57 protein-coding genes (2 of these 57 only partly in view) are annotated in these 57,671 nt (G+C 53.8%); 11 read left to right on the top strand and 46 right to left on the bottom strand.

What is annotated here, in order from left to right:
- The 13 genes from MCM46_16375 to MCM46_16315 all read right to left on the bottom strand — a co-directional run.
- Positions 1 to 1,014, bottom strand: partial view of an ATP-dependent helicase gene (locus MCM46_16375; GenBank protein MCG3113392.1) — the 5' portion only. It extends 840 nt beyond the left edge of the window; 1,014 of the gene's 1,854 nt are visible here — the first part of the coding sequence; the start codon lies at positions 1,012 to 1,014; its stop codon lies beyond the left edge, outside the window.
- Positions 1,015 to 1,026: 12 nt separating this feature from the next.
- A complete protein-coding gene (locus MCM46_16370) occupies positions 1,027 to 2,013 on the bottom strand; it encodes a toprim domain-containing protein (protein ID MCG3113391.1) in 987 nt (328 codons plus the stop codon).
- A gap of 56 nt (positions 2,014 to 2,069) precedes the next feature.
- Complete coding sequence (locus MCM46_16365) at positions 2,070 to 3,755, bottom strand: hypothetical protein (protein ID MCG3113390.1); 1,686 nt, start codon at positions 3,753 to 3,755, stop codon at positions 2,070 to 2,072.
- Positions 3,752 to 4,150 (bottom strand): hypothetical protein, encoded by a 399-nt coding sequence (locus tag MCM46_16360; GenBank protein MCG3113389.1) that lies wholly within the window; start codon positions 4,148 to 4,150, stop codon positions 3,752 to 3,754. The genes MCM46_16365 and MCM46_16360 overlap by 4 nt, the downstream gene beginning before the upstream one ends.
- 243 nt (positions 4,151 to 4,393) lie before the next feature.
- Positions 4,394 to 4,801, bottom strand: coding sequence for a putative toxin-antitoxin system toxin component, PIN family (locus MCM46_16355; protein MCG3113388.1), 408 nt, complete (start codon positions 4,799 to 4,801; stop codon positions 4,394 to 4,396).
- Positions 4,798 to 5,076: a type II toxin-antitoxin system Phd/YefM family antitoxin gene (locus MCM46_16350; GenBank protein ID MCG3113387.1), complete on the bottom strand. Its 279-nt coding sequence runs from the start codon at positions 5,074 to 5,076 to the stop codon at positions 4,798 to 4,800. Before MCM46_16350 ends, MCM46_16355 begins: the two co-directional genes overlap by 4 nt.
- 108 nt (positions 5,077 to 5,184) lie before the next feature.
- Entirely contained in the window at positions 5,185 to 5,382 is a 198-nt protein-coding gene (locus MCM46_16345) for a hypothetical protein (protein MCG3113386.1), read from the bottom strand.
- Between the two features lie 53 nt (positions 5,383 to 5,435).
- Positions 5,436 to 7,727, bottom strand: coding sequence for a vitamin B12-dependent ribonucleotide reductase (locus MCM46_16340; GenBank protein MCG3113385.1), 2,292 nt, complete (start codon positions 7,725 to 7,727; stop codon positions 5,436 to 5,438).
- Between the two features lie 203 nt (positions 7,728 to 7,930).
- Positions 7,931 to 8,335, bottom strand: a complete 405-nt coding sequence (locus tag MCM46_16335) for a hypothetical protein (GenBank protein MCG3113384.1) — start codon at positions 8,333 to 8,335, stop codon at positions 7,931 to 7,933.
- A gap of 339 nt (positions 8,336 to 8,674) precedes the next feature.
- Entirely contained in the window at positions 8,675 to 8,989 is a 315-nt protein-coding gene (locus MCM46_16330) for a hypothetical protein (GenBank protein MCG3113383.1), read from the bottom strand.
- A gap of 33 nt (positions 8,990 to 9,022) precedes the next feature.
- Complete coding sequence (locus MCM46_16325) at positions 9,023 to 9,172, bottom strand: hypothetical protein (protein ID MCG3113382.1); 150 nt, start codon at positions 9,170 to 9,172, stop codon at positions 9,023 to 9,025.
- 69 nt (positions 9,173 to 9,241) lie between these two features.
- Complete coding sequence (locus MCM46_16320) at positions 9,242 to 9,391, bottom strand: hypothetical protein (GenBank protein ID MCG3113381.1); 150 nt, start codon at positions 9,389 to 9,391, stop codon at positions 9,242 to 9,244.
- 195 nt (positions 9,392 to 9,586) lie between these two features.
- The gene (locus MCM46_16315) at positions 9,587 to 10,393 is read right to left on the bottom strand and encodes a Fic family protein (protein MCG3113380.1); all 807 of its coding nucleotides are present in this window, start codon (positions 10,391 to 10,393) and stop codon (positions 9,587 to 9,589) included.
- A gap of 662 nt (positions 10,394 to 11,055) precedes the next feature.
- On the opposite strand from MCM46_16315, the gene MCM46_16310 reads away from it, so the two are divergent.
- From MCM46_16310 to MCM46_16300, 3 genes are all read left to right on the top strand, one after another.
- Positions 11,056 to 11,271: a hypothetical protein gene (locus MCM46_16310; protein MCG3113379.1), complete on the top strand. Its 216-nt coding sequence runs from the start codon at positions 11,056 to 11,058 to the stop codon at positions 11,269 to 11,271.
- A gap of 191 nt (positions 11,272 to 11,462) precedes the next feature.
- A complete protein-coding gene (locus MCM46_16305; GenBank protein MCG3113378.1) occupies positions 11,463 to 11,621 on the top strand; it encodes a hypothetical protein in 159 nt (52 codons plus the stop codon).
- A 365-nt stretch (positions 11,622 to 11,986) separates the two neighbouring features.
- The gene (locus tag MCM46_16300) at positions 11,987 to 13,153 is read left to right on the top strand and encodes a hypothetical protein (protein MCG3113377.1); all 1,167 of its coding nucleotides are present in this window, start codon (positions 11,987 to 11,989) and stop codon (positions 13,151 to 13,153) included.
- 437 nt (positions 13,154 to 13,590) lie between these two features.
- Here the strand turns inward: MCM46_16300 and MCM46_16295 are convergent, their stop codons facing one another.
- From MCM46_16295 to MCM46_16255, 9 genes are all read right to left on the bottom strand, one after another.
- Positions 13,591 to 14,013 carry a hypothetical protein gene (locus MCM46_16295; protein MCG3113376.1) on the bottom strand — a complete coding sequence of 141 codons (423 nt, stop codon included), beginning with the start codon at positions 14,011 to 14,013 and terminating at the stop codon, positions 13,591 to 13,593.
- Positions 14,014 to 14,380: 367 nt separating this feature from the next.
- A complete protein-coding gene (locus MCM46_16290) occupies positions 14,381 to 16,147 on the bottom strand; it encodes a CHC2 zinc finger domain-containing protein (protein ID MCG3113375.1) in 1,767 nt (588 codons plus the stop codon).
- A gap of 21 nt (positions 16,148 to 16,168) precedes the next feature.
- Complete coding sequence (locus tag MCM46_16285; GenBank protein MCG3113374.1) at positions 16,169 to 17,959, bottom strand: type IV secretory system conjugative DNA transfer family protein; 1,791 nt, start codon at positions 17,957 to 17,959, stop codon at positions 16,169 to 16,171.
- Positions 17,960 to 18,063: 104 nt separating this feature from the next.
- Positions 18,064 to 19,083 carry a hypothetical protein gene (locus MCM46_16280; GenBank protein MCG3113373.1) on the bottom strand — a complete coding sequence of 340 codons (1,020 nt, stop codon included), beginning with the start codon at positions 19,081 to 19,083 and terminating at the stop codon, positions 18,064 to 18,066.
- Positions 19,080 to 20,192 (bottom strand): hypothetical protein, encoded by a 1,113-nt coding sequence (locus MCM46_16275; GenBank protein ID MCG3113372.1) that lies wholly within the window; start codon positions 20,190 to 20,192, stop codon positions 19,080 to 19,082. The genes MCM46_16280 and MCM46_16275 overlap by 4 nt, the downstream gene beginning before the upstream one ends.
- A 106-nt stretch (positions 20,193 to 20,298) precedes the next feature.
- A complete protein-coding gene (locus MCM46_16270) occupies positions 20,299 to 20,520 on the bottom strand; it encodes a hypothetical protein (GenBank protein ID MCG3113371.1) in 222 nt (73 codons plus the stop codon).
- Between the two features lie 36 nt (positions 20,521 to 20,556).
- Positions 20,557 to 21,549: an SPFH/Band 7/PHB domain protein gene (locus MCM46_16265; GenBank protein MCG3113370.1), complete on the bottom strand. Its 993-nt coding sequence runs from the start codon at positions 21,547 to 21,549 to the stop codon at positions 20,557 to 20,559.
- Positions 21,549 to 22,004 carry an NfeD family protein gene (locus MCM46_16260; GenBank protein MCG3113369.1) on the bottom strand — a complete coding sequence of 152 codons (456 nt, stop codon included), beginning with the start codon at positions 22,002 to 22,004 and terminating at the stop codon, positions 21,549 to 21,551. The genes MCM46_16265 and MCM46_16260 overlap by 1 nt, the downstream gene beginning before the upstream one ends.
- A gap of 19 nt (positions 22,005 to 22,023) precedes the next feature.
- Positions 22,024 to 22,428, bottom strand: coding sequence for a lytic transglycosylase domain-containing protein (locus MCM46_16255; GenBank protein ID MCG3113368.1), 405 nt, complete (start codon positions 22,426 to 22,428; stop codon positions 22,024 to 22,026).
- Between the two features lie 117 nt (positions 22,429 to 22,545).
- On the opposite strand from MCM46_16255, the gene MCM46_16250 reads away from it, so the two are divergent.
- On the top strand, positions 22,546 to 23,106 hold the full coding sequence (locus tag MCM46_16250) for a Uma2 family endonuclease (GenBank protein ID MCG3113367.1): 561 nt from the start codon (positions 22,546 to 22,548) through the stop codon (positions 23,104 to 23,106).
- A 224-nt stretch (positions 23,107 to 23,330) separates the two neighbouring features.
- On the opposite strand, the gene MCM46_16245 is transcribed toward MCM46_16250, so the two are convergent.
- The 20 genes from MCM46_16245 to MCM46_16150 all read right to left on the bottom strand — a co-directional run bounded on the left by MCM46_16245 (position 23,331) and on the right by MCM46_16150 (position 45,006).
- A complete protein-coding gene (locus MCM46_16245) occupies positions 23,331 to 26,720 on the bottom strand; it encodes a conjugal transfer protein TraG N-terminal domain-containing protein (protein MCG3113366.1) in 3,390 nt (1,129 codons plus the stop codon).
- 4 nt (positions 26,721 to 26,724) lie between these two features.
- Entirely contained in the window at positions 26,725 to 28,152 is a 1,428-nt protein-coding gene (locus MCM46_16240) for a conjugal transfer protein TraH (protein MCG3113365.1), read from the bottom strand.
- A 30-nt stretch (positions 28,153 to 28,182) separates the two neighbouring features.
- On the bottom strand, positions 28,183 to 29,043 hold the full coding sequence (locus MCM46_16235; GenBank protein ID MCG3113364.1) for a conjugal transfer protein TraF: 861 nt from the start codon (positions 29,041 to 29,043) through the stop codon (positions 28,183 to 28,185).
- Positions 29,012 to 29,497 carry a S26 family signal peptidase gene (locus MCM46_16230; protein MCG3113363.1) on the bottom strand — a complete coding sequence of 162 codons (486 nt, stop codon included), beginning with the start codon at positions 29,495 to 29,497 and terminating at the stop codon, positions 29,012 to 29,014. Before MCM46_16230 ends, MCM46_16235 begins: the two co-directional genes overlap by 32 nt.
- Entirely contained in the window at positions 29,466 to 29,768 is a 303-nt protein-coding gene (locus MCM46_16225; protein ID MCG3113362.1) for a hypothetical protein, read from the bottom strand. The genes MCM46_16230 and MCM46_16225 overlap by 32 nt, the downstream gene beginning before the upstream one ends.
- Before the next feature lie 28 nt (positions 29,769 to 29,796).
- Positions 29,797 to 30,825, bottom strand: coding sequence for a type-F conjugative transfer system pilin assembly protein TrbC (locus MCM46_16220; GenBank protein MCG3113361.1), 1,029 nt, complete (start codon positions 30,823 to 30,825; stop codon positions 29,797 to 29,799).
- A gap of 58 nt (positions 30,826 to 30,883) precedes the next feature.
- Positions 30,884 to 31,891 (bottom strand): TraU family protein, encoded by a 1,008-nt coding sequence (locus MCM46_16215; protein ID MCG3113360.1) that lies wholly within the window; start codon positions 31,889 to 31,891, stop codon positions 30,884 to 30,886.
- A 10-nt stretch (positions 31,892 to 31,901) separates the two neighbouring features.
- The gene (locus MCM46_16210) at positions 31,902 to 32,543 is read right to left on the bottom strand and encodes a hypothetical protein (GenBank protein ID MCG3113359.1); all 642 of its coding nucleotides are present in this window, start codon (positions 32,541 to 32,543) and stop codon (positions 31,902 to 31,904) included.
- On the bottom strand, positions 32,515 to 33,594 hold the full coding sequence (traN, locus tag MCM46_16205) for a conjugal transfer protein TraN (GenBank protein MCG3113358.1): 1,080 nt from the start codon (positions 33,592 to 33,594) through the stop codon (positions 32,515 to 32,517). The genes MCM46_16210 and traN overlap by 29 nt, the downstream gene beginning before the upstream one ends.
- Positions 33,591 to 35,444, bottom strand: coding sequence for a hypothetical protein (locus MCM46_16200; GenBank protein ID MCG3113357.1), 1,854 nt, complete (start codon positions 35,442 to 35,444; stop codon positions 33,591 to 33,593). Before MCM46_16200 ends, traN begins: the two co-directional genes overlap by 4 nt.
- Complete coding sequence (locus tag MCM46_16195; protein MCG3113356.1) at positions 35,401 to 37,896, bottom strand: TraC family protein; 2,496 nt, start codon at positions 37,894 to 37,896, stop codon at positions 35,401 to 35,403. The genes MCM46_16200 and MCM46_16195 overlap by 44 nt, the downstream gene beginning before the upstream one ends.
- A gap of 12 nt (positions 37,897 to 37,908) precedes the next feature.
- Positions 37,909 to 38,382: a type IV conjugative transfer system lipoprotein TraV gene (gene traV, locus MCM46_16190; GenBank protein MCG3113355.1), complete on the bottom strand. Its 474-nt coding sequence runs from the start codon at positions 38,380 to 38,382 to the stop codon at positions 37,909 to 37,911.
- Positions 38,370 to 39,560: a TraB/VirB10 family protein gene (locus tag MCM46_16185; GenBank protein MCG3113354.1), complete on the bottom strand. Its 1,191-nt coding sequence runs from the start codon at positions 39,558 to 39,560 to the stop codon at positions 38,370 to 38,372. The genes traV and MCM46_16185 overlap by 13 nt, the downstream gene beginning before the upstream one ends.
- Complete coding sequence (locus MCM46_16180) at positions 39,560 to 40,366, bottom strand: type-F conjugative transfer system secretin TraK (protein MCG3113353.1); 807 nt, start codon at positions 40,364 to 40,366, stop codon at positions 39,560 to 39,562. Before MCM46_16180 ends, MCM46_16185 begins: the two co-directional genes overlap by 1 nt.
- Positions 40,367 to 40,370: 4 nt before the next feature.
- Positions 40,371 to 40,922, bottom strand: a complete 552-nt coding sequence (locus tag MCM46_16175; protein ID MCG3113352.1) for a type IV conjugative transfer system protein TraE — start codon at positions 40,920 to 40,922, stop codon at positions 40,371 to 40,373.
- 9 nt (positions 40,923 to 40,931) lie between these two features.
- Entirely contained in the window at positions 40,932 to 41,201 is a 270-nt protein-coding gene (traL, locus tag MCM46_16170; GenBank protein ID MCG3113351.1) for a type IV conjugative transfer system protein TraL, read from the bottom strand.
- 63 nt (positions 41,202 to 41,264) lie between these two features.
- Positions 41,265 to 41,597 (bottom strand): hypothetical protein, encoded by a 333-nt coding sequence (locus MCM46_16165; GenBank protein ID MCG3113350.1) that lies wholly within the window; start codon positions 41,595 to 41,597, stop codon positions 41,265 to 41,267.
- A gap of 56 nt (positions 41,598 to 41,653) precedes the next feature.
- The gene (locus MCM46_16160; GenBank protein MCG3113349.1) at positions 41,654 to 42,373 is read right to left on the bottom strand and encodes a DsbC family protein; all 720 of its coding nucleotides are present in this window, start codon (positions 42,371 to 42,373) and stop codon (positions 41,654 to 41,656) included.
- A complete protein-coding gene (locus tag MCM46_16155) occupies positions 42,363 to 42,920 on the bottom strand; it encodes an OmpA family protein (protein MCG3113348.1) in 558 nt (185 codons plus the stop codon). Before MCM46_16155 ends, MCM46_16160 begins: the two co-directional genes overlap by 11 nt.
- A 919-nt stretch (positions 42,921 to 43,839) precedes the next feature.
- Positions 43,840 to 45,006 carry an MFS transporter gene (locus MCM46_16150; protein ID MCG3113347.1) on the bottom strand — a complete coding sequence of 389 codons (1,167 nt, stop codon included), beginning with the start codon at positions 45,004 to 45,006 and terminating at the stop codon, positions 43,840 to 43,842.
- A gap of 628 nt (positions 45,007 to 45,634) precedes the next feature.
- Between MCM46_16150 and MCM46_16145 the strand changes: the two genes are divergently transcribed.
- The 5 genes from MCM46_16145 to MCM46_16125 all read left to right on the top strand — a co-directional run bounded on the left by MCM46_16145 (position 45,635) and on the right by MCM46_16125 (position 49,404).
- The gene (locus tag MCM46_16145) at positions 45,635 to 45,892 is read left to right on the top strand and encodes a helix-turn-helix domain-containing protein (GenBank protein ID MCG3113346.1); all 258 of its coding nucleotides are present in this window, start codon (positions 45,635 to 45,637) and stop codon (positions 45,890 to 45,892) included.
- 85 nt (positions 45,893 to 45,977) lie between these two features.
- Complete coding sequence (locus MCM46_16140) at positions 45,978 to 46,244, top strand: hypothetical protein (protein ID MCG3113345.1); 267 nt, start codon at positions 45,978 to 45,980, stop codon at positions 46,242 to 46,244.
- Between the two features lie 145 nt (positions 46,245 to 46,389).
- Positions 46,390 to 47,580 carry a hypothetical protein gene (locus MCM46_16135; GenBank protein MCG3113344.1) on the top strand — a complete coding sequence of 397 codons (1,191 nt, stop codon included), beginning with the start codon at positions 46,390 to 46,392 and terminating at the stop codon, positions 47,578 to 47,580.
- Positions 47,581 to 47,591: 11 nt separating this feature from the next.
- A complete protein-coding gene (locus MCM46_16130; GenBank protein ID MCG3113343.1) occupies positions 47,592 to 47,867 on the top strand; it encodes a hypothetical protein in 276 nt (91 codons plus the stop codon).
- 112 nt (positions 47,868 to 47,979) lie between these two features.
- On the top strand, positions 47,980 to 49,404 hold the full coding sequence (locus tag MCM46_16125; GenBank protein ID MCG3113342.1) for a sigma-54 dependent transcriptional regulator: 1,425 nt from the start codon (positions 47,980 to 47,982) through the stop codon (positions 49,402 to 49,404).
- 137 nt (positions 49,405 to 49,541) lie between these two features.
- Here MCM46_16125 and MCM46_16120 read toward each other — a convergent pair whose 3' ends face one another.
- Genes MCM46_16120 through MCM46_16105 form a run of 4 tightly spaced genes read right to left on the bottom strand, consistent with a single transcriptional unit; the run spans position 49,542 to position 56,816 of the window.
- Positions 49,542 to 50,969: a sigma-54 dependent transcriptional regulator gene (locus MCM46_16120; GenBank protein ID MCG3113341.1), complete on the bottom strand. Its 1,428-nt coding sequence runs from the start codon at positions 50,967 to 50,969 to the stop codon at positions 49,542 to 49,544.
- Entirely contained in the window at positions 50,941 to 54,303 is a 3,363-nt protein-coding gene (locus MCM46_16115) for an ATP-binding protein (protein ID MCG3113340.1), read from the bottom strand. Before MCM46_16115 ends, MCM46_16120 begins: the two co-directional genes overlap by 29 nt.
- Positions 54,304 to 54,351: 48 nt before the next feature.
- Complete coding sequence (locus MCM46_16110) at positions 54,352 to 55,527, bottom strand: glycosyltransferase family 2 protein (protein ID MCG3113339.1); 1,176 nt, start codon at positions 55,525 to 55,527, stop codon at positions 54,352 to 54,354.
- Between the two features lie 47 nt (positions 55,528 to 55,574).
- Positions 55,575 to 56,816 carry a TonB-dependent receptor gene (locus MCM46_16105; GenBank protein ID MCG3113338.1) on the bottom strand — a complete coding sequence of 414 codons (1,242 nt, stop codon included), beginning with the start codon at positions 56,814 to 56,816 and terminating at the stop codon, positions 55,575 to 55,577.
- A 431-nt stretch (positions 56,817 to 57,247) separates the two neighbouring features.
- Here MCM46_16105 and MCM46_16100 point away from each other — a divergent pair, with 431 nt between their 5' ends.
- Both MCM46_16100 and MCM46_16095 read left to right on the top strand, forming a co-directional pair.
- Complete coding sequence (locus tag MCM46_16100; protein MCG3113337.1) at positions 57,248 to 57,586, top strand: hypothetical protein; 339 nt, start codon at positions 57,248 to 57,250, stop codon at positions 57,584 to 57,586.
- A gap of 13 nt (positions 57,587 to 57,599) precedes the next feature.
- Positions 57,600 to 57,671, top strand: partial view of a hypothetical protein gene (locus MCM46_16095; GenBank protein ID MCG3113336.1) — the 5' end (the start) only. It continues 204 nt past the right edge of the window; only the first 72 of its 276 coding nucleotides appear in the window; the start codon lies at positions 57,600 to 57,602; its stop codon lies beyond the right edge, outside the window.

Below are 57,671 nucleotides of genomic sequence, written 5' to 3'. Positions count from 1 at the left end.
TCTCCCCAGGATGGCGATCTCGTTGGAAGGGACCCCCCTGACCTGAAGGGTAAGAATCTCCTTTGCCACGAAATCCCCCTCCTCCGATTCAGACCAGAATCCACGAACCTCCAAATGACCTTCCGCCTCTTGCGCGCAACAGAGCTCTTTCTCATATCGACTTAAGTTGTTCCTGATCAAAGAACAGGCAGCTGTAAGCAAGACCCGGGGAAGACGGTAGCTCTTCTTCAGCGTGATGATCTTCGGAGAGAAATCGGCGACGAACAGGGCGATCACTTCCGGAGTCGATGACCGGAACGAGTAGATCGATTGGTCGTCGTCCCCGACCGCGGCGATCCCGCGCTCCTTTCCTAAGTGCGAGATCAACTGGTATTGGGCCAGATCACAATCCTGTACTTCATCGATGATCAGGTGGCGCCATTGATTCCTCACCTCCGCCAGGGTGGCGGGATCCTCCTTCATTAATTTCAGGCAGAGATAGACCAGATCGTTAAAGTCGATACATCCCTGCGATCGCATCTTCGCTTGATATGCGCTGAAGATCTCCGGGAACGGGTGGGATTCGGAGGCAAGCTGCTCTTCCGGTTTTGCCTGGGACTTGATATGGGCGATCGTTCTTGTGATCTCCGACAGATCCAACGAAACCTCGTTGAGTCCTATTCCGTGAATGACTTCTTTGAGGATCTTATTGCTATACTCCATCGAGGCGATATTAAAGGCCGTGTTGTATCCGAGTTTGTGTATGTGGCTCCTCAGTAGTTGGGCGCAGGTCCCGTGGATCGTCCGGATCCAGGAGAGGCGCTTCCCGGTGAGGGATAGAACACGATCTCTCATCGCCTGGGAGGCTTTATTGGTAAAGGTAATCGCCAGGATTTTCTCGGGATCTTCTCCCTCCCCGATCAATGCGGCGATCCGGTGTGCGATCGTCTCGGTCTTTCCGGTTCCCGGGCCTGCCAGAATCAATAACGGGACATCCCGGGTCAAAACGGCTTCCTTCTGTTCATCGTTGAGCAACAGTCCCCTCCTTCACATCAGTAACGGCGCATCCAGGTAACATTCGTTCACGTCTTTTCCACTCGGAAGATCGAGTTTCAGATGCGCGATCCCCCGCTTGCTGAATTCCTCCGCCAAATAGGCCGACGCCTCACATCCGGCGGGATCGGAATCCAGGCAGAGCACAACGCGTTTCCCCATGAGCAGATCGAACCAGCTCTCCTTGAAGCTCCCGGTTCCCGGGATCCCGACGGTGGGATACCCCGCCTGTAGCAGTGTGAGCGTGTCGATCTCCCCCTCACAAAGGTAGAGGTCCCGGGTCGATTTCAAGATCTCCTGGTTGTAGAAGATCTGCGCCCTCTCCGTCATGACAAACCGGCTGACCCCGCGCTCCTTCGCCTCCGCTTTTGTCAGAAGGCAGCGCCCCTTGATGGTATGCACGCGTCCCTCCAGCCGATACGGAAAGAGCATAAAGCTTAAGCCCTCTTTCGCGAAGAGATGGAACCGGGTCAGACCCGCCGCTTTCAAGCGGCTTCGCCCAAATCTTCGGCTCATCCGCCAAAAGAGATTCCGATAATCTTCCGGCCGGAGGAATCCGACCCCCATCTTCCGCGCGATATCGATATCGATCCCTCTGCCCGCCAGGTAACTTATCCCTTCCTTCTCTAAGGGAGCTTCCGACAACAGGGCGCGAAGAATCTCGTCCCTATCTTCCATCCCAAGCAGCGGGCCTTCGGATATTCTCTTCCTCGTCGACCGTTTTATCTCGCCCTTTCCGGAAAGATATTCCAATGCCTCATGAAAAGGGACGTTCAATACCTGCATCACCAGGTCGATCACCGACCCGCCGACTTGCGGGCAGACATAACAGCGAAAGGTGTTCTTCTCGATGTTAAATCGAAGAGAGGGGTTTCGATCCGGCTGATGCGCGAAACAGTGCGCCGAGCAGCCTCTGATTTTCAGTTCAAGCCTTTCCGCAACATCCAGGATCGGAATGGATTTAATCGTTCTCAGCTCCATGCGCCTCCTCTAAAAAAGAGGCCCCGAAGTGAATCCGGGGCCTCCCGCTTAAAGCTTTAGAATTTGGCATCCGGTACCTGCCCCGGGGCTTTCCGCTGGGGGGTCGTCTGGTTCGGAAGAGAGCCCTTCTCTTGCTCCTGACAACTCCGGCAGAGCGGCCGGCGGAAGCGCTTCAGGGAATATTGTTCCACCTCCACGGCAATCTCCGCCGGACAAGCCGAACAAATTTTCGCTCTCCCCTCGCCGGTTGCATCGGTGCTTTCCGCCTTGGCGCTCAGAACCTTCCGATGGAGAGCCTTCGCCTCCTCCATCGACAGATCCTTGAAATGCTTTTTTCCGACGGAACTCAGGTAATCCCGGACCGTCTTCAAAGGGACGCTCCCGATCGGATGTACCTCGCCCAGGATCGCCGACTGTAACTGTTCACGCGTCATTTCTTCTCTAGGGACCGTTTCTTCCCCTGGGCGATACGCCGGTTCCGTGCTTCCTTTTTCTTTCTCTTCTTTTCCTTGAGACGTGGGAGGAGCCTTCGTCTCCTCCTTGACATTCAGTGTTCCATCCCCCTTTTCATGATCTGTATTCGCGTTGGACTTTTCCGAAGTCGCTTTCCCCTCTGCCGAGAGATCAGGCGGAAAAACGGGAAGTGTGGCCCCAGCCACAGGCGCCTCGGCCTCTTCTGGTGGCCGTCCCTTCTCCTGGGATATCCGAATATTCGATGATCCTCCCGTGGCCCTTCTCACATGCAGTGCCCCACCCTGTGATCCTGAGCCATTGGTCCCATTTACCGGCAAGAGGGCTTGCGGTTTCTGGATCGATCCGAAGCCGGCGCTCTGGACGATCAAATCCGCTAACGGCAGCTCCGGGCAGTCGATCCGGATGATCCACTGTTTGGAGCGGACCCGTCCTTTCGCAGGATCCCAACGCGAGATCTCAGCTTCGTATTTAAAGAGTTCGAACGGAATTCCAACAATAGACCGCCCCCTCGCTGCGAGCGCCGATTGGAACATGTCGATCTTCTCTTTGATACCTCTCACCGAGTACCAGGAAGTGGTCGGCAGCCGCCACACGTCGGTTCCGGGCACTCCCAGGATCATGAAGTGAAGCACTCCTGAAAAGCGGCAACCATTGTCCGCATAGATCGGACACTCGTCGGGGATGCAAGGGAGTGTGATTCTATTCCTCTTGAATTCCCTCTTATGTTTCTCTTTACCCTCCCCCGCCTGTTCCATTTCGGGATCCCGGGTCGCGATCAACCGGCCTTCGATCGGCTCCGAGGAGCAGTAAAGACCCGATTTACGAAAAGCCATCAGCTTATGGGGAATCGTCTCCCACCACTTCTCGGACAGAAAGGTGATCCGAAGCCGGTCGATCTCTCCGCGCTCATTGGCATATAGCGTCCGGATTAAATCGGCATGCTCCGGATTGTTTTTGCACTCCGACCGGTAGACCGAAAAATACGGGACATTCGTCGGCCTCAGATCTTTCCTGAGCTCCTTTTCGATCTCGCGCGGAGAGCGCCCCTCCGAGGTCCATTTTTCAAAAAGCGTCCTCTCTTTCGCGGTGAGCGCGTTTTTTCCCGATTCGTACGGAACCTTGATCCCCGACCGGAGGACGCCCGCGTAGGTCGGCAGCAGGCGATCTCCTAACACCGATTCGGGCTCGGCCGGCAGATCGGCCTTCCCATCGGCGACGGCGTCCGATAAGTGAATGACGATGTTTTGATGATTGAGATCTCTTTTCAATTCTCCTCCTTCCTGATCTTTTGAAAGATGGGACAGACGGTTTCCCGTAACCATTTCTCAAGCTCCTTCACACGCAGGCTGAACGTTTCCTCGTGCCGTTCCGCCAATTCACGCGGCAGGGGCTGATTGGGATCCAGGCCGAGCTTTTCGACCTCGATACAGAGCGCCCGGTTTTGTTGTCTTCGATAGAGCCTTTTTAGGTCCCGCGCCGCCGAATCGAGCTTGCCCCGCATCCGCTCGTAGAGTTTCGGATGGACCCTTCTTAAAAAATCGTTGAACTCAGCATCGCTGATGGCGCAAGACAGAAGCCTCTCTTCAAGAGGTAGGTGAGCCGGCCTGAAATTCGCATCATGGAGAATCTCGTCCGGGTATCGTTTCGATCTCGGTTCTTGCATGGTCACCTCCCACGTTTCCACCACACTTCGTACACCGCCCTGGAACCTCCTTTTGAAATAAAAAAGCCCTTCAAAGGGATTCCTTCAAAGGGCTTGGTTAACATCCAATCTTCGGATTATTTATAGCATTCAGTCATGGCAAAACTTCAGCCAGGCAGTGTTCCCCTCACTGATCCAACAGGGACTTAAGACGGTTCTCTCAAGCCCGGAGCATTTTGTTTCGATTGGAATTTTAGTTATTTGTTAAAGACGCCTGGTGAATTCGGCGGGAGAAAAGATCGGGTATCGGCCTGCCAAGATCAGCAAATCTTCGTCTCCCGTGACGAGCGCTTCGGCACCGGAATCGATCAGCGCAGATAAAATAGCGGCGTCATCCGGATCCCGTAAATCTTCAAAGCTCATCGGTGGGGGGGTCGTGATCACACATTTGAAGCGGAGCAAAAGGAGAAATCGTTCAATTTCCTCTGCATCCCATTTCAATCTCTTGTTGATTTTTGGATAGGCTAAAATCCTCCGGATTTCTTCCAGCATTTGTTCGGAGAAAACCAGGTCGAACCGTGCCTCTCTCCAGGCCTGGACAATACGACCGGGAAGACTATCAGGGATGATCAACCCGGAGAGGAGGACATTGGTGTCTAGAACGACCCTCATTTACGGCTGCGGCGGCCCGACGCCGTCTTGGCTTTGCGCAGTTCTTTCTCGACTGTTTCGATCGTCTCCCCTTTAAAGGCTTCCTGTAAGCCGCCGACCAGACGGTCGAATTCCGATTCCAACGCCCGCATTTTATTGAACAGCTCGATGTCCACGATCGCTGCCACCGGTTTTCCAGCTTTGGTAACCAGAATGGAATCATGCCGGTACTGGACTTCGTTGATAAGTTCACCCAGATTCTTGCGCACCGTCATTGCCGTTGCTTCCTTGATCATCGGACCTCCTCAATTGCTATAATTGTTATAATCATAGCAATCATATCATTCAGATCGGACCCTGTCAAATGATTCTGCCCTGGTCCTCCGGCCAGGCGTGTTTCCCCATTACTGCCAGTATCCGCAATAAACGCAGCGAAAGGCTCGGTCGCTGGAATCCCAGTAAAGGGCGACGATCAGATGGTCCCCGTCGATGCCGCCCGCCTTGCAGTGCGGGCAGACCCCGAGGGGCGCCCTCCCGGCCGAATCCTTTCCGGCCGAATCCGTTTTCTTCTTCACACGCCCCGCCCGATCGGTCATTACCATGAACTTCCTCCCATCAAACCGACAAAGTAAAGTCGCTTCCTTCAATCGGCCCTTCAGCATTTGGACCAGGAACAGGCGGCGCAGAGGAGACATCCTTCCTGTATCCGGAGCGAAGAGGCACCGCATTCCGGACAGGGAAGCCTCATCTCCGCGGCTTCCTGGACCCGGGAAACCACCGTCGTCAACCCTTTGATCAAGGCATACGCATCGGAGGTCATCTCACCGAATTGATCGTTCGATTTCACCAGTTGCTCCAGCACCTCCTCGATCGGCGCGCCCGATCGAAGCAGCTTGCTTCCCAGCCGGCAGACCATGTCGAGCAGCTCTCTGTTTTTGACATGCGGCGAGGGGGAGAGAAAAAGCTCCCGGATGCTCCCTTGAGAGCGCAGGATATCGAAGATCCCTGCCATGCTCTCCTCCTGAATCAGGAATCCGACATGGACATAGGAATTGCCTCGTTTCGTCTTGACCTTGATCCTCAACTCCGGAATGAGGTCGGGAAGCTCCGATGTCATCCGATCCTCTTTTCCACTTTCTGTCGCCGGCACTTCCCTAATGTCGGAGGTATTTTGAGGAATACCTCCGACATTCATGACCTGATCCAGCCGGGCCCCGTCCCGATAGACGGTGATTCCCTTGCAGCCGAGATCATAAGCCAACTGATACGCCTGCTTGACCGCATCGCATGTTGCCGTCGACGGGAGGTTGACCGTTTTGCTGACGGCGGAATCGGAGAACTCCTGAAAGGCCGCTTGCATCCGGACATGCCACTCGGGAGAGATCCCATGCGAGGTGACGAAGACCCGCTGCCAATGCGGGGGGACCTGATCGATCCCCTGCACCGAGCCTTTGTTCTTCACGATCTTATCGAGCAGGTCACCGGTCCAAAAGCCCTCGCGCTTGGCCACTTCGACGAAGTAGTCGAGGACGTACGCGAGATGATCTCCTCCCATGACGTTCTTGTACCAGATCAGCGAAAATTCCGGCTCACACCCTCCGGAGGCGTCGGCGATCATCGAGAGCGTTCCGGTCGGCGCCACTGTGGTGACGTAAGAGTTCCGTACCTTCTCTCCCCGCTTTTCATGCAGAGATCCCTTCCAGTTCGGATAGACCCCGCGCTTCTCGGCCAGCTTGGCCGATTCATCGTAGCCGATCTCCCGGATGAAGCTCATGACCGTTTTCGCCGTCTCAATCCCTTTCTCTGAGTTGTAGGGGATCGCCAGCTTGAAGAGCATCCGGGCGAAGCCCATCACTCCCAACCCGATCTTCCGGTTGGCTTTGGTGATCCGTTCGATCTCTTCGATCGGATAGCGGTTCATGTCGATCACATTGTCCAGGAAGTGGACGGAGGTCCTCACGCTCTTCTCCAGGGCGGCCCAATCGAATCGATATTGACCACCCGCACCCGCCACTGATTCCAGGGTGTCGACTGCAACCAGATGCCGCTCCAGGTTGAGGCTCCCCAGGTTGCAACTCTCGTAAGGAAGGAGCGGTTGCTCCCCACAGGGATTGGTCGCCTCGATCTCCCCAATCTGCGGCGTCGGATTGGACTGGTTGGCGCGATCGATGAAGAAGATCCCCGGCTCTCCTGTTTTATGGGCCTGACGGGCGATCTGATCCATCACTTCCCGGGCCGAGATTTTCTGTAACACCTCTTTGGTCCTTGGATTGACCAACAAGAAATCCTCTCCCTTCCTGTAGGTCTCCATAAACGCGTCCGTGACGGCGACCGAGATATTGAAATTGGTGATTTCTTTCGTGTCCTCCTTGCAGCGGATGAACTCCAGGATATCTGGATGGTCGACCCGAAGGATTCCCATGTTGGCGCCGCGGCGCGTTCCTCCCTGCTTGACCGCTTCCGTGGCGTGATTGAAAACCTTCATGAACGAGATTGGCCCTGACGCGACCCCTCCGGTGGTCCGGACCAGGTCGTTCTTCGGCCGAAGCCTGCTGAAGGAGAAGCCGGTGCCGCCTCCGGTCTTGTGTATGATCGCCGTATGCTTGATCGCGTCGAAGATCCCCTCCATCGAATCTTCCACCGGAAGGACAAAACAGGCCGACAACTGCTGCAGATCCCGGCCGGCGTTCATCAGCGTGGGAGAGTTCGGAAGAAATCTTAATTCCGAAAGCGTTTCAAAAAATTCCTGGGAGACCCCCTCCACATCGGCCGCTGGATCATAGAACCGATCGGCTTGTGCGATATTCCGGGCGACTCGCCGGAAGAGTTCCTCCGGGGTCTCGATCACCTGTCCTTCCTCGTTCTTCGCCAGATACCGCTTCTCGAGCACTCGAAGCGCATTGCCTGAAAGCGTTCCGTTTGGATTGTATTTGATATCTTGCTGCATTGGGTTGACTCCTGTTTTTCTTATCCCGTTGGTTGATGCACATGCTTTCCCCTCAGAGCAACTTCTATGCCGGCCGATGGCAGAAAACATCCTTCAGACCTGTTTTTGCGACAAGGCCTAAAATCTTTCCAAATAGGGGTGTCGCAAAATGGATACCTCCAAAAGGCGCAGGAAGAGGAGCCCCTCCTCCTGCGCCCACGGCGTCAGGAAGCGCTATAGCGGGATCTCACATAACGATCGACTTCCGCGCGCGCCCTCTTGCAGCTGCCGATCCTTTCGGGATCGATCAGGCAGACCCGAAAGATCGTGATCGCATCGAGGATCTCGCCGATCGATCCCTTCGTCAAAGCGACCTCCCGAACCCAGATCTCCATCGCTCGAAGAAAAGAAGTATCCTCTTCTCCGTTGACCTGATAGATGAAGGTAGAGATCCGGTCGGCCTCCCGGTATCGAAGTCCAAACCGCTTCATGTAGGACCCGGCCGACATCCTCCAGGCGAGATATCTTTCCGAACGGCTCTTTTGGGACGGGTTCCCCACAAGCCCCTTCAGGGCCGCAAAACAGGGATTGAATCTCTCTTCACGCTTCTTGATTTCAATCTTGCTCATCGTCGATCTCCTAGTTTAAAAGGGGGGGTAAAAATGTTTCGGACAAAAACTCCTCAGAAACTCCAGATCCGAGCGCCGTCGGAATCCAAGGAATACCGAAGACGCCGGTCTTCCTCTCTCTGACCTCTCTGATAACACAATGGTGAGCTGTCTCTTCCTTTTGGGGCCTCTCCTTGCCAGGTCGATAAAAATTTTCCTCCTCGAGCGTGATTCTTCTTCATGGGTATTCCTCCTTGTCGTTTTGGTGAGTTGATTTTTTTAATTGACAGGAAGGCCCCAAATCGATAGACTGATCTCAGTTAGATAGAAGCGTCTCCCGATAAGGGACCTTCGAAGGGATCAATCAGTTAGAGCTGGTTGATCCCTTTTTATTTGGATGACCTTTCCGACCGCCCTTTCTTTATGATCCGCCGGAGAGTCGATCGCGGTGATAAAGAGCTTCTGGGCGAGCTGGTAGATTCCCGCGAAGAGAGCGCCTGCGATCCCCAACACGAACACCGAGACTCCCAGATTCGCCCAAACACCGGATGGATATCCCAGGATCATCCCCGCGCCCACCCCGATACACATCGCCAGGGTAGAAACGAGAGCGATCCCACTGATGACCAGCAGCGAGGCGATCGTGCCGTGGAATATGTTCTGATAGGTCTTCATTCCTCCTCCTTGTCGTTGGTTGGTCGTTAAGTCTTACCTTCCCATGGCCCGGTCGATTCGAATTTCCCGCCGGTGATCCTTCAGATCGCTCCAATCGATTCCGCGCTCCATGTAGGGAAGCGCTTTCTTCATTTCCCTGAACAGGACCTCTTCTCGCGTGGCTCCGCCCGTGATTCTCTTCATGATCTTCTCCTCTCTTTTTGATTGTCGGCTTACGGATGGTTCGGTGACGGATGGAAGAAACGGCTTCTTTTAAGCCCGCTTCTTGGTTGAAGGTGTGGCCCGGTAGGGAGCGCGCGTCGGCCTCCAACCACAGATGATGCAGTAGACGGAGAAACATTTTCCTTCGTGGGTGGCGACAAACTCATTGCCGATCAGCCCCTGACACCTCGGACAGTTCATCGAAATCACCTCCTTTCTGAAAACAAAAAAGCCCTCGGGAGAAAGAATTCTCCGAAGGGCTTTGACGATTCACCCGGGCTTCGGGCTATTTAGATATGGATTCTATTATGGCGAAATGATATCGCCGGCGGCGCTCCCCTCGCCGAATCCTGAAAAAAAAAGGCCAAAGGGAAAGAACTCCTGGGCCGTCACTCTCTATTTTGATTTTCCTCTTTTTCGCTGTTCTTGATGAGCCCGCTCAAACAGTAGCTTCGTAGTTCCCCAAGCATTTGCGCAAAAGGATTTAAATTCCACCAATTTATCGGGCTCCGGAAGGAGCGGCTTCCCTTTCTTCACCGTTCCGACCTCAAAATCATATTCGGAAAGAAACCGGATATATTCCAACCGGCTTTCATTGGGGATGATGATCGGAGGATAGCCTGATTTTAAGACCGGCACATTGGCCAGAAGTCTCGCCATTCTGCCGTTCCCATCGAAGAAGGGGTGAATTCGAACTAAGGAAACATGAAGATCGACATAAGCGGAAAGAGCGGCCATCTCTGAGAGATTTTCAGCCATCCGGCTATTCAGCGAGCCGATCCATTCTTTCATCAGGTAGGGTACATCTTCAGGTGAAGCGAAGTTAATGACTACCTGCTGATTGTTGATCACCGCATTGGTTCCGTTCGGCTCCTTCTTCCACGCGCCGACCGGTTTGAAGATATCCACGACGACATTCGTCTGAACCGCCTTATGGAGCAAGAACAAATCCTTTTCGGTAAGGGATGTGTTACGCCGAAGCAAGTCATAGAGAAGGTCGATCGCTTTTGCATGGCCGATGACTTCCTGGTGATCCTTCACCGGCTTTCCTTTGATCGCAAGCCCTTCGCGGATGACGAAAGCCGTCTCTTCCAGCGTGAGAGAATTTCCCTCCAGCGCAGTCGTTGTGTGGGTCCAGAGGTTCCTCAGCTGGACGATGAGGGCATCGCGGATATCCGGATCAAGGTTATTTAGAAAGTTCACTCTTTTACCCTCAATACAATTCGCCGATCTTCGATGCGCTTTACAGACGATATCAACCGCTCATATCTCCGTCAATCTTTTCTATTTGGTTCATCTTCGCATGACCAACGATTCCGAACGGCGTAAGGACATCGCCTCGGATCTCCGACCGTTGATTAGGAATTAGGTCCTCTCCCTTATTGCATGCTCAGTTTGTCCCTGAAGATCCTGCTACTAACCTACTCCCAGTTTTAGAATGCTGGCTCAGATCCAAATTAAGTAAACCAAACGAGAACCGAAAAGACGACAGAGAACGAAGTTCCGTGAAGAAAAACATCGAAGAAGATGTGGTCCGTTTTACGAAGCGTGGACCCGTTCTGTAACAGGATGCCGCTCCGAATTTTAAACATCGAAACCGGCGACAACCTTCGATTAGAAGGAAAAGCGTGCTCTCATGGTCAACGATTATTAAACCGAGAAGAGTTTATCGACAATGCCAGCGATCGGAATGTGTCATTTCGTCGGCATGATTGCATGCGTACTTGAGATCTCAAATTTAAAACCGCCCTCCGAATGAATAGAAGAAACGGATATCAGATAAGGTAGACGGAATGCATCAGCGAAAAAGGGGTCCATGAGCTCAGGCGCATTTATAGGTAATACGCCGCTCTATGAAGAACAAATTGAAAACTGGATCACTCGAAGATATTTCAAAAGGAATATATGAATGGAAAAAACTGAAATATTATGATGATAAGAGAAGAGAGGAGGGCATTCAAAGAGTAGGCATAGAAAGACCTTTCCGCCTTAGTTCTATTTTTAAAATTGGCAGAAAGGTCAAAGGTGTTGATATTTTGGACTTTCGTCCCCGGCACCCAATAAATGGGCCTTGTAATTAATATTAACAAAATGAAAAATACCATTTTCCAATTTCAGTGTCAAGAAAAATATGAGATTTACGCCCAAATTATATGTGAAAGAACCAGTAATCGAGGCTAAAAAGTGAGATTCCAGTTAACAGCAACCCGCATAGCAATAGAATTGAGGGATAGTCCCGCTGAGTTTTAAAGATAAATTAAGGACATAAAATATGCGGCTGCATCAGCTTTGCAACACAGATGGCATCACGAAAATTGCATCAGGATTATTGCATCAGCTATCGCATCAGGAAATCGGGATGGAATTGAGAAAAGAAGAAAAACATTTATTTATTGGTCTGATTCTCTGGTTTCAACCTTTAGAAAAATGATTTCACCAGATTAACATTTTATGCTCGGTTAGCTTTTCAAAGTCGATACTTGATTTGTCAGACATTGCAAGAGAAACTTTCTTCCTGAAGTCAGCGGTTGAAGAAAATTGATGAGTGGAGTAGATTGCACATAAAAAGAAACAATGCTGTTGCGAACATCTTGATATGCGATGGCCCAGATCATCAAGATTCAAGACGCGACCCCAAGAAGCGTTCGCCAATCTGAAGAGGCCATGATTCAATTTGATGATTGGCTGAAGGGAAATGTAAACGATCGCCGCATGTTTATTTCATATAATAACGGGTTCGATTGGCAGTTCATTAATTGTTATAATAATAATCGAACTTTATTTTGAGTAGAGATAATGCCATCAGAATCTAAAAATAGAGAGGGGTGGCATCAACAAATTGAAAATGTCTTGGATTCCCTGACCTCCTACTTTATTACACTTTGGACGTTACTAAGGAATCCTCGGGCTCAACTTTCATATCTCCTTTCATCGGACAAGAAACCTTATAAGGCAATCTCTCCATATACTTTCCTCATTACAAATATCGTGATTGTCTTAACAGTTGAAGAGATATTTGGTTATTCTATTCCAGAATTTCCTTTACCCGAATTTTTACATCAGTTGCCCTGGATTCCAAAATTTCCTTTTTCAGTTATTCCGTATTTGCTAGGTGGGCTCGTAATATCGACTTTGCTTCTCTTTTTTGTCTCACGTTCAGATTTTCCACATGAAATAAAGAGAGTTGCCCCAGTTGTCTGCTATGCGAGTGTCGTATATCTCCCTTTTTCGTTAATAGAAATGCTGGCCCCTAATATATTCGACACCTTTTGGTTGTCGATTAGTAATAGGCAGTTACCTCCTTCTAGCTCGTCTTTCTTGATCGAGTTCCTCGCTTTTGTCTCTTTTTATTGCTTAGGTGTTATGTGGTGGCTGTATTTGCTCCATCTCGGTATGCAGTCTGTTAACCTGCAATTTTTATATAATGGAAGAACCGAAACATTGGCTTTTGCCGCCGTTTCATATTTGGGCATTAAACTGGCTGTCTATCTTTTAATGGGTACTTTTTACATGGCACAATTGCTAGCAGCAAAAAATCAATTAGAAGAACTCAAAGGGGCAATCATGGCTGACCCGCCAAATTACTCCGCTTGCCATCTATTGGCAATAAAAGTTTCGGCTAATGACCTACTTCCGATTTTTTATCGGTATAAAGCTAGCATGATGGCCGCGGGTTGTCTGCCAGCAGTTTTCTTGCCTGAAGAAAGGGATTCAAAAGCACTCAAACAAGTAATCGAAGCGATACGGAACTCAGACCATAGGACAACCAGAGAAAACCTCGAAGGTTACTTTACTGAACTTGGAAAAAATAAAACGAGTGGATATCCTTCCATTCATAAAATGGGAAGTGATTTCCTTAAACAAGCCGATGAGTTTTACAAATCTCCACAGTTTGTGGAGTATAAGGGAGAGGTGACGATTGGGATTATATCTTCTGATACCCTAATTGCTCTGTTTCCATGAAGGATACTTGTTGAATTGAACATAATTTCAGATCGTCTTTCTTATAAATGGCGTAGGATGTATTTAAAATTAATTGCATTGGGAGGATTGTCGAGGAACAATGGTTGTTACCAGGTCGGGTGCACGACAAATTTTTGAGATCGCAGGGTTCCGACGCAAAAAATAGGGTCACGTCTACTTTCTTGTCATTCACTAACTGCCTGTACCACCCTGGTCGTCTTTCCCCCACGCAAAAATATTTCTTTCGATCCCAGAAAGTTATGCCAAGACCTTTCAAAAATCAACAAAGGTTTCCTTCCGTAATAGTCAATCATCAGGACAATGAAATTTGAGGGTTCGTAGGTGTACGCCAGAATGATACCCCTTCAAATCTGCTGGGTATTGGAAGGCTCCCTGAATGATTAGAATCTTTTGAATTCTTCATTATTCGAAACCAATCAATGCTTGAAGATGAAATCTATTTTTTCGCCATTCGCCTTAAACCAGGAGTTCAGTAAACCAAGGCTATTATCAACATTCTGAATCGTGTTGAAGAGAAACTTGTTCGAGAATTTGACCGTAACATGGCTCTCCATGACGGCGCGCTGAAGCGCCGCCATCCGATCGGCCGTGTGACAGACGATCAGAATCCCCACCGGATCTTTTGAATTTACCGGAGCGAGAATGCGGTTGAGTTGCATGAACGCGACCAGCTTCTGGAGAAATTCCGGCGTGTGGGTGGTTCCGGCGTCGATCTCGACGAGATAGCTGTAATATGAACCATGGGGCAGGCGAACTGTAAATCTTAAATCCGGGATCCGTTTTACCCTAACTTTCTGGACCTGTTTTGCCAGCATTCCGTGATCATACAATCTGATCACCTGATACCTTCTGGGCTCCCCTTCATAGATTCTTCTAATAAACCGGGTTACGGTAATTTCGTGAAAAAGGAATTGTCCTTTCAGCCGAACACGCCGAATTCGGTCGATCGGCATGACGGATTGTGAAACCAATATTTCGATTCCTCCTTCCGCGATGGCGTACACCGGTTTATGAATGATCGGAACTCGCACGCGGATTTTCGGCGGCTGCAACCGTGTGATACAAGATGCGCTCATTAGTCTGGACATCCGTCTCTCAAAAACCTGCCGACGGACCAGGCGTCCATTTCCGACAAAAAATCGAGCGTGCATATCATCGGCGAAGGCCGGCCCGCTCGCGAGATATTTGAGAACGTCGATATCGCGATTAGTCAGAACAACTCCCTTTTGCTTCGGCATTGGTTCCCCCCCCCACCTCAATCTCGTTCTCTCTGCATAACCTCTCGATCTCCATGTTGATGCGCTCGAGATTATTGAGCCGTGACGCCTCGAAAATATCTTTTATCTGTCCGATCATTTCTTTGGCTTTCATCGGATCTCGCCGAAGCTCCTTTAGAAGTTTCAAATGCCCCTCCGTTAAGCGATTGACGTGCCAGAGGAGACCGGCTTTCGACAGCTCTTTGGCATGCGAGACGAACGAGATATATGCCTGAGAGAGAATCTGATTCCTTTTCGTGAGGAGTTGATTCTTCTCTTTGATCTCTTTGGATCGTTTTTGAATTTCCGCCATTTTGGATTCGGCCGAGTCGGTTTGTTCGGCTCTCTCCTGAGGCCGGTTCTCGGAAAGGAATTCGCGTCTTCCATCCGTCTCGTCCGCATATCGCCCCTTGGAAACCTTCTCAATGGTTTTTCGAATATCTTCCTGCGGAAGCTGGGAAGCATCCGCTAAGTAGCGGAGTATCTCCTTTCGTTCGACTTCATCCGAGAAATAGGGCCATAAAGAGGCGACCTCCTGGAATCCCCGATCACGATCGAGGGTGTTCTTCAGATCGTACTGGTCCCTCATCGCTAGGACCAGCCACGGCCCCGCCTTCACCGGATGCCGGATCACTTTTTTGATCACCTCGGCTCCAAGCTTGACGATCAGCTCATCAGGGTCTTTGATCGTCCGGGTCCCGTCATTCGGATCGGGCGCCGTAATCTCGGTAACGTATAACGCGAACCTCGGATGTTTCTGGATGAGATATCGAATGAGCGGCGAGACCGCTTTCTTCCCCGATGGGTCACTGTCCAATAAAACGATGAGCCGCTGAAACCGTGTCGCCTCCAGCGCCTGTCCGAATCCTTCTTTTAACGTCGTGCCCCCGAGGGCGGCTGTGTTTTGAAGCCCCTGCGATAACATCTGAAGGCAATCGAGGATTCCCTCCACTATGACCAGAGACCCATCTTCGGGGACCCACCTTTTGGCATAATAAAGGTTGTAAGGAGAATCGACATGAAAGTTGATGCTGTTTTTATACTTCGGATAATCGTCCTCCTCTTCCGGCTTTAAACTCTTCAGGCGGGCTCTCGTGGCCCCGGCGACGAAAGCGGCCAGAGTTCCGTTGAAAGCGCGCCAGCCGAAGAGAATCTCGTAGAATGTTCCATACCCTTTCGTGAGGATCCCTGAATTTTTAATTTCCTCATAACTGAACCCCTTTTTCTTCAGAATCCCGGTGAGTCTGGAACGATTACCGATAAAACCGACATCGTGCGCCTTCAATACTTCTGAAGAAAGATGTCTCTCATGCGTCAGGTACTCCCATGCCTCCTCCGCCTCCGGAAGATTCCAATCCTGTTTCGCCTGCGCCATGATCTCTTCGCGAATATCCCGCTTGGATGATCGTAAAAGAGGGAGCGGATATCCCGCTTCCCGTGCCATTTCTTCCAGGGCGGCGCGCTTATCGCAGCCTCTGAGTTTGCAGAGGAAATCGAAGATGTCTCCACCGGTTTTCCCGGGGCATTGGAAACAATTGAAGAGCTGTTTGTCAGGGGTGATGGAAAAGCAGCCATGACCCCGGCAGAAAGGACATTGAGGAAGGGAGTAATTCTTTCCTGATCTTCGTGCGGCCTGCGACGTCCATTTCTCGACCAGGCCGACAATATCGACTCTTCTTTTCACCTCCTCAAACGCATTGACACCCCCTTCTTTCATGGTGGACCTCCTTCGTTTAACTTACCATCCGACAATCTCCCCTCCACCCGGAGCGCCAGGCGGAATGGGTGACGGATTGGAGGAGGGGAAAATATCGGGCCCGGGTAAATCGAGATCTTTATAAGAAGGAGGCGTGAGGGATTCCGTATTGGGCCGATACGCCTCCACCGGCAGTCCTCTTCTACGCTTGAATACCCAATCCCTATAGGAGGATACGAGTTTGACCCAAATCGGGCGTAACCCTCCGATGTGAAGAAGCGCAGCACCGAGGGGCATATTATAAATCTCATCGACCGTCAACACCTGCCTTTCCAGATACGCCGTGGTGGTAACCCTCCCTCCCCTGAACGATCGGGACACCCGCTTATCCGGAATCAGACATTTCCCGGAAAGCTCCGAGATGCGCTCGCACGTGGTTTGATCGCACCCCTGCAAGCAGATCTCTGTTTTCGTATTCACTGCGATCGAGACGACTTCGTGCGGCTTGTAGCGGGTCATCTGCCCCTCCGCCTGCAGGTAGGTGATGATGCCGACGCGGGCCGATCTCGCCGTGTTCGCAAAATCGGCCAAATCCGGCAGATGCAGCGCATAGAATTCATCCAGATAAACAAAGAGCGGCAGTCCATCCTCTTTCGTTCGCACCGGCCGCTCATAGACTTTCAGCATCAGGGCGCGAAGCAGGATCGAGGCCGCCAGTCGCGCCTTCGGATTGCTGTGCGGGCTGGCGATGATCAGAAGGGTCGGCTCCCGGAAAAGAAGGCCCAGATCCAGATCGGAGCGAGAAAACGCGGCGCTGATACTCTGATCCGAAAATAAATCGAGCTTGTTGAGAATTCCGCTGAGAATGTCCGTTAATCGCTGCTTATTCTGGAATGCGTTCGTAAATTCGGATTGAAGAGTCGAATCACGACAATAGGTGACCGCCGCTTCCAGCGCCGGAACCCCCCGCAGCGCCAGCTGATATACCATCGGAAGGCTGCACTGTTTCGGGTCCCGATAGCCCCTGACCAACTGACACATCAGGCGGAAGAGCCGCCGCTCCTGAAGGTCGAACCAGATCGAGGTGTCATTCGCATCGGTGTTCCGCTTTCCATACACCGCCTCCTCGATCTGGGCCAACGCCTGATCGGTCGCATCTGCCAGCGGCTCAAACCCGGGACAGTCCGGATGATACGGATCGAAGAGAATGACCTTTTTACCCTTGGCGCTCCAGGCGCCTCCGATGGTCTTAAAGGCTTCGGGCGATTTGACGTCGAGGACCACGGCGGAGCACTCTCCTGAAGCATCTTCAATCAGCTGGGGGAACATGAATCCATCCGTCTTCCCGGTGCCGGCGCGGCCCTGGACCCGTATGTGTTCGAAGCGGTCTTTCTCCGGCAGGGAGAGGGTGATGGGAAGAACGATTCTCTTTGTTCCCAAAATAAACCGATTTTTATCTCGCTGATTGAAGAAGAATTCCAGAAGCAATCCGTAAAGAAGAAGCGCAATGATCATGGAAGCGGTGAGGATGATCACCATCTGGTCGGGGTGCTCGAATGTGGAGAGCCCGACCTGGTGGAGACGCCACGCGAATACGATTGCCAACAGACCTGCATAGATCAGGACCACTGCATAGACACAGAGGGGAAAGCGGGCCCAATTCCCCAGATGCGAGAGGGCCTCCCAGGCGGTCGCAAGTCTCCCCGATCCCTTTGCTCCCGGTTTTCGCCTGGTCCCAATTACAAGAACTAAGAGAACAAGAAAACCGATCAGCAGATAGAAGTATTGATCTGTGAACGATTGAATGTTCCGAATCGAATCAAGCGAGTTCATGGAACGCCTCCTGTCAATGATCGCGAATGCGGACCCTGTGCGATCTTGCATTGTTTCAGATTCAACATGCGCTTTGCTCCGAATGCGCCATCGTGGCACTCTCTTTAATTGCTTTCCGCCACGATGGCCCCGTTTGGAATGAGCACCAGGTCGACCTCTTCTTCCTCTTCCTCCAAATGGAAATCCTGGACGATCCTCGCTTGTCCTGATCCGATCAGGAATTCGATCGCGGGTTCTCTCCGGCTGGACAAGATTTCCACCGCAAGATCGATATCGACGCTCGGTGAAATCCAGAGGGCCTCGTCCGCCGGCTTGAGAAAGACGGGAAGCGATTTCTTCTCTATACGATGAACAAGAATGCCGTTGGCGGTTTTGTGCTGGTTCCAGATGATACGTCTTAGATCCGGTTTGACCAGATAGGCTTCTTCGAACCGGAGCACCTCCGCCGGGGTACCGCTCAGTCCAGCGATCTTTTTCGGGTCGTGAAAGACAAGGACCTGCGCCAGATCGGACCATTGCTTTATCTGATCGGTATTGCACGACTCACAGACCGATGCCAAAAAGGAAAGAGGCAAGCCGGCATCGAGAACAACAAAGAAGAGCGCGACGCGGCCGGCGTCTCGATAGATCACTGAGAGCTCGACCACATCGATGTCCCTCTGATAGCGATCCCGTTGAAATTCGTGGGATCCGAATGCATGGGCCAACGCTTCATCCAGATCGATGGTGGTGTAGGCGCCCGAATCATATCGATAGGCCTGCCCCTCCCTGTCCAGATTCAGATAGCGCCGTGTGAGAATGTGTTTATAAAAAAAGATGCTTTTCTCTCCGGTTCGGACCCGACCCATATACATAAAAGCGGAAAGGTTCATCTGCCCGACGACCCGACAGAGAGGGCCCCACATCGGCTCTTCGTTGGCTCTCTCGTTTCGCTTCTCGGCTCCGGGTATGTCCGTGATGCGCTGTCCTGCGAGCCTGTTTGCGTTGCAGCAACTTTCTTTTTTCATCTCCTCCGGATGGGAGCAATCTCGAACGGCGCCGTTCACAACCCACACTTGTAATGAATAATCGTAACCGTTCCAGACGTAGCCACCTTTGATTTCATCCCCGCTGGACCGGGTCATGGCTCACCTCTCTGAGCGCAATTCCGGACGGAAGGCCTCCGGCCATTCGCTTCGACGATGGGCCCAAACGGCTGCGGGAAACCCTCGGGGAGCTTCACGCGGGCTAGGAAAGGGATCAGGTCGTCACGGGTAAGCGTACGCTTTTCAAATAAGGCGTCGGCAAGCTGCCTGAACACCTCCGTGTTCAGATCGAACAGCGATTTCAGTGTGCGCAAATGCTCCTGGTGCAAGGCTTCGAGCTTCGCTTCACGTTGTTCCCATTCGAACCTGTTTTGGGGTTCGGCATAAAACATCCCCCGGCAGTGATTCGAGAGATAAAGGCAAGCGATGTCGAGCCATTGAAGATGGTCGTTGCTACCGCAGAGCGTAGTCTCGCCGAGTGTGGATTCGCCCATTTTCCCGGCGAGAAGCTCCAGCATCCGCCACTCGGCGAAGGTCTTCTCCGGGAGTCGATGCCGGTCGTGGATGCCGGTCACGAAGCCCAGCACGCCATGGGCGTCGGGGCGGTCGTTGATCGCGACCTTCACGTCCACCGGAAGCCGGCCCAGCGCCGCATAGACCAGCGCGTGCCCCGCTTCGTGCGCCGCCGTGTAGCGGGTGTCGCGCTCAGTCAGCTCGCGGGGCGGAAAGACGGCCACTCCGCGCGCGACGTACTCGGGCTGCACCGACCGCCAGCCGGAGCTGACCTTCAAGATTATCCAGACGATCGCAGCGGCGATCAGACCGGCGGCAGCGTCTTGAGGATTCTCCAGCGCCCATCGATAGGCACTGTCACCGGCGTGGCCGATCAGCCAGAGCGCCAAATGATACGCCGCCGCGAACAGGGCCGTCTGCTCGATGAGCGTCGTCAGCGCTACAAGATTCAGAAAAAACAGCAGAGCGCGCCCCACCGTGTAGAACAGAACGGTCACAAGACCGAAGAACTTGACATCCAACATCACCTTCGTAACCACGGCTTCCTCCGGCGTGCCCGGATTTCCGAAGGTGGCGACGGAGACGGCGACGCAGAGGATCACCAGAATGATCGTTCCGGCGTGTTCGATCACCAGGGCAAGGCACTTTACGACCAGGTGCGGCAGAAGCCCCTTGATTCGATAAAGGATCCACATTCTCTACTCCTTTCAAGGTTGATAGCGATGCCGCCATGCGCGATGCAGTTGCGTATGTCCTTCATCCCAGACTGCCGAGGCATCATTCGTTCTCCTTCAGAAGGGGTTAACTCTCCGAAGAGGTTCCGTTCTTGAACCGGACCTCCACGGTCTGCTGAATAAAGAATCGAATCCCCTCCGCCATAAATTCAGAGATCGACTGCTTCTTCTTGTCGGCCCCCAACGTGATCAGGGCCTGCTCTTGGGGTGTGAAGCTCTCAAAAGAGACGTTATTCTCCGCCCTGGCTTTTCTTGTTTTTGGCTTTCTTGTTGCGGTCGCTTGTTCCATCGGAGTTCTCCTGTTTTTGTTGTTCGATAAACACTGTTACTTCTTCCATGTCCCTGCCCCGTCGAGCATCTCCCGAATCCCGCCTAGGGAGCTTAAGACCCCCGTCGCCTCATACGGCATGTAGACGACTTTATTATCCTTCCCGGTGACCATCCCCTTGAGCGCTTCGATATATCGAATCGCGATCAGATAATGCGCAGGGTTCCCACCGGAAATCGCCTCTTTGATCTTCTTTAAAGCCGCAGCCTCCGCATCCGCCACTTTGATCCGGGCCTCGGCTTCTCCTTCCGCCATTAAAATCTTCGCCCTCTTTTCTCCCTCCGCCCTATTGATTTCAGACTCTTTGAATCCCTCCGACTCCAGGATTCTCGCCTGCTTTGACCCCTCCGCCTCCAGAATGGCCGCCCGCCGGTCCCGCTCCGCCCGCATCTGCTTCTCCATCGCGCCGATAATATCCCGTGGCGGATGGATGTCCTGTAATTCGACGCGATTGACCTTCACACCCCATTTCTCCGTGACCTCATCGAGGATCGCCTTCAGCTTGCTGTTGATCGTATCCCGGGAGATCAGCGTTTGATCCAGGTCCATCTCTCCGATAATATTCCTTAGCGTCGTCTGGGCAAGCTTCTCGATCGCATCCGGAAGATTCGCGATTTCGTAGACCGCCTTGACCGGATCGGTGATCTGAAAATACAGGATTGCATTTATTTCTATGACGACATTATCTTTCGTTATGATGCCAGTTTGCCTTGGAAAATCGTAAACGGTCTCCCGTAGATCGATTCGAGTGATCTTCTCCTTCTTGATGATCGTTCTGCCGTCTACATCCGTTTTGACGTATCTCCATTCGATCTCTCTGGCTTTGTCGATTATCGGCCAGATGATGTTTATCCCCTTGCTGAGGGTTCTGTGATAGGCGCCGAGCCTTTCGATCACCATCGTCTCCGCCTGCTGCACGATCTTGAAACCCTGGGCTGCAAAGAGAATGACGAATACCGCAACCAGAATGACAATAATCAATATGCCCATCAGATGTCCTCTCTCTTTGAGAATTGTCTTACGATGAGACGGGTCCCATTGATCCTGACGACTTCAACTCTTACGTTGGCTTCAACGATGGTGTCATCAATCGAGACTCCCTTCCAGTCTTCCCCGCCGATGATAATCCGGCCTGAATGAGCGATCGGATCGATTTTCTCCAGGACATATCCCTCCTTCCCGATCAAAGCCTCGGTATTGGTCTTGATCCAGGTTTCCGAGTCCAGATACTTTAAAAACAGAGGCCGAAGCATCAGGAATACGAGGAGGGTCACTGTAAAAAGGGCCGTAATCTGCATCTCGATCGCCCACCCCATCCAATGAGCCAAACCGGCCGCCAGACACCCTATCCCAATAGCGGCGGTAAAGAAACCAGCGGTAAAGAGCTCCGTGATAAAGAGCGCCATCGCCGCCACAGTCCAGAGTTGCCAGAGTTCAATATCCAAAGCGCTCCCTTTTAGTTTTTTATTTTCTGTTCGGAAGGGATAAGAAGACCTTCCATGCATACTTCGCCCGTTTATCCGGGCTGGTAGCGTTGTAGCAGCCGACCGCTTCCCAGGTATACCCGTATCGCTGCATACACTGCGCGAGAATCCACGCTCCGACCTTCACATTCTGGCAGGGGTTCCCCAAAGAAGCCCACAGTTCTTCCCCCAGGATTTTTGCCCATGCCGAGTTGATCTGCAGGAGGCCGACATCGTAGCTGCCGTTTACATTCCGATTCAGGGCGTCAGGATTGAAAGAAGATTCCACCTTGGCGATCGCCCAGAGCAGCTGCGGAGAGACCCGATAAATCGCCCCGGCCTCCTCGAAGCAGAAGGCATCCGCACTGTTGGGAGTCAGACCGGTAAAGATAAGTGAAATCGACACCAGGAAGGCTCTTATTTGCGTAGGCCTCTGATTTTTACGACCTCCTGTTCGGTTTGACATTTGATTTTGTCCTTGTTATTCTTGTTTTTAAGAAACATTCATTGAGTGAGGAATATCATGTCGCCCCAGGCTCATAAAGTTAAATTCACCTACGAGGACTACCTTCTTTTCCCGGACAATGGGAAGCGGCACGAGCTGATTGATGGAGAACATTTTATGACCCCGGCTCCTTCGACCAAGCACCAAAAAATTTCCTCCAATTTGCATCGAATCATCAGCTATTTCGTGTATGAGAAGGACCTTGGCATCCTGTTTTCGGCTCCGACTGATGTTGTCCTCTCCGATCAGGATGTTGTGGAACCTGATCTTCTTTTCGTTTCATCGGCCCGGTCCTCCATCATTACCGAGAAGAACATTCATGGGGCTCCGGACCTTGCGGTTGAGATCATCTCTGAAACCACCCGAAAGACCGACGAGATCATCAAGCGTAAACTTTATGAACGGCACGGCATCCCCGAATATTGGATCGTGGATCCGGAGTTAGAGACCGTAAAGGTCTACCGCATGACTGACCAGGGTTACATTCGTTCTGCTGAGCTGTCTTCGGAATCGAACAACACACTCACAACGCCTCTCCTGCCTGATTTGCGAATACCGCTCTCTGAAATATTCAAATAAGAAAATGCGGTAACGTTTTTTAAGGGGGTGCTCTCGATGTCCGACGGTGCTATTTTTCTCCTAGCCATCTTCCTCATTGTTCTGAGATTGCTTTATATGCTCGCAACTCGGAAAAAAATTAAGGTGGAACCGTATTATCCGGATGATGAGGACTGGGGAATAGGCGAATTTATCTACCCAGGCGGGAAATATAATCTGAATCGTCATCGCAACAATAATGGCGATTAATCCGGCCTATTTTTTAGTTCGTCCACATCAATTCTCTTCGGATCAAACGGGATACTTTCGATTACGCGTTTAACACCACCGCCCGGTGCAGATGCTCCGTAATCTAACGAAGAAGCTGTCCTGGCTTGATCGTAGAGATCCTGCGTGAATTCGCCGACCTTTCCGGCCACATATCTTTCCGTGTCTTCTCTCCCAAGTTCCTGCTCTTTGGCTTCTCTGACAGACTGACGAATCTTCTGGTCATATTCCGTTGCAAGCAAGTTAATAGATTCTTCTTCGATTGATTTTCTACCTGCGGCCCCTCCAATCCCAAACACTCGCAAACCTGCCGACCCTTCGGCGTAACCAACACTGGCTCCACTTCTCTTTAAAAATCCCCCCACATCCTTAGCCAAATCTTTCGCAGTCGCCGCCATATTCGCATCGAAAATCTCCGGCTTATATTTAGCAAGCGTGTGGTCCGAGACGAACTTCGCGATCGCGGGATCTCTCTTCAAGGCCATCTGCATGGCCGATCCGATATTCACGCCATGATCAACTGTGCTCTTATCGACATCTTCAGAGATATTCCGTGTTCCGCTGAGGCTGCTGCTGTGAGCCTTGCTGATCTCTTCCCATCCTGACTGGGACAGCGCGAAATCCATTGTTTTTCCCGTTTTCTCATTCGTCACCGCCAATTGTCCCATTTCGCCGCCATGGGTGGGATAGCTGTACTGGACATTGGCCGACCTCCCGCGCTCCGCAAGATACTCCAATGTATTGACCGCTTGGTTTGAGCTACCCTGAGATCTGAGGGTCTTTGCGAGACCCTTCAGCTCTCTTGCATTGAGCGTCTCATAGCCATGCATGCCCCCCTCGATCTCGCCGCGGGTGAGATTCAACCCGATGCCGCTGATATTTCCATCCCGGTCTTTCATCACACTGGTTCTCAGAGCGCCCTCTCCTCCATGATCCACCGGCTTCATCTGAAGCTCATACATAGCCGCATCGGGATCGGTGCTGTAATGGGCCGTCCCATCGGCGACGGTCTTCAATCCGGGGATCACACGGTAAGCATCTCTCAGAGATCCCTCCAGAGAGATCTTTTTCCCGTCCTCCGATGTCCCATTGACATAGAGTTGGCCTCCGACCTGCTGGACTTTTCCTGAACTTAACTTGTAGTTCCCGTAGGGCGTATCTATCGTGAGCCCCTTTCCATCCCGGAAGGTCTTCTCCGCAAAATCCTCGCTCTTGACCGAGGTGGTATCGGTGGCGCTGAAGGTCCCCTTCCCGCTCTGGGGATCGATCGAGTAGGTCGCGATCATCCCGTGTTTTAACATCGAGACCGCATCCTGATGTCCCGCATTCGAGGCGACTTCTCTCACCGCATCGATATTTCTATCGGTCACAGGACCGGCAAAGGACATAGAGGCGGCCCTTCCGGTCTTCGGATCAAAGCCGATCTCTGTGAGGCGCATTCCGGAGATTACTCCTTTGTAGCCCTGCTTCGAGGCAACGGAGGCCATCTCCGGCGTGATCACACGGCCGGTGCCTTCAAAGGCCGCAGCTTCCGTCGGCGTCTGAACTCCCAAAATCTGACGGGCCTGATCGAACCGCCCCTTACTCCCACCATACAGAGAGCTCTCCCGGAAATAATGGGAGTCCATGCTCGCCGATGCCACATCACCTCCTGCGACATCGGATGCAAAGTGTTTCGTTCCAAACGCCGATCCCCGCGCGGATTGCCCCTGAATGCCGCCGACCTCGAACGCCGAATCCGCGTCCAGCAATCCCAACCCCTCGCCCGTGCTTCTGGCCATCGTGTTCGCCTTCGCATGGGTCCTTTGCCCAAAATCAAACTTATAGGCGTTGGCCATCACCGGGGGCGCGTTCTCGAGCGCGCTGATCAGACCGGCCCCTCCCTCGGGAGTCGTCACTCTCCCGGTCGCCTGGGCCGCGTGCTGGGGAGACGATGTGATTTGTCCTGCCAGCATGCTGAGCGCATGGCCTCCGAACCGAACCAGCAGGGTCGTGATCACCGTGGCGAGCATCAGACCGGACCAGCGAATCGCCCCGAACGCGGCGAGGGTCTTTAATGAGGCGGTCCCGAATGTGGAAATGGCGGTGAGCCCCAACTGGTACTGTCGTACCTCCGCAAAGGCCTTTATGGCATAATCCATTGCAAATTGATGGGCGATGGCGTCGGTCACCCCCCAGGCAGTCAGCCAGATAAAGAACCCCGCGATCAGCGTCACGGCCTTGCCAAAGAGAGGGGTCGGAATGAAGATCACCAGAAAAGGGAGCAAGCCGATCGCAATTGCCGTGATGACGGCCCGGATGATCGGAATCCACTCGTTGGCCACCACCCCTGTCGAGAGCAGGGAGGTCCCGGTGTCTCGTCCCGCAAGGACGGCGATCGCCGTATCGGGGCTGGCCGATTGCGCCACGGAGGAGAGCGACTGTGCCATCGCATTCTGCCGGTAAATCTGTGTGGCGTCGAACACCGCTCCCTGAACCCAGTTGACCAGGCTCGTGAACGTCCCTTTACACTGGTTGTATTCGCTTGGAATACTCGGGTCGAATCCCGCGTCGGCGCACCTCGCTTGGGAGGTGTTCTCAAAGAGCGAGGGATTTGTGATCTTCGCCTCGATCGCCGGCATCGCGTCCGAGCATTTCAGAGTCCTCCCCTCCGGTTTGGCGTCTTCGTAAAAGGTCGTATAGATCGCGGGGCTCGCCGCCTTCCTGAACAGGGGGATGAAGTCGGCATTATTGGCCAGATCATTGATGGTGAGGGTCGTTCCGGGACGCGCCACCTCGAAATAGAGACAATCCTCGACATATTTCCGCAGAGACTGATGAATATACTGGTCCGACAGCAGCACCCCTTTAGACTGGATGTTCAGAAGCATGTCGAAGCCGACCCCGCCGGCCTGCTGCTGATACCCGACCGGGTCGGCGGCGGTGGAAACGATATCGATCAGGCCCCGTTCGACCTTGTTGAGGGCGCCGATGAGCGCGATCAGGCCGTCCGGAATCCCTCCGACCGGCTGATATTGGTTTTTCACCGGATCATAGATGTGGAGCGTTCCCTTCGGTAAGACTAGGGCCAGATAGAGGGTGATCCCGATGCCGACCGGCCAGGTCCAGGAAAGGGGCGTGACGCGGCCCCCCGAGAGGGCGAGAAAATAGACCACCACCCCTCCCATGAGGATCCCGAGCACAATGACCGTGAAGAAGAGGCCCTTGTAATCGGCGTCGCTGAAGATCAGCGCGATCTTTGTAAACGCGCTGACCACCGCATTAAAGCCGTTGTAAGTGTAGTACTCCATTTCGATCGCATGGGAGGTCGAGTGCGACAGGATCACAACAAGAAAGACAAGCGGCGGAACGTGGAAAATCTTTTTCATTTGTCTACCTTCCGATGGCCCGATTCGCCAGAGAGGGCCGAAACATCTGGGATAAGGAGGCGCGGGCGATGTCGTTGAACTGCTCGAGCCGCGCGGACACTTCCATGATGGTGTTGATCTCGCCGGCCATTGCGGCATACGCCCGCTGGATTTCCTCCACCGAGGCATGAATCTGCACGGCCAGCTTCTCCGTCTGCGCGATCGCCGGCGCCATCAGATCGATCTGGCAGTCGGATTGCGCGGCCTGCCCCTGAGCCGATATCACCGATCGCGCGGTATAGAGACTTTGCAAGGAGAGGTGATAGAGGTCCGACATCATATTGAAGGCGTAGGCGCGGGCGGTGATGTTCGACAGGATCGCGATGGTGCTCCCCGGCTGGTCGGAGATCACCGCCACCTTCAGCGCGGAGTAGGCCGGAAGGGGGAGGGTGTTGATAAAACCTTCTTCGTCGGGAGCGAGGGCCAACCCCGATCGCATCTTATTCACGATTCCCTGGAGTTTATTTCCTGCCCATTGATTTAAGTTCGCGTTCGCATCGGTTATGAGCCTGCAGGCGCTCCCGTCGGCCGGCCGCAGATACGCCTGCCCCGTAAAGAAGTTATCGATCGCTCCTTCTTTGTTCTGCTCGCACGGGGGGATGAGAATCGGCTCGATTTGTTTGGTTCCATTCGGTGAGGTGAGCTCCGTGATGCCGATATCGCCGGTAAACCCGCGGGCGAGGTCGATGTATTCCACGGGATAAGCTTTTTTCTCGGCGATGGCCTGAAGCACGGTCTTTCCGGGAGTGGCGAAGATCTCTTTGAGGCCGGTGGGGCAGCCCGCGATCTGAGCGTTATCGTTGACCGTCTGCTGGTTGTTATTGCTCTTCCATGTGTCGGTGAGCTTCGCGCGCAAGGTCTGCAGTCCGCGGTTGAGGGTGTAGTCGCTTTCGGCCATGGCCCGGATCTGCGCATTCTCTGCGCCCATACCTTGAAAGGTCTTGGCCACCAGGACCTGAGAGGCCTGACAATCGTTGAACTGAAGCTGATTGAGGGTATCGGTGATCGCCTCGAACGATTTGATCGATTTGGCGCACGGCTCACAGAGTGTATTGAAGGCGAGATCGAAGGCGACGGCCGGGGCGTTGGTCAGCATGGCTTGAAGCTTCTGGACCAGACGGTCAAAATCCAGAAAGGACACAGCCCCTCCAAAGACGTCGATGCCGCCGCAGCCGGTCTTCACCCGCGGCGGATTGAGGCTGGCGATGTAATCGTTGCTGTTGTACCACCGGGCGGAGAAGCTGCCGCCGTTGAAGTAGCCCCGCTTCTGCCCCTCGAAGTATCCGGGCGAAGTCTCTGTTTTCTGATCGATCCAGTCGTCGACCCAGCCGGCGTGTGTCCAGGCAGGGATGAGTAAAATAGCGGCCACGATGATCCATCTCGTGAACATCATTTGATTTCCTTTCAATACGATTGCCCAATATCAAGGGGCGTCATCTTTGATCTTCAAAGGCGCCGTCGGATCAAAACCCCCGCCCCGCTGGAATTCAAACATCGAGAACTCTTCCGGCGTGATCTCATTTCCGAGAATCCGAATCCCGCGATAGAGGCGCTCTTCCATATCCGTCAGGGAAACCACCCCAATCGACACCGGCATGAAATCCTTGCTGTCCTTGTGGATCAGCATGATGAAGGGGACGGCGCGCACCTTGAACTCCTCCGCAAGCTGCGTACTGCGCGAGATATCAACTTTCCGGACCTGCCAGCCCCGGTATTTCTCCAAAAAGAAGCTCAAGATTTCGTCTTGCTCGGCGCAGAAGTGGCACGTGGGGGAGTAGAAATAAAGGAGCGCGAAGTTCTCTTTCGATTGTTCGATCTTTTGACCGACCTCGGCCGACTGCTCTCTTGTTTTCGCCGCCTTTCCGGGAAGAGCATTCGGATAGTCTTTCTCCAAGGAGAGCTCCGGGTACTTCTGGACCACCATCGCTGCGACATTGGCGAAGGCCAACGCCTTCCTGCGGGCAATATCCTGAATGGTGTAATACTCCTTCACATTCCCGATCGTGGGGGCCATCACGGCCTTCTTCTGGAATGCCATCAACAGGGGTTGAAAATCGTCCGGATGCATATTCCAGAGATCCTCGGGGGTATGGTCGGAAAGGGAGGGAACCTTCCGCGCATCTCTTCGCTCTTCTTTTTTTTCTTCCTTTTTTTCAGGTTCCTTTTCGTACCACCACCATCCGTGCTTGGAAACGTCCGGCGCCTCTTTGGGAAGCTCCCCGGCATGGACAAAGGTCGTGAGTACCAACAGACTAAAAAACAGGGTGAGCGATCGCGATAACATCTTCTTTCCTCACAAATCCGAAATATCGGGAATCCAAACTGTCGACATGACTGCCGAAGACAAACAGGCTCTCTTTCGGGATCACCCCCTCGAACTCAAGGTGCGGCAGCTTCTCTCCTTTCAGGGAGTAATCTTTGGCTTGACCCAGATAGGTGTCATTGCAGTAGTAATACCCCTCTTTGACGGTGAGCGTATCCCCCTCCGAGCAGGCAACCTGCTTGAGGGTCTTTTGGGTCTTCGCGCCCTCCAAATATCTGGAGTTCAGCTCGAAGAGCACATAAGCGTTACGGACCATCTGCTCTTTGGAAGGCGCCCGGTCCAGGATATAGATTCGATGCCACAATGAGGGGGTGATCGTCACCGTAAACCGCTGGGGAATCCAGGAGCCCGCCAGGAGGAGCGCCGTCATGAATATCGTCAGGCTAAGGAACGAGCGTTTCCGCGTGGCTGACAACGACGTCTCCCATCATCACGATTTTGTTTCTCGGAATCGCATCGATCTTCCGCTGCAAGCGCTCCAGATTCTTTTTCAGGGCGTCGTCGTCGATCTTCCCAGAGAGATACAACGCCCTCTGCTCGGCCATGTAGCCCTTGATATCGATGGCGACGATCTTGGGGGCGTAGAAATAATCGTAGATATAGAGCGAGCAGGCGGAAATAAGCAGGGAGAGGACCGCCGTCTGAAACCAGTGACTTCTGTTGTTTGTTTTCTGATTCTCTTCCATTGAAAACCTCGACGAATGGATTCCTTTCTCATGGATTCAATTTGGACAAAATATTCTTGAGAGAGCGACTTTTCACTTCCCGCTGGATCCACTCGATGCCATAGGCCAGCGATGCGTCCCCATAGAGGACGTAATAAGGAGAGGCCTCGCCCAAACCGTCGCTGCCGCCGGGCTCCGTCTCATGGAATGAGGGAACGTAGACAAGCGCCGGGACCTGGCGGATTTGGTATTTCCTGTAAAGAAGCGGATCGACGTTGATGTTCACCTTGTGAGCGTCACACCGTTGCCGGGTTGCCTTGCAGCCCGGATTTTTGACGATAATGTCCGAGACCAGCCGCAAGGTCGGCTGCGCGTATTTCATTCCCCCCACAAACCCTCTCATCACCATCGTGATGTTCGGATCTTTAAGTTTCGCGAGATCGGCCGCATAGTTCCGCAGCGTTACGAGCGGCATGGAAGAGGAGACAAAGAGATAAATCCGCTCCGACGACGAAAGGAGTCCGCTCTTTTGATCAGCCTGCTCCATCTCTTCTTCCCCGGATGGCTCCTCGCCCGCGACTTTCGAGGCGGGTCCTCCAAAGAGCTCTCTTTTGACCCGCTCGGATTCCTGGAGAAGCTTTCTCTGAAAGTCCTCAGAAACAAAATGCCGGGCGAGCCTTTCCGCCTCGGCCCTCCCCTGCTCCTTGTGGTTTTCGTGCTTACCTCCAACCACTTCCCGTAGGTCGTCGACACTCTCCGGAACACGAAGGGTTTTCTCCATCTCCTTACTTTTTTCAATCATCCCCCGGATCGTATTCAAGTCGACGATCTCCTGCTCCTGCCAAAAACCCCCGTCGACATAGATCCGGACTCTTTTGATGGAGGCGTCGATCTGAACCGGTATCGTCCCTTCCGTGCAGGATGTGCCGTGGGATTTGAGGTAAATCTTTTCCCCTTCGATCTTGTCGATGAGGTGGCAGGAAGAGGGCCCCTGGATGAAGGCCTTCTTTATGCTGGTATCCCCCCTTGCGGCGGCGAAGCCGACGGCGATGGAAATAAAAATGATGAAAACGACCACTCTCTTTTGGCATGGAGATCCTTTCTTCGCTCCTGAATCCGCCCGGCCCTGTTTGGGATCAGAATGCACAGCACACCCTCTTTCTGAAGATGACCCAGAGGAAATTGTCACTGGAATTACCTCCCGCGGAGAAAGGGGGATTTTTCAAGGATCCCCAGACCATGCTGCTTCTTCCGATCGGATGACATGTAAAATCACGCACGGGCTTGGCGATCTGAATGCGGTAGTTGTGCTTGATCCAGATCGGGGTCGGAATGCAGCCACAGAGATTGACCCCTGTGTCGCAGACGAGCAGTTCGCGGGAGAGCTTATAGATCAATCTTGCGGCGATCGCCGCATTGGCCTGGATATACGTATCGTCGTTGACATGGCCCGTCAGCGGATAGGCGGAACCCCAGGAGCCCATGCACCAATAAAGAGCGCTCAATGGAAGCCCCGCGTTGGCCGCCACGCTGTCGGCGATGCACGACATCTGCGCGACCGGATTGGCGAACAGTAAGGCCTCCGGGTTGATGGCGAAGGCGAGCATGTCGTTGTTCCACAACGGATCGACCTCGGTGATATAGGCCAGATCGAACCCGCTATGCTCCACACAGACAAAATCGATCAACAGTTCGAGAACTCCCCAGACCGGGAAGATGAAGTAGTGGGCCTGGGCGAACGTGGAGGTATCGATCTGATTGTGGGCGCTGATCTCCGAGTGGGTCCCACCCAGGAATCCTCGGCTGGGATTGGGCATTTGGACCCCCAGGCTGGGAAAGTAAAAGGGATCCTTGACGGTCTCGATGAACCTTGCCGGCTCCCAGAAGCTCACCGGAATTCCCGGCCGAAAGAAAAGAGGCGGCGGAGCGGGACAGACACAAACCGGAAGTAGCGCCGCATCCGGAGCGTCCGGAACGTCTCCCGGGATCACCGTCATACCGGCGATCTTGATCGGGAAGACGCAATTCCAGCAGATATCGGTCACGGGATTTAATTGGGTTCCGAATCCGCGCGCATCGGCATGCCCCTCCAGGCTGAGGATCAGAATGGCTGTCAGTACCCCGAACAGGCAGACGTTTCTCATGGAATGGGGCCTATTTTTTTGAAGGGATCGCAATTTCCTGAACCTCCATCATGCTTCCTTTTTGTATCGCGACCGCCGGAGTCGACCGGACTTTCAATCGCTGAATCAGGCTTGCATTGGCGTAGTACACCGGTCTTTTCAGAGTCTCTAACATGGCCTGATACGATCCTCCGGTCAGAAGCAGGAAGGCCTTTGGATCGTTCGCGTACCCGGACGCGCGAAACCAGCCGACCTGCTCGGCATCCTCCGCGTCGATGATCACAAACGTATTCGGAAGGGAGACGTACTGAAGCGGATTGAAGGTATAGCCGCGCGGGTAGAGGATCCCTCCCCGACCGTCCGGGATATCGGCCTGGAGCGCGTAGGTCATATCCACGGCGCTGGTCCTGCCCGTCGTGGCCCGGGGAAGAGGCCTCAGCCCGGAGGGACGGTAGGAAGCGACGGCCTGTTTCATCTTTTTCTCATTGAAGCGCTCTCCCCAATTCACCTCTTTTGCGCGGGCCTCGATCTCACCGAGGGCGTCCGGCTCGGCGATCGCATAGGTGGCGCCGGCCACACCGAGGTTGCGGCCCATATCCTCCGAACGCGCAATCTCGTAAGATCCCCCCAGAAAGAGGAGCATGCTAAGGGCGAAGATTCTGATAAAACTCATTGACCTTATTCTCCATGCCCTGATTGATTTGAGACTGTGACTTTGACGAGATATTGGCGAAATATTCGGATAAATCCATTTGGGAAAAATCGAGCATTTGCATCTCTTCCGGCGCGAAGCCGACGCAGTTGGGGCTGCCGGTCGTCCCCCACTGTCCGTCGGGAGCGAACTTCTTCAACTGTCCCCTCCCCTGCTCCTGGATCATCCGGCCGAGCTTCGAGTTGAAGCAGCAATACACTTGCGCCTTCTGCACGCAACCGATGAAGGGCCAGCTGGTTTTGCAATAATCGCCGATATAGTGGCAGCTTTGAGCGTCCTTCGAGGCGTTCGTCGACCACTCGGCATCAGCGCAATATTTCTTGAAGACTAAAAAGTCTCCCGATCCATTGCTGCAGCAGTTGAAGAAGGAGGTCCCCGCTCCTGCCGGGCGGCACTCCGAAGCCTTACCGTTGAAGATGAAGACCGGCCCCTGGCATAAGCCGGTGGCCGGATCGGCCTGTCCATTGTTCTGATAACTTGTCAGGTTCGGCGTCATAGTCTGCGGGGGCGCCACGTCTAAATCGACACAGGCGTTCGAGGAGCATTGATACGTTCCGGCGTTATTCATACAGCTGTACTGAGAACCTAACGGACAGCTGTATCCCTGCAGGCACTGATCTCCTGCCGGGTCGTACATGCCGGTTGCGCAAGAAGGGGTGGCGACGCAGACGCCCCCGGCGCCGTCATAGGTGTAATTTAACGGGCAGTGCCAGTGAATCAAAAACCTTCGATGCAGATGGAATATTCTTGGCGCCTCGCAACGGTCACTGGCGGTATTTAAACTTCCATCCGGCGGACAGGTTGCAGCCGTGCGGCTTGCGCTGCAGAGGGTCGCCCCAAGGGGGCAGAGCGGTCCCTCCGGTGTCGAGGCGCAAGAGGCGGTCTCTCCCGGATCGGATACCGCGCCGTTCCCATTGGTATCCTCGCCGCAGACGAAGTTGACGGCGTAAGACGGTTTAACAAGGAGAAGTCCGAACACGACGGCCATGACAAGGAATCTGATCATCTTCATTGTTTGACTCCATCGCTGCAGATCATGTCGGATCCCGCGTTCTTGAGGACCTCCATCAGGGAGGCGGCTTCCGCGAAATCGGAGATGCACTGGCAGCTTTTGACCACCTCTTCGCCGGCCGAAAGAGGACAGGCGCTATCGACGCATTTCCTATAAAAGAAGTCGTAGCTTGCGGTCGTATTTCGGTATTGCGCCGTGTTCCCGGCCACGGAAGCCTCGGTATCGGTCGTCGGTTTCCGGGTCTTGCACGCCATCTCACAGCTCAAGTAGCTGTCGCGTCCCGGCAGCCCAACTGTTTTATCTTCCGAAATCCAATTTCCGTTTTGGTCTTTTCGAAGATCCCGGTAGTAAACGGACGCTGTATTGTCCGCGACGCTCCCGATGACCGCCCCCGCTCTTCTCTTTGCGTCTGTGAAATCAAACACCTGATTCGTCTGGCAGAAATAGGTCCTCTGCTTCTTCCACCAATCCCGGCAGATGTCGTGATTCTGAACAAGTCCGATCAGGGTCGTGCAGGAAGGAAGAGGGGTCAGCCCCGTAGGATTGAAGGCGCCATACGTGCCGACCGCATCGACCTGCTCCTCTCTTAGCCGGCAATTCGGATCGGCCTCCAGGGCATTACAGCTATCGGTGACCGATTCCGAATAGACGTCTGAAGTCCGCGTACAGAGGGAGTAATAATCGTAGGCGTCGTACGTGCAACGGTCCTCTCCCCCCCTCCTGGATCGATCGCGAAAGTTCTCCGCGGAGGCGCCCAGGTAGATCGCCCCCTCGGGGACGGAGGCATAGACGGTCGCGGGCGGCGGAGCGCAGTAGCCGGTCACATTGGAACACCGACAGTCATTGATGGATCGATTGGATCCTGCATAAACCTTCAGGTAAATGGTCTCCTCCCTGGAGGCGATTGATCCGGTAGGCGCCGGATTCTGGCAGAAGGTCTGCTGCGACGTGACTGCGGCTGATCTTTGGATCACACATTGACGAGAGGAGGCGCTCTGTTGCAACGCCGGGGGGGGGGTGGTCATCAGGCCATAGTGACTCATCGGGTCAACGGATTGAATTGCGATCTGGGATTGAACTTCAGTTGAAATTCCTCCGGGATTATTGAAGTACTGCTCCGGAGAGGATCCGGTCGAGGTGCACTGGCCCGCGTTTTGTCCGAAATAGGTCAGCGCGGTTCCATCGATTTTCACGTCGGTAATGGTCATTTTAGGATTGTTGGCCTGAATGGCGCCGACCACCCCCCCGCCGATGGCTTGAAGGACCGATGGAAGATGGGTCATCGCGAGGTTGGCGCCGCAGCTGTTGTTGACGCAGTAACATCCTCCCAGGTTTAATTGAGAGACCTCCTGCAGATTGGCCCTTCCCCCACTATCGGCGGTCCATTGGTAATACCGGCAACTGGCCCACTGACCCGGCGCGCAGGAGATGACGCCGTTGGCGCAGACGCCCGAGATGGGGAAGGGGGGCTGGTAGGTCGATTCGATCGCCCCGTCGAGATCGGCGTCCTGTCCGATCAGGACCGGGGAGAGATCCCCCGTGATTGTGGGAGAGATCAACACATTGAGAAACCGGCTTGAGGAAGGACAGGTTAATTGCGCGTTAAAAGAGGTTTTGTTGTCGATGGTCGTCATGAGGGCGCCTTGGGAGGTCAAGGGATTGGAGGCGTTCTGCCGGATGCCCTCGGGGGAGCCGAATTTCGAGAGCGCCTGATCCGCCGAATCCTGGGCGGCCTGCCTGGGATCGGGCTGGGAAAAAGCGGGCCCTGCGAACAACCAAAAGAGCGTCGCGGCAAGAGCCAACCCCTCAACTCCGATATTTTCGGACCATCTCTTTGATGGCTTCTTCATAAGGCATCCCTTTAGACACCATCGATTCGATTTCAGCGACCTCTCTTCCATCGGAGGTGTAGACATAATAGGAAAAGGGATCGACCATCAGGCGAACGACCCCCACGCCGAAGGGGGTGTCCATGAAGATCTCCGAGTATTTCGGCCGGCTGCTCTTGACGCTCTTCAGCAGCTTCATCGTGAACGGGTCGTAGTCGATCAGCTTCTCCTCTTTCGCCTTCTCGAAATCGGGGGACTCCAGAAAGAATTTAAATGCGGAGTTCCCGCGGATCACATCTCCCACTGCCCCGAACATCTTGGAATCGAGCAGCGACTGGGTAATGATCGTGAAACTGGCCCGATATTTCCGCGCCCTCCGATATCCTTCCTTGATCACTTCCTTCAGCGCCACACTGTCCGCGCCGCTCTCCAGGAATTGCCAGGCCTCGTCAAAGATCGCCATCCGCGGCCGCGTCCGGTCCGAGAGATAGAGATCGCGGGTGACCTCGTTGATCACCTGGAGCGTCACCACCTTGAAGAGCTCTTTCTGGGGTTTTAGATACTCCAGCTCCAGGACCACCCACTCATCCCGGGAGATATCGAAGGTCGATTTTCCGTTGAACCACCTCCCATAGCTGTTCCCGGTCGTGAATTCGGTCAGGTTGAACGCAAGTATCTGAGCCAGATCTGTGAAATTCTCGTTACCGGTGAACTCCTCATCCATATATTTGGGGAAGGAGCGCAGGTAGCGATGCACCGTATCGATGTCCGCGTCATTTCCCTCGGATTCGAAGGCCCACTTCACCGCAGACTTGATCAGCGTCATCGCGGTCTCCGCCGATTCGGTTGGCGCCGCTCCCGTCACTGAAAAGATCATCTGCAGCACGATCGATGCGATCACCGAGAGGTCTTCTTTGATCTCCCGGACGTGGGTGAACGGATTGATGCAGATATCCGAATCCTCCCTAAAATCGAGATAGCGTCCCTTAAACATCCGGGCCAGCTTCTTATAGGAGCCGCCGATATCGATGATCCTGAGAATCGCGTTGCTTGCGAAATAGCCAAAACCCTTGCTATTTACGAAAAACGATTTCCCTCCGCCGCTCCCTCCCGCGATGAAAACGTTATGATTGCTGGCGCGTTTATCAAAAATGTCGATTCCGGCGGCCTGTCCTTTCCGGCCGGCAAAGTTCATCACCGGCGCCCCTCCCCCCGCGAAATCGGACTGCACAGGGAGAATGGAAGAAATCGCATCGAGGGGGGCGATGAAGTCGCGGTCGAGCAGATCGATGTTCCCCCCCTGATCGTAGAGCCCGAAAGGAAGGGCTGAGATGAACAAGATCGGTAGGATGCCCTTGTCTTCCTGCATGATGTAGCCTTGGCCCTCCCAGATCCGCTTCGCCCGGGTGATCGCCTCCGACGCGCTCTTCTCGTCCCGGTCCCAGACCCATAAGACCGGAATGATCCGCAGAAAGCGCGTCCCTTTCTCCAGCTCGTCGGTCGCCCACTGAAATTCGTCCTGCTTGCGGGCGAGAGTTCTGGCAAAACTCCCCACCCCCTTTTGAAACAGGATCATGTTGCACTTCTTATGCAGCGACGCCTTTAGATTATGAAAGAGAATGTTGAGCGTATAGAGGAAAGGGGTCTTCATCTGATCTCCGTCGGAAACCATTCCCCAGCAGCCGCCGAAGAGCTGATTGGTCTGGAACAGGTCGACCTCTTTCGGAAAGATCTTCGGGGTGGTGCAGCGGAAGATGCGATCCCCGATCTGAAAATTCGCCGTCTGCTTTTTGATTTCCGTTTCGGAGAGGATGATCTGCTTCCGGATCGGAATCCCATCGGCGTAATGGGTATGGTTGACCGACCCGTTGCCCGCGTTTCCATTGAAGAGCCGCCTCATCCAGTCGAGCAATGCCTCAGGGGGGACCTCCTCGGGATGCAGGCAAGCTCCATGAAGCGTCTCTTTGATCGTATTGTGGATCTCAGTCAGTCTTTGGGCGGTGAGGCCGCGCTCCGCCACCGGCATCTTGGCCGCCACGAAGAGTCTGAAGTTGCGGATCGGAATGCCGGATAAAGACGCCATCCCCTTCGTTCCTTTCAAGAGGAAATCGCACAGGGCCTCGGTCGCGTTCTCGATGATGGGGCTCTCCCTCTGCCTGGATCGCCGAATGGCGTCAAGATACGGATCGATGTTGTCGTCGGCATAGAGAATAAATTGAACGATCGATCCCTCCGGGAAATCAATCCGAAAGAGCGCATCGAGCGTGGCCTGGGTGCGGCTGCCTGCAAAGGCCAGCGGGACACATTCGAAGAGAAATCCGACCGTGTCATCCATGTTGTAATATTTCTGCTCCTCGTAGGCGGCCCAAGGAAGATAATCGGAAAATTTATTCCGATGGGTCATCGATTCAAGCTCGGAAATCGTCAACCCGCCGTTCTTGCCGAAGATATTAAGAAGATTGGGAAGAATCAAAACGTACCTCGCTTATTTCTGGAGAGGCAATGCCGTCGCCCTGGCGGCCGTTTCCTCGTTGAGCCACTGATTTCCAAGGACCCATTTCGGCTCCTCGATAATGATGTAGACATACCGGGGCATATAGAGCCGCGCTCCTTCTCCGTTGTAGGGAAGGATGAGGACCCGCATCACCTGGGGAGGGGCTATCATCGGGGTGGCCGGCTCTCGCAGCAGCCCTGTGAGCTTCTCGTACAAGGCGCTCTGGTAGCTCGCCTCGGTCAAGGAAACCCCTTTCTTTTCTTCTTTCCCTTCCTCATTCTTCAACGGTCCCCCTTCTTCCTTCCCCTTGGGGCTGATCTCCAAGGACTCCTGATAGGCGGAAGTGGGCGAGACACATTTTCCGTTAAAAGTTTTGGGACAGGTGAAATTGTCGTTGTAGGGATTGAAGACGGCGCAGCCCGACAGGAACACCATCAGTAATCCGAAGGCGCTTATTTTTCGCATGACTGCCCTCCGACGCATATTTCTTTAATGATCAGATCGACCCCTTCGGTCACCACCAGTGTGACCGTCTTTGTCGCCCCCACCTCGATGATCGGTGTGGCCTGACGCGCAAGATCGAGATAAAGCCGTTCAATCTCGTGTGAGCCGCTGGAGAGTCCTCCTCCGATCGCCGCTTTGCCTAAATCTTCCGGCTTGATCAGCTGAGTCGCCCCAAGAGGACTGACCGACGTGGTGTTTGCCGAGGCCCGGAAGGCATCCCCCGCCCCTCCGAAAAAACCGGCGAGTGCCGCTCTGGCCACGGCAGATCCCATTCGGGAGACGACATTTCCTCTCAAACCGTTCTTCCCGTCCTCATCGGCGACATATCCTTTGATCCCCTGGTCGATCACCGCCTGGCCATTTTTTGCAAGACAGGAGAGAGTCACCAGTCTTAATTCCACCCGCTCTTTCGAGAGTTTCCCGAAGCCGTGCGCGATGACAAAACAGCCTTTCAGATTCGTCTTGATCTGATTGGGGAGCACGGCGAGATCGCGGATTCGGAGCAGCACCGGCTCGGGATTCCCTTTAGCAGACTCCACCGTCTCGGCATCGAGCCCGGTCAGCAGCGTTGCCTCCATGAAGGAAGGGGGAAGGTACACTGTTTTCTTTTCTTTTTTTCTATCGGCCCCATCCTCACTCCTGGCCGCTTTGGCGTAGGGATTGGAGACCACAGCGATCTCTCCGAGAACTTCCCGGTCCGGCCCTTTGGACTCCCCCTCCCGTCCCGGGGAAGGGGGTGGGGGAATCCGGACTTCGGTCGGAGGGGGAGGCGGAGGCGAGGGAAACGCGTTTCTCTGAGCTAACGTCATTTTCGGGGGAGAGAGAATCTCCTTCCCGTTTTCCTTCTCCTCCTTTTCCTTTTTTAACGACTCGAGCTCCCGGCGCAGCTGCGTGATGCTTTCTTCCTGGCGGCGCAGTTCCTTCTGCGATTCCATTACGAGCGACTTCTCGAGCATCTTCGGCTCAAGAGAAATCTCCTTCTTCTGTTCAACAGGAGCGCTCGATTCCGCGGAGGTCCCCCGGCTCGATCGGTATCCTAAGATCGTAACGACTCCCAATGCGCCCGCGAGGAGAACCAGTATCCATTTCCGCTTTCCCTCCGAGGTCAACCCATTCCAAAACGCTTTGAGTCGATTCATCAGTTCTCCTCCCCGCGCTGCTCGACGATCAGCACACGCGCCGTCTGGCCGGAGGTCAGTATAAGACGATCCACGGTGATGGCGACCGGCCGGACCGCAAGCTCCACCTTCAGAAAATCTTTCTCGTGCAGCTCCACACGCGACCCCCTCGGTTGGACCAGGTACTCTTTGACCTGCAGGCCTTCTCCCTCAACCGAGATCGTGCGCGTGAGCGTGACCTCGATATCGCGAAAGAGATCGATCATTTTCCGGGCCGGCGTGACCGTAAAGCTCTCCGGAATCTGATCGGTATAGACCGCCCGGATCAGGGTAAGTAGCTTCTCCTCGTAAGGCATCCCCTTCATGCGCGAGAGGTTGGATTTGATCTGATCTGCGCTCCCGGCCATCAGACGCACGGTCTTAGACGGCACGCGCTTGGGGATCGCGATGATCCGGAAGACGTGCTCTCCGCAGACCACAAAGAGCTCCGCGGGGGTCGTGGCGTAGATCATCTCTCCCCCTTCTTTGACGATCTGGAATTTCAGGAAGGCGTCTTTCTTCGTGTAATGGACCGCGATCCCTTTCTCCTTGGAAAAGATCACATCCTCGATCGTGGCGCCGCAGACGATCCGGTTGGCGTCCGATGCGCTCATCTCCACGGGGGTGGCCACTTCCGGTAGAACGCTGACATCGTTCTGGGGCGGGGGGTTCCCCACCGGAGGAACCGGCTCCTGGGAGAACGCGGTCCGGGATAACCCGAATAAAAAGAAAGCGAGAAGAAGAACGCCGTAATTTTTCGCTTCAGGGCTTATTTTAAGAAGAACCATATCGTCACTCCTGTTTTTCGGAAATGCTCAACAAAGTGAACCGGCCGTCGATGATCTGATAATGGAGGAGGTACGACTTCACGGATTCATCCACCCGGGTCACCTCCACGAACTGCTTTCTCACTCCCCGCGCTTCGATAGAGGATGGGCTGATCAAGATCTGTTGAATATAAAATGCGCTGGTAATATGCGCGGTCTCGATCCGGTCGGCCAGCTCATAGAAGCTCTTCTTCGCCTCAGGATACGAGTCAGGGGCATACACGCCGAGGAGCTCCTCGAACTGGCCGCGGGCGGTCGCCTGGGTGTAGCTTGCCGCCAGCCCCAGGACATATCTCGTGTAGGCGCGGAGGGTCTCTTCGGAGGCGTGTTCCCGGGTGATTTCAAGTCTCGTGTTGAGGCCGGGCGGGATGAGGATCGTCCGCGCCGTATTCATCGCGCGGGAGAGGAGGATGGTATTCAGTAGAACGGCGCCGCCGATGATGACCACAAAAAACTTTAAGATGCGATTCTCGGCAACCTTGTTCGAGGAGCTTTGCAAGTAGGCCTCAAGTTTCATAAATCCCCTTCACTCCTGGAACCCGTCCTCGAAAAAGGTCGGATACCCTTTCACTCGGACCAGACCGATAAAATAGAAACTGTGCTTGAGAAATCCCCGTGGATAACGCTTCTTGGCCGAGGAGTAGAGATAGGGACCCCCGATGATCAGCAGCCAGAAGACGCCCCCGAACAAAAGCGCAAGCGTATAAAAGGTAAAGGCGATGACCAGTTCATCCACTTCCAGCCACAGCACCTGGAAAGGCTGGGAGAGATATTGGGGAAACCGCTTCTTTTCCATCGTTCACCTCAGTCTTGGTTATTGCCCCCTCTCCCCTGAAATGGCGGAAAGGGGGCGATCGGCTCAAATTATCGCGCCGAGGCTGGCAACCACCGTATCGGCCTTCAGAAGGACCGCCCCTCCGAGAATGGCCGGAATGGCATACAGGACCTCCGCTTGGATCGCCATGTAGGCGCCGAAAACGATCGCGGCGACTCCTCCCATGAACCCGATCGGGCCTTTCAAAATCTTGTTCACACCGACGTCGTAGACATCGTAGGCGAACGATCCGGCCACGGGAGCTACGATCGCATGCGCAAACGGGGCGATCACCAGCACAAAGAGCAGCGCCAAAAACGCCAGCTGAAAATCCCTCTGAACATCTTTTCGATTGAGTATTCCGACGAGATTCTTCATCTTTCCTCCTGTTTTTGATTCCTCCCCGCCGACCGGCGGGGAATGCGTCGTTCTGATTATGATTTCGGCTCCAGAATTTGGAGTATCTTCTCGAAATTCGCCCCGGAGACGAACTGACCATTGATCCAGAGTGACGGGGTCCCTCGGACCCCCAACTGTTGGCCGATCCTTTGATGCTCGGAAAGCAACTCCTTCACTTTCGCGTCGTCGCAGAGCTTGAAATCCTCATCGTCCAACCGGCCCGAGAGCGCTTCCGCATAGGCGCGGGACTGATCCTGGGCGCAAAGAATGTATTGCGCCTTTCTCTCCGCGTCGGGATGAATCTGCGTGATCGGAAAGAGAAAGATGTATCGGGTAACGTCCTTTCTTTTCTTGAAGAAGGCGGCCGTCTTTCTGCAGAAGGGGCAGTCGGGGTCGACGACTTCGACGACGGTGTGCTTTCCGCTCCCGATCTTGATCGCTTTCTCCAATGGAAGGTCTTTGATCCGAGCGGCCGTTGACTCCGCCTTTTTCTGTGCGGTGAGACTCACCCCCTCTTTGGTCATGATCTCTCCCACGAGCGTCAGCCCGCTTTGGGGGTGGTAATAGACGATGTTCTCCTCAAAGGCGATCTCATAGAGCCCGTCGATTTGCGTTTTTCGAATGCTCTCGATCGGAAGCTGCGCGAATTGGGCCCGGATCGACTCCTCCACCGTCCGCTCCTCCCCCGCCTCCGCTAAGAGCTGTAAGGGATTAAGAAGCGCAATGAGCATCATCAATAGAAGCCTATTTCTCATGGTTCCCTCCGTTTTTCATGACAAGAATCTCCACCCTGCGATTGAGCCGCCGGTCGGTGGACCGGGGGCAGCAACTCCCTTTCCCCACGACTTCCGCCACCACGATTCCGTGCTCCTTCAGGATCGCGGCGACCCGTTCGGCACGTTGGAGAGAGAGTCGGTCGTTCAGCTCTTTCTTTCCGAGGTCGCAGGTATGGCCGACGACTGTGATCTCTCCTCCCGACTTCTTGATCCGCTCGACGGTTTGAAGTATCTCATCCTCTTGACTCGGACGGTCCTCATTGAGTCCGAACTGGATGATAACCGGCTCTGAAATGTCTTCGGATGGATCTGCCTCGCCGTCTTCATCCCCTCCCTCTTGATGTGGAATCGGTTCTTCCTTGACTGAGGCCGGGAGGCTGAAATGGAACGGTACCGTCATCTTCAACGAGATCGCGATCTCTTTTGGTTTCACTGCCAATGCCGGACTGGGCTTGCAGTCGCAAAGCACGAAGGTCTCGACGGCCTCTATGGCGACTCCCGAATCGGATGAATACTGATAAGACATCTTGGAAATCTCAGCGGCGAAGGCAGATACTGAATGGAAAGAGAACCATACTGAAAAGAAGATCGAGGCCATCCTCCCTCGAAACATCCGGTCCCTTCCTTGCCGATACCGCATCTGTCCCCTCCAGAGCATCCCTCTCTGCTTCGAACGAGTAGAGGCGATGAGCAAGAACCATGCCTGTACCGAATCGATTTGTGGGGACGATCCAAACCATCCTCAATGATGGGAATTCTGAACCGGATTGCATACGCGCGCGACTTTTACTATCCAAATCTGCAGTGGTACCGGCGAGAGAAATATCTCTTTTTAAAAGAGGTGTCAGGAATCCTGACAGTGGCGTGAGGCAATCGATCCAGCCCACCCTTGAAGAGACTTCCTTATCGTTCCATACGTTAACGTGTCATAATAGTCTATTTTGGGATACTAATGAGGGGATGTCAGGAATCCTGACAGTGTCAGGAAGACTGACAGTGGTTCGGAGTCAATCGCCGATATGATGGTGTCGTATGCTGCGAACGGAGCCGCCGTAATGAATAATGAAAACCCTAGTCGAAGTGGTCCCGGTGGAAGGAATTTCTATTTTTAGGGGGGGGAAGGCAGGAATCCTGGTTGTGGTCCGCAATTTCCTTAGTTGTAAAAATCATGATTTCATTTTTCAGATACTTCTTCCTGAAATAAATAGTTTCGAACGTTTCAAAACACACTTTGTTTCAATCGGGATTAATCAATCCTGGGAAAGGGAAGTGGCGGTTAGAAGAGAATCGCTTTTTTTGGCCAAAGTAGCGCTCCCAATCTTCTTTGGCCGATATCTTTGAGAAGGAGGAGTTCAAATCAGAAGATCAATATTCCAAATTAAGCGACAACAGCAAGCAGCAACGTGAAAATCTGTGAATGAAATCGGCGGATTGTTAATCACCCATTAACCTTCAGTGCGATTGATCGACCCAACCAACCCGACGAGCGCAATCGCAGAAAAAACAGCACCTGCATAAAATGTGAACGACGCCCCAAACCGATCCCATAAGAGTCCGGCCAATACGCTTGCCACCAGCATTGCCAACCCGCTCATCAAATTGAAAAATCCGTAGGCCGTGCCGCGCAGATCCGCCGGCGCAGTATCAGCCACCATCGTTGCCAGTAAGCCCTGCGTCATACCCATATGCACACCCCAAAGCGCGACCCCTGCCAGCAAAACACCCCAATGATCGTCCGTGGCCAAGACCAAATCGGCTGCTATTAAAACGAAGAGGCCCAGCGCCAACAGCTTAGTATGGCTCATTCGGTCCGAGAGCTTGCCGAACGGATAAGCCGACGCCGCATAGATGAGATTCATCGCCACCATGACAAGCGGCACTAGTGCGATGGGAATCCCGCCCTGCTGAGCGCGCAAAACCAAAAATGCTTCGCTGAACCGAGCCAGCGTGAAAACCGCACCGATAGCGACGACCCACCAATACGATGCACCGAGGCGCTTCAGGTTCTCTCGGCGAATCGGATTATTGTGGGTACTCACCGGATGGTGGTGCGGTTCATGTACACCGACTGCCAACAATGTAACGGCCATTAAGCCGGGAATGACTGCAACCCAGAACACTCGCCGAAAATCGTTGGCCCACAGCATCAAACCTACGGCCAGCAGCGGACCGAGAAACGCGCCTACCGTGTCCAACGACTGGCGCAGACCGAAGGCGGCGCCCCGGACACGCGCTGGCGCGATGTCGGCGACGAGGGCATCGCGCGGCGCGCCGCGCACGCCTTTGCCGACACGGTCCATTAAACGGGCGGTGAGCACGACGCCAGCAGTGGAGGCTAAGGCAAAGAGCGGCTTGGTGAGCGCGCCCAAGGCATAGCCGAAGAGTGCGAGCCCTTTGCGCTTACCGAGATAGTCGCTCAGAGTGCCGGAGAAGACTTTTATGATGAGGGCCGTGGATTCGGCCAATCCCTCAATCAGGCCGACGGCGAAGGCCCCCGTCCCCAGCGTTGTCACCATAAAGAGGGGTAGTAGACTATGGATCATTTCCGAGGACACGTCCATCAACATGCTGACGAAGCCGAGCACCCACACGCCAGTGGGAATTTGACTCAATGTGCTTTTTACTTGAGTAGACATTTGGAAGTGAAAGTAATATTAATCATTGGCTCCGCTTGAGACTATCCCTGGATCGGCCGTCGTCCTCATTCTAGGCCTAGATCCATCTGAATTATTCTAATGATGTTAGATACTAACAAAAAATACGAGCTTTTGCTAATATCGTTTTCTTGAGGTCCAGGAGACGACTCGAACCGCCCACAGTGATGCACGAGATGCGCTGGTTTTTTCTGCGATCAGTAATTTTCCGGAAGTTTAAGGGCATTTATAGTTGTAGGTGTTATCAATCCCTCCTTATTCTGATATCGTCTTATAGATCAACATCATGATCTGTTGCCTCTTCGCGTCAGGTGTCTCCGAGTTATGATCCCGATGAGAGACGCATCAGACATCACATTCCTTCTTCGTCCTGAATCCTCTTGAATCCTCGTTCCCCCTAAGCGATTGACTATCTGTGAGCTTTTGACCACTCGAACTCCGAATTGGTATCGAATCGTCGGCTCTTCCATTTGGGCACATAAGTTGCGATAGATCAAAGCGCCAATGGATTACTTATTCGGCCCGTCCAATGGCCATAGGGGAATATCGTTCCGCAGGACGGGTGGAAGAATGTAACGGAGGTCCCATGTCTGAAGCGGAAATCGTACCGGAGGATTTGGAGCGTCTGAGACTGAAGGTCATGGATTTGGATCCGGATGAACTCTATGTGGAGAGGCAGGCAGCGCAGTTTCTCAAAGTGTCGGAAAAGACCCTTCAGTCCTGGCGCTTTACAGGAAATGGTCCGAAGTTCGTCCGGATCTCGAAGAGATGTGTCCGGTACAGGAGGCGCGATCTCACCGACTGGATCGAGCAACATCTCAAAGCCTCCACCTCGGAGAGGTGAGAAATCGATTCGATTTGATCCTCATCCAACAGGGACCATCACGCTATCCTCTGGTAAAGTGGTCGTTTTGAAAAGAGGGACTGGCATGACGAAAGTGAAATCAATGGTTGCGTGGACCGATCCCGCCGATCAGCGCTCCGGTGTACTTTGTGCAGGAGGCATCCCCCCAAAGCAGATGAGATATCATTCGTTTTTTCACTTATCCACAGTTTTGGGGGATCAGGGTTTGCCTGGTGTACTTTGTACAGGTCAGGTGGTGTACTTCATGCAGGAATGCGGATTCTCCCGGTGTACTTTGTGCAGGCCGCTGGTGTACTTCATGCAGGAAGCGGAATTCCAAGGCATTGAATAAACAGATGGTAATGGCATTTTTGGTGAGCGGAGCGTTTTATTTAAGCGTTTAACGGTTTTAAATATTAAGCGTTAACGCTTTTTAAGGCGGGCCAAACGGTATTTTGAACTTCATCAAACCCGAGACAGACCGCGAGACAATTCTGGTGGATCACAAGGCGGGTGGGAACGGAAAAAACTTGGGGGCCCCCCTGATTTCCGGTCTCATCGACAATCAGGATCTCCTCCCGGTCGAGTTGAACATTGCAAAGTTCTCCTCGTTTATCTTCACCCCCTCCCATGCGCGGAATGGCGTCCTTGCCCGGGTGAAGACGTGGGTGATCGACATCAAGGGGAAGAAGGCCTTGGCCAAGATTCTGGTCGAACCGGTCGATCGGCAGATCCTGAACACCTTCGACTATCGGACCTACCTGACCCTTCAAAAGCTCTGGTGGGAGCGCCCCCGAGATCTAGTGGAAGGGTGGACCGCCATCAGCTTGAGGGAACTGGCCCGTACCATGAAGCTGGGATGGGGGAAGAAACAGTTGTCGCTTCTGAAACGGTCGCTTCGATCCCTGCGGAAGGTCCCGATCACCTGGCAATACTCCTTCTTCGATAAGGACGCCGGCCGCCACCATTTCTTTGAGGAGCCGATTAACCTCCTCTCCCGACTGAGAATTTATGAGTCACGGAATTTTCAATCCAGAAACGAGGGTTACGAGGGGGTGAGCTATTTCCGCTTCAATGAGCAGATCGAGAAGAACCTGTTGCGGCAACATACAAAACCGATTCTGGTCGATGTCGTGATGGAGATTCGTGGAGAGATCGCCCTCTCCCTCTACTCCTTTCTCGATGTGGTGATGGCCGATAAGTTTACCTGGCAGCGCCGCTCCGCTCTACTCTTAGAAGAAGATCTCTCCGTTCGCGGAAAATACATCTGGCCCTCCGAGCGGCTCCGATTGATCCGGCGCGCGATCGAGGAGCTTGAGGGGAAGCCGGTCTCGACCGGGATACTCCAACTGGCGATGGCCAGGACAAAGGACGGAAAAGATTACAAGCTGATCGTGAAGAAAAGACCGACAATAGCCCTCCCCATCGAAGGTGTTGATCCGAAACAGCTCGATCTGGTCGAACAGATCCTCGATTTCACGAATGACCGGCACAGCCGTCCTTACTACGAGAAAGCGGTGTGTCGTTTACCGGAGGCGCTCATTTATTGCGCCCTCTCCGAGACCAAGGATGCGGACCGTCGCGGCCAGATCCGGACCTCCCGGGCCCGCTTCTTTACCAGCGTGCTCAAACGGCTGGCCCGGGAGCGAGAGCTGCCGCTGAACACACATAGCGCATTTTCAAATTGAGGAGGACGCTAATGGAATCCTGGGAAAATAAACCGGTATGGAAAGAACCGACATGGGAGCCGCTTGAGCGAATCATCGGAAGGCAAAACCTTCCTGCGTTCATGTATATGGGAGAGGCGCAAAGGGGAGAAAAGAGGATCGTCTTGTATAAGCATATCGGAACAAGATCCTATTTGAACCTGGATGAGGAGGGAGGGGCATACCGCTATACGACCAGCGGCTATGTCCCCATTCCTCTCGACCAAGCTTTGGCTCATGCCTATGGAATGCCTGCGTTGCCGGGCTGATTTGAGGTCTGTTTTCGATCAGTTTGTTGGAAGAAGGTTTAGCTTCATCAAATTGTCCCCTCAAAAATGAGCATTTGAATAGTGAAACCGGCGCGCCATGGATAAGGTGATCATGATCCTTGATGAGGATCCGGCTTTCTGCAAGATATATCAAAAAATATTAGGACAGGCGGGTTATCACGTCATGGTGGCATCGGGGCGAAAAAGCGGCCTGAGTCTTTTAACGAGAAAGAATCCCCAGGCGGTTTTTACAGAGATCAAACTCAACGGCAGCTCTGACGAGGGGATCTGTTTCATAGAAGAGGCCCTGCTGGAGCGACCCAATTTAACCATTATCGTCGTCAGCAGCGAGGATAACGCGAAAATAATCAATAAAGCCTTGGATCGAGGCGCCGCAGACTACCTCGTCAAGCCCTCTCCCGACCGGATCGAATCTCCTATGCAAAAAATAATAGAAAAAATGGAGGATGAGATTCGTCTTAAGACAAGCGTGGAAAAGGACGGAGGCTTGGCTATCGGGCCCGGCCGTATGATCATCGGCAAATCGCAGAGCATGTGGCGTGTCTATAAACTCATTCAAAAGGTTGCCGATGATCGCTCCTCGACGCTCATCCTGGGGGAGAGCGGCGCCGGCAAAGAGCTCATCGCCCAAGCCATTCATGCCCGGAAAGAGGAACAGACCCCTTTTGTCTCGATTGATTGCGGATGTATTCCGAAGACGCTCCTGGAGAGCGAATTGTTTGGCGTTCGAGAGAATTATCCCGGCATGCACAACAAAGAGAGGCTGGTCGGAAAACTGGAAGTCGCCGGCGCCGGCACGCTTCTGCTGGATGAGATCGGAAACATGAACGTGGATCTGCAAGCCTCTTTATTACGGGTCCTTCAGGAAAGGGAGTTCAGGCCGCTGGGCCGCGAGAAGCCGGTTCCACTTCGGGCGCAAGTCGTCGCTTCCACAAACGTAGATATGGACTCTGCAATCGATGAGGGTCGTTTTCGAAATGACCTGTATTATCGACTGAATGCGGTTAAGATCGTTCTTCCTCCGCTCCATCAGCGGAAAGAAGATATTCCATTGCTCGTGCGATACTATTTGGACCGGCATGAAAAACAATCTGGCCGAAAGGTAGAGGTTCTGCCGCAAGCAATGGATAGACTCACAGAATATCACTGGCCGGGGAATATCCGGGAGCTTTTCCATACCCTTCAACGAGCCCTGACCCTCTATCCATCACGGTATTTGGCATCGGGGTATTTTGACCTGCCTTCAAGTGCTCTCGAGGGACGGGGGGTAGATGCAACAGCCCCGGACGATCTCTCATTAGAAGATCTCCATCGACAAGTAAATGGCTACGAAAAGGAGGTCCTCTTAAAGACGCTTGAAGGGTCGGGATGGAACCAGACGAAGGCGGCTGAGAAACTCAAGCTCACCAGGACAAACCTGATCTGGAAGATGAAGAAATACGGTCTGCGGAAAAAGACTGACGGCAAACCGCAGCCGAACGAACAGAATAGGTACGCAGGTTCAATAGATGGCTAAAATGTATGCGGCAGAACTCGATTGTCAAAATGAGGCAAGAGCAATCGTTTCAAGTGTTCGTAAACCAAAAGCCAGAATATTGAAGATTACGGGGAGTCGTTCTTCAATATCTGAAAAATGAATCAGGACTTTACAATTCATTCCATCTCCCCCGATTTGGTGAGATCGTGCCTGCCGAGCAGTCGGATCAAGTGAGTTCTGTTGAGGCCCAGGAGCCTGGCGGCCTCGGATTGGTTCCCGTCGGCCAGTTCCAGTGCCGAGCGCAACAACGTCTTCCGATACTCCCGGACCATTTTCTTGTAGTTGCCAACCGTCACCGGATGAAATGATTCCGCGTCGTCTTTAGTTGTGTCCCCTGCCGCCTCTGGTTGTTGCGTCTTACTGCCCGTGAGGGAAAGGTCGATATGCTTCGGCGCCAGATACTGCGACTGACAGGCCATCAGCGCCCGCTGGAGGGTCTTGGCCAGTTCTCGAACATTTCCCGGCCAATCATAGGCCATCAGTTTATCCAGCGCCTGCGGGAGGATCTCGACCGCTCTCCCGGTTTGAGACCGGAGTTGATCCAGGAGGTGGCGGACCAACAGCGGGACATCTTCCAGACGATCCCGCAAGGGGGGCAGTACAATCCGGACTTCATTCATACGGTAGTAAAGATCTTCCCGGAACCTTCCCGATTGAATCGCGGTCTTGAAATCGATATTGGTCGAGGAAATGACCTGCGCACGGAGAGGAAGCTCCTCGCCGCCGAGCGGCCTGAACTTCCTCTCCTCCAGCACCCTCAGTAGCTTGGCCTGAAGTCCGATACTCATGTTTCCGATTTCATCCAGGAGAAACGTTCCCTCCTTTGCCGCTTCCATTTTTCCGATCAGTGGCTCTCTGTTATGGAATCCCGGGTAATGGGCCTTCACCCCGAAAAGCTCGCTTTCCAAAACCGTTTCAGGAACCGATCCGCAATCGATCGAGATAAACGGCGCGTTGGATCCTTTCCGGGCGTGAATGGCCTGCGCGACGAGTTCCTTTCCGGTGCCGCTCTCCCCCAGAATCAACACGGTAGAGCGGCTCCATGCGACCTTTTCGATCAGCGCGTAGACCTGATACATCTTGGGAGATTTTCCGACGATCACCCTGCCGGGACCGAAGGCAAATCCGTTGTGAAGGTCGATCTGGGTCTGAATCAGCTTTTCCAGGCGCATTCTCTTCAGGGCCTGGCTAATCCTGAAAGGAAGGAGTTCATAGAGAGAATGATCTTTGACAATATAGTCGACCGCCCCGAGTTCGATCGCCTTGTTGATCATCGCGCTGTCGCTCTGGGCGCTGATGATAATGATCGAAAGATCGGTCCGGTCCTGCAACGCGCCGGAAATGAAGCCCAAGCCTCCCTGCGGCGTCCCGTCGAACGTCAGATCGAGAAGCACCAGATCGGGGGTTCTTTCTCGGAGGGCGCGCAACCCGGCCGACGGCTCCCTAGCGACCTCTATCGCGTAGCCGCTCGTTCCAAGGGCGTTGCGGTAGAGTTTGACATAGCTCGGATCGTCCTCAACGATCAGGATTCGGCCCTTCTCCACGCTCGATGACCTCTTTTTGATGACTGGTTTGCATCCGGCCGACCAGTGGGAGCCTCACGATCGCGGTCGTCCCTCTTCCCGGCGCGGACTCCAGAGACAATTCGCCGCCATGATTGTTTTCGATCACCCTTTTTGCCGTCCAGAGGCCAAGGCCGGTCCCGTGGACTTTCGTCGTGATGAAAGGCTTAAAGAGACTGCTCCGGACACTGTCGGAGATCCCGGTCCCGGAGTCGCGAATGTCAATCTCCACGCTTCCCGGCCCCGCCGAACGAAGGATCACTTCCAGTGTTCCTTCGTTCGGCATCGCATCGAATGCGTTTGCAATGAGGTTCGCGATCGCCATCCTGAGTTGGAGCGGGTCCCCTTCCACACAGGGAAGATTTTCGCCGTATCGCCTGACGATCCGATAGTTTGCGGTATCTCTTTCTTCGGTGCGCTCTGTAATACAGGCTTCGACCACCTCGGCCAGGTCAACCCTGATCATTTTCGGCGGATCGATATGGGCCCTCCGGAGGCCGTGTAGGATTCCGGCAATGGCCTGCGCCGCTTCATTAATTTGGGAAAGCCCCTCTTGCGCCTTCTCGTGATTGGCCCGAGCCATTTCGGCTCCGACGATCTTGATATAGTTCTGAATCAGACCCAGCGGATTCTTGATCGCGTGGACCAGGGTTCCGGATGAGCTGGCGATCAATTCCATCTCGATCAGGCGGGACCTCGCCAGTTCGAGGTCATTTCGGATGCGGTTTATCCGCAGCAGCATCGCGACGCGCAACGACAGCTCCTTGAGGTTGCAGGGCTTCGAGGCATAATCGTCCGCGCCCAACTGGAACCCGAATGCCATCTCTCCCAGGTTATCGCGCGCCGTCACCATGATGATTGGGATCGATGCCGAATCGAGGTTTTCCTTCAGCATCCGGCAGAGCTGCGGTCCGCTGAGATTCGGCATGACCATATCGGTGATGATCAGATTCGGGCCCTCCTCACGAACCCGCTGGAGCGCCTCCCTTCCGTTTGAAGCGGTTATAACGCGGTATCCATTGGCTTCGAAGAAGGATTGAAGAACATCCCGATCAATCTCAGAATCGTCCACGACCAGGAGCGTTTCACCATTGCCCATCACCGCCCTGGGGAGAGACCCATTTATCCCATTCGTTATTCTCGTCGGCTTATCGATCGGATCGACCGTCCCAACCGTCCTTCCGGAGGACAGTGCCGAATCGGGTTGAAGCGCTTCGGCATGATTTTCCGGAAGGAAAATCGAGATCCGGGTCCCTTGACCGACCTCGCTTTCCACATCGATCCGACCCCGATGGGCCTCGACAATCTCTTTCGTCAACGCGAGTCCGAGGCCACTCCCTTCAATGCCGCTCACCTGACCCCCTCTCCGGTACCTTGCGAAGAGGCCCCGGGTCTCCTCCTGATTCATCCCCTGACCGGTATCCTCGACAAAGACCCGGACCCCTTCGTCGGCCCTCGTACAAGAGACCAGGATCATGCCGTGGTCCGTGTATTTGATCGCATTCGAGAGAAGATTCGTCACGCATTGACGAATCCGGGACTTGTCCCCTTTCACCATCGGAAGAGGCTTGTCCATCTGAACCGCCAACTCCAGTCCCTTCGATGCGATCGCGCCCGCGGCCAGGTCCACGGCGAGACGGACGACGCTCCCTACATCGACCTCTCGGAAATCATACGTCATCACCCCCATTTCGATCTTGCTCAGATCCAGCAAATGATCGACAAGATCTTTCATATCCACAGCCGTCAGTCTGATGCCTTCGATCAGGCGCCGCTGACTTTCCAGCGCCGCGGCCCCGTGGTTTGCCAGGATTCCCTCGGCGATGCCGGCCATTCCGAGGAGGGGCCCACGCAGTTCATGGGCAACATCGGAGAGGAATTCGGTCTTCTGGCGGTCAAGCTTCCGGACTTGCTCCAGAAGCAGGGAATTTGAGAAGGCGATCGTCGACGCCGCGCCGATCCGCGACAGAAAGTCGGTCTCCCTCTGAGAAAATCTTTTCATGTTGCGCTTTCTCCCTAGGGCGATGGCGCCGAGAAGTTCCCCCTTCTGGATCAGAGGAAGACAGAGCGCAAACTGATGCTTTTTCAGCCATGCCCCCACTGGATCCTCTTTCTCCGCTGGACGCGCGAACCGGGAGGGCGCGATCTGAATGATCGATCCGCCTTGGAGCCGCTCCCGTACGAATAGCGGGATCGCCCCGATCTCCTCCATCGGTCCATATCCTTCGGCCACAAGGCGTGGGGATTCGCTCCGGGAATCGAAGAGCATCGCCGCCGCCGACTGCACGGAGAGCACTTTCCCCACCTTCTCCAGGACTTTCTGCGCCATCGGCGAGAGCGCCTGAAGGACTGCCAATTCGCCGACGACCTGATCGAGTGTTTTTTGGAGGTCGTACTTGCGCCGATCGAAGAGTTGATCGACAACAGGCTGCGCGGCGTACAGATACAGAGCCGCGCCGAAGCTGATTCCTCCGATCCACGCCCCCCATGCCCAGGTCGGATATTCGGCCAGCAGGGGCCTCAACCAGGTCGCCCCCCAGATCAGGGCGACGAGGGGAACCGACGAGACGATCAACCAGCTCGCCGTTTTGTGGATAACGGTCTCGATATCGAACGCGCGATGGCGGATCACGAGATGGATAAAGATCCCCATCGTGAGCAGGCTGCCACCGGCATTCAGAAAGACAAACCATTTCTCCGAAGCCCCTCCCTCGTGAATCTGAATCAGCAGCCAAATGCTGATCCAGAAGAGGGCCCCCCGGACCCCAACCCACCGGGCGAGGGTCCTGACGATTCGTTTGTCGAGAGAAGGAATTTCCTCGGAGCGACAGATCCGGTATTGGAAAGCGATGATCAACAGAACGAAAAGCTGACCTGCAAGAACGTAGAGATCAAAAAGCAGAGAGAACGCCGACTTGAAAAAGAGCTCCGAATAGGTTCGAACGACAAGCATATCGGAGTACAACGGCGCGGACAGAGAAATTCCGGAGATCACAAAACCCAACGAGGAAAAAGGAAGGATCGTCCTCCGGAATTTCGCGTAAGCCTGCGGAAGGACGGCGGCCACGATCACGGAGAGGGATACGATCAAACCGATCAATCCTTGAAAAAGATTCAGCCAGGGAACGGGCGGCGCCCCTGAATCCAGATCCCGCTCGATCAGCAGCAAGACAACCAGATAGCCGGACGTGAGAAAACTGCCGAGGGAAAGGGCGGCCTGCGGACCGTTTGGACGGCGGTTCTTGAAAATAAGAACCGCCGTGGAGAAGGAGACCACGGCCGCGAATGCGATAAATCCGTACTTCAGCCCTACCATGATAGACACCTTGATTTTTAATGACTGATCTCTTTCGAAGCAAATCGCTCAGATTTTCCCCTTTTTGCGTAATTCAGCCAGCGGATAGAGGCAATCGCGCCACATGATTCCACCCCGTTTTTTGGCCATGTAAATAGAACGTATTACGCAATAGAAGATCGACGCTGCATTGACCGGAACGGACAGAGCCGCCGTCATCGGAACGCCTGTGAGCCGTCCCATGTACCCGAAGATAGCGAGCTGCGCCACAATGGCCGCGGCAAAAGAAATCACTTGGAATCCTGACGCGAAAAATATCCCGAGATACGGCACAAAAAACGCAATAAAGGCGCCACCCGACGCAAGAAATGCGGTGGTGAGGCTGTAATTAAAAGCCGTAAAAAGATTCTTCTCCAGTGCCCGGGCCGCCTCCGGGACAGTCCGGTACCAGGGGACGGCGATCATGCCGTTCCCGAAGAGCAACATCTGCCTGAAGTGGTTCAGCTTAACCAGCTTCCCGAGCTTCAGGTCATCACCCGTACAGAGGGCGATCCCCTGATGTCCTCCGATCTGCCGATAGACCGATGTCTTCACGAGATTAAAGGCTCCGATGCCGGCCGTTGCGTTACTTTTCGGGGAGCGAATCTTGTGCGGACGGAAATAAAGGAGGAGACTTGCCGCAAAGATGCTCAGCAACCCTCTCGACGCCCAGGTGCCCCCTTTAGATTCCGGTGTACAGGTGATGTGATCCAGACCGTGGGTTTGTGAAAAGACGATCGCCTTCCGAATGGCCTTCGGATGAAACGTCACATCAGCATCGGTGAAAAGGATCCACTCCGATTTCGTTTCGAAGGCGCCAAGGTTCAGGGCATGCGTCTTTCCGAGCCACCCCTCCGGCAACTCCGTGACATGGTGGACCTTCAGAGAGGGATAACGGCTTCCAAGGTCCGCCAAAATATCGGCCGTTTTGTCGGTGGACCGATCGTTGATCACGACGACATTTAGATTCGGATAATCGCTCTCGAACCAGGATCGCACAGCCCCTTCGATCGATCGCTCTTCGTTCCGTGCAGCAGCCACCACGGTGACCCGCGGCCACGGGCCCGACCCCTCTGAATCAGCCGGGCACGGAAGCGCATCCGGCTGATTCCGCAGATAGGGAATCGCGGACCGGATGCGCCAAAGGAGGATCAGCGCGTAAGACCAGATGCCGACGACTACTGCGGCCAGGATTGTCCACACCATGACACGCTCCGTTTCTTCCACCCGTGATGATAATCGCGAAGGCAACGTCAGAATGAATAGGTGACTGAAACTCCGCCTCCGATGGTCTGGGATTGGTATGTTCCCCGGTGTTCCGGCATTCGCGGCAAGGAATTGTTGACCTTGCGCGGCGCACCATAGTTATATGCTAAAAAGCCGTCGAGATTCCAGCTTCCCTTTTTATATCCATAACCGACCGTGAAGATATGGTTATCCACATCCGGCAGGATCGGGCTCATTCCTTCATCTCTGGACGCGCTCGGGTCGAAGGCGTACCCCGCCCACAATTGGGAAGTGTCGCTGATCCGGTACAAAGTACCGACACGATAGGTCCATGTACTTTTCAGACGATACGGAATCGACGTGTCCCGGACCACTGCGGTCGTTCGCTCGAATTCGATTTTCTGTTCTTCCAATTCATTCCAATCGACCCACTGGACGTCCACCTCCGCGACCCAGTCAGGATTAAACCGCCAGGCTGCGCCGACCACGGCGGACTGTGGAACCTTCAAGCTTGTGTCCACACCCCCGTTCGGGAACAGTGGGCTCAGCGGAGCGGGCACGGAGTAGGTCGCCTGACCGTCATATGAGATTTTCATCGGCGTGGTATAGACCGCCCCGATGCCGAATCTGGGCCCGAAAACATGATGAACACCCAAGATACCGTACGCCCCATATCCGTCCGCGGTCAGGCGAGCGGACCCTTCGCCCGGGAAGGTGAAAGGGGCCAGGTCGATCTGATTCCCCAGCTCAATCGTGGAGCGCGCCACCCCTATGCTTAAACCGACTGAGGTCTGATCGGAAATCCTTGCGCCGGCTGAAACAGCGAAATTGATCTGTTTAAATTCCGAGGAAGTCACCAGGAAACGACCTTCCCAACTCCTCGGATAGTCGATCCGATTGCCCATGGAGGAATATAGACCCGCTCCCAGACTGATCTTGTTGCTGATCTGCTGGGAATAGAAGGCGTAGGGAACCAGCGGTGTCGATGACAGTTCGATGTTCTCTCCACTCAGGTCGCTGTCAAATCGGAGAACCGATCGCCCGGCCGAGGCGCCGATCTCCGCATGCGTCCCGTCGAGTACCTCCAGCCGACTTGGATTATAGAACACAGCGGCGGGGGTGTCGACCGTAGCCACCACCGCGTTTCCCTGAGCCTGTTCCTTTGCGCCATGATCGTAGATGGCAAACCCCGAAGCCATCGCCTGATCAGAAAAAGAAAGTGCGGCCGCGATCACCAAAACCCACCGAAACATTATTAACTTGATCATCTGAATGCCCTCCCCTGGAATATCCCTCCTTATGACTATTAGCAATGACCGTACCGGTCAGGGCGAAAGAACTTCCGGACTCTCAGTTAAGGCGTGTATATGAGAGTAAGCATATGAATCTGTTTATGTTTTATTTCATTACGAAAGACTTGGCGGGGAATTTCTAATCAGGATATGGCGTCATAATCAATACCATTCAGCCGTATCCAAAGATCCAAATAGTATCCAAAGTGCGACACCCACTGTCGCAGTTCCGCGACACAATGATCGATTCCAGAAGGCATGTTATAAGATTTTCTAAAACCGGAAGGGGAACAACTTGTTGCAGCAGATCGATCTTTTTAATTGCATATCATAAATCGGAACAGTAGAATACCTTCGATTTTTATTCCAGAACAGATTCTCTGCGTTTCAAATTCAAGGATTAATGTGTGCTCACTGACCACGTACACGAGCCAATAAGGGATGAGAAAGACCGTCCGCTCAACGCGGATGAAACCCTTCTGCTCTTTTTCGAGCAGCGCGCTTACCAACTCATCATGGCAGTCAGGGAGAATTACGGGAGGACAGGCGGGTCGATAGACCGTTACTATCAGCAGGCATTGATCTATTTAGAGGGAATCGGTTGGATGGTTCGATATGGCCAACTCGACCCCAGGATGAAGAAGCAGGCGGAAATGGATATGGAAGCTTTCCTCAAAATTTTTTCTGAAATCGGTTCGATAACTGCACAAGAAAAAAACGACCGTCGCTTTTTGGAATTCGAATGAGGTGAGGTAACTTATGGCTTCTTCAAAACAACAAGTTTTTGTCGGATTAATCGTGGTCCAGATAGTTGTCATTTTTCTTCTGGTC

Origin of the sequence: Candidatus Manganitrophus morganii, assembly GCA_021651055.1 — a bacterium.
In the GTDB taxonomy this organism is placed as follows: Bacteria; Nitrospirota; Nitrospiria; order SBBL01; family Manganitrophaceae; genus Manganitrophus; species Manganitrophus morganii.
Note: the sequence above shows the minus strand (reverse complement) of the source record. Positions and strands in the feature narration are given on the sequence as shown.

What these genes read in the sequence shown, in the direction of transcription:
- MCM46_16360 (MCG3113389.1), bottom strand. Translation starts at nt 4,150, where the DNA reads ATGCAAGAACCGAGATCGAAACGATACCCGGACGAGATTCTCCATGAT.
- traN (MCG3113358.1), bottom strand. Translation starts at nt 33,594, where the DNA reads ATGAAGATGATCAGATTCCTTGTCATGGCCGTCGTGTTCGGACTTCTC.
- MCM46_16335 (MCG3113384.1), bottom strand. Translation starts at nt 8,335, where the DNA reads ATGAGCAAGATTGAAATCAAGAAGCGTGAAGAGAGATTCAATCCCTGT.
- MCM46_16355 (MCG3113388.1), bottom strand. Translation starts at nt 4,801, where the DNA reads ATGAGGGTCGTTCTAGACACCAATGTCCTCCTCTCCGGGTTGATCATC.
- MCM46_16145 (MCG3113346.1), top strand. Translation starts at nt 45,635, where the DNA reads ATGTCTGAAGCGGAAATCGTACCGGAGGATTTGGAGCGTCTGAGACTG.
- MCM46_16110 (MCG3113339.1), bottom strand. Translation starts at nt 55,527, where the DNA reads ATGGTGTGGACAATCCTGGCCGCAGTAGTCGTCGGCATCTGGTCTTAC.
- MCM46_16280 (MCG3113373.1), bottom strand. Translation starts at nt 19,083, where the DNA reads ATGACCCGGTCCAGCGGGGATGAAATCAAAGGTGGCTACGTCTGGAAC.
- traV (MCG3113355.1), bottom strand. Translation starts at nt 38,382, where the DNA reads ATGCGAAAAATAAGCGCCTTCGGATTACTGATGGTGTTCCTGTCGGGC.
- MCM46_16240 (MCG3113365.1), bottom strand. Translation starts at nt 28,152, where the DNA reads ATGATGTTCACGAGATGGATCATCGTGGCCGCTATTTTACTCATCCCT.
- MCM46_16275 (MCG3113372.1), bottom strand. Translation starts at nt 20,192, where the DNA reads ATGTGGATCCTTTATCGAATCAAGGGGCTTCTGCCGCACCTGGTCGTA.
- MCM46_16330 (MCG3113383.1), bottom strand. Translation starts at nt 8,989, where the DNA reads ATGAAGACCTATCAGAACATATTCCACGGCACGATCGCCTCGCTGCTG.
- MCM46_16300 (MCG3113377.1), top strand. Translation starts at nt 11,987, where the DNA reads ATGCCATCAGAATCTAAAAATAGAGAGGGGTGGCATCAACAAATTGAA.
- MCM46_16175 (MCG3113352.1), bottom strand. Translation starts at nt 40,922, where the DNA reads ATGAAACTTGAGGCCTACTTGCAAAGCTCCTCGAACAAGGTTGCCGAG.
- MCM46_16165 (MCG3113350.1), bottom strand. Translation starts at nt 41,597, where the DNA reads ATGAAGAATCTCGTCGGAATACTCAATCGAAAAGATGTTCAGAGGGAT.
- MCM46_16325 (MCG3113382.1), bottom strand. Translation starts at nt 9,172, where the DNA reads ATGAAGAGAATCACGGGCGGAGCCACGCGAGAAGAGGTCCTGTTCAGG.
- MCM46_16250 (MCG3113367.1), top strand. Translation starts at nt 22,546, where the DNA reads ATGTCGCCCCAGGCTCATAAAGTTAAATTCACCTACGAGGACTACCTT.
- MCM46_16265 (MCG3113370.1), bottom strand. Translation starts at nt 21,549, where the DNA reads ATGGGCATATTGATTATTGTCATTCTGGTTGCGGTATTCGTCATTCTC.
- MCM46_16210 (MCG3113359.1), bottom strand. Translation starts at nt 32,543, where the DNA reads ATGAGTTTTATCAGAATCTTCGCCCTTAGCATGCTCCTCTTTCTGGGG.
- MCM46_16345 (MCG3113386.1), bottom strand. Translation starts at nt 5,382, where the DNA reads ATGGTAATGACCGATCGGGCGGGGCGTGTGAAGAAGAAAACGGATTCG.
- MCM46_16245 (MCG3113366.1), bottom strand. Translation starts at nt 26,720, where the DNA reads ATGAAAAAGATTTTCCACGTTCCGCCGCTTGTCTTTCTTGTTGTGATC.
- MCM46_16370 (MCG3113391.1), bottom strand. Translation starts at nt 2,013, where the DNA reads ATGGAGCTGAGAACGATTAAATCCATTCCGATCCTGGATGTTGCGGAA.
- MCM46_16125 (MCG3113342.1), top strand. Translation starts at nt 47,980, where the DNA reads ATGATCCTTGATGAGGATCCGGCTTTCTGCAAGATATATCAAAAAATA.
- MCM46_16140 (MCG3113345.1), top strand. Translation starts at nt 45,978, where the DNA reads ATGACGAAAGTGAAATCAATGGTTGCGTGGACCGATCCCGCCGATCAG.
- MCM46_16115 (MCG3113340.1), bottom strand. Translation starts at nt 54,303, where the DNA reads ATGGTAGGGCTGAAGTACGGATTTATCGCATTCGCGGCCGTGGTCTCC.
- MCM46_16215 (MCG3113360.1), bottom strand. Translation starts at nt 31,891, where the DNA reads ATGAGAAACGTCTGCCTGTTCGGGGTACTGACAGCCATTCTGATCCTC.
- MCM46_16305 (MCG3113378.1), top strand. Translation starts at nt 11,463, where the DNA reads ATGCGGCTGCATCAGCTTTGCAACACAGATGGCATCACGAAAATTGCA.
- MCM46_16130 (MCG3113343.1), top strand. Translation starts at nt 47,592, where the DNA reads ATGGAATCCTGGGAAAATAAACCGGTATGGAAAGAACCGACATGGGAG.
- MCM46_16200 (MCG3113357.1), bottom strand. Translation starts at nt 35,444, where the DNA reads ATGAAGAAGCCATCAAAGAGATGGTCCGAAAATATCGGAGTTGAGGGG.
- MCM46_16105 (MCG3113338.1), bottom strand. Translation starts at nt 56,816, where the DNA reads ATGATCAAGTTAATAATGTTTCGGTGGGTTTTGGTGATCGCGGCCGCA.
- MCM46_16320 (MCG3113381.1), bottom strand. Translation starts at nt 9,391, where the DNA reads ATGAACTGTCCGAGGTGTCAGGGGCTGATCGGCAATGAGTTTGTCGCC.
- MCM46_16285 (MCG3113374.1), bottom strand. Translation starts at nt 17,959, where the DNA reads ATGAACTCGCTTGATTCGATTCGGAACATTCAATCGTTCACAGATCAA.
- MCM46_16225 (MCG3113362.1), bottom strand. Translation starts at nt 29,768, where the DNA reads ATGGAAGAGAATCAGAAAACAAACAACAGAAGTCACTGGTTTCAGACG.
- MCM46_16340 (MCG3113385.1), bottom strand. Translation starts at nt 7,727, where the DNA reads ATGCAGCAAGATATCAAATACAATCCAAACGGAACGCTTTCAGGCAAT.
- MCM46_16235 (MCG3113364.1), bottom strand. Translation starts at nt 29,043, where the DNA reads ATGTTATCGCGATCGCTCACCCTGTTTTTTAGTCTGTTGGTACTCACG.
- MCM46_16160 (MCG3113349.1), bottom strand. Translation starts at nt 42,373, where the DNA reads ATGAGAAATAGGCTTCTATTGATGATGCTCATTGCGCTTCTTAATCCC.
- MCM46_16180 (MCG3113353.1), bottom strand. Translation starts at nt 40,366, where the DNA reads ATGGTTCTTCTTAAAATAAGCCCTGAAGCGAAAAATTACGGCGTTCTT.
- MCM46_16155 (MCG3113348.1), bottom strand. Translation starts at nt 42,920, where the DNA reads ATGTCTTATCAGTATTCATCCGATTCGGGAGTCGCCATAGAGGCCGTC.
- MCM46_16290 (MCG3113375.1), bottom strand. Translation starts at nt 16,147, where the DNA reads ATGAAAGAAGGGGGTGTCAATGCGTTTGAGGAGGTGAAAAGAAGAGTC.
- traL (MCG3113351.1), bottom strand. Translation starts at nt 41,201, where the DNA reads ATGGAAAAGAAGCGGTTTCCCCAATATCTCTCCCAGCCTTTCCAGGTG.
- MCM46_16185 (MCG3113354.1), bottom strand. Translation starts at nt 39,560, where the DNA reads ATGAATCGACTCAAAGCGTTTTGGAATGGGTTGACCTCGGAGGGAAAG.
- MCM46_16270 (MCG3113371.1), bottom strand. Translation starts at nt 20,520, where the DNA reads ATGGAACAAGCGACCGCAACAAGAAAGCCAAAAACAAGAAAAGCCAGG.
- MCM46_16350 (MCG3113387.1), bottom strand. Translation starts at nt 5,076, where the DNA reads ATGATCAAGGAAGCAACGGCAATGACGGTGCGCAAGAATCTGGGTGAA.